Genomic DNA, 55,072 nt, shown 5'->3' on the forward strand with positions numbered 1-55,072 from the left:
GCCGTGACGTGGCCACCGGTCTCGCCCGCTGGCCCGGCACACCCCCGTGTCGCCGGGCCCCGTCGCCACCGGAGAGGGCCGCGCACAGACAGCCTCACACCCGCCGCCCGCCCCTGTATGGGACAAAAACGCGAGGTCGGGAGGGCCGCGGCCCGCGACTCGCGCCGGGCGGACGACACGCGCCGGCCGGACGATGCGCGCCGGGCGGACGATGCGCGCCGGGCGGACGATGCGCGCCGGCCGGGTGCCGGCAGGGGCGTCGGCTCTGCCGGCTCGGCCCGTTCAGCCGGCTCAGCGCGCTCAGTCCGCTCAGCCGGCTCGGCCCGCTCAGCCGGCTCGGCCCGCTCAGGCGGCTCGGCCCGCTCAGGCGGCTCGGCCCGCTCAGCCCCCTCAGCCCGTGATCCAGGCGGCGTTCGCCGTACCGCCCGTCGCCAGCCACCGCCCCGGCGGCATCCCCATCAGCGCGTTGAACTCCCGGCCCAGATGGGACTGGTCGAAGAAGCCGCACACGGCCGCGGCGTCCGCCGCCCCGCGCCCCGCCGTCAGTTCCCCGACCGCGCGCCGCAGGCGCAGCACCCGGGCGAGCCGCTTGGGCGTGAGCCCGATCTGTTCCCGGAACCGGCTCTCCAGGTGCCGCAGGCTCCAGCCGGTCCGGTCCGCGACCTCGCGGATCCGCATATGGCCCTGGGCCTGGTGGAGCAGCCGCCACGCCTCCAGGACCGCGGGCGCGACCGTGTGCTCGGGCGCCGCGTCCGCCGTCCACGCGAGCAGGGTCTCGTCGAGCAGCGCGAACCGCTCCACCCAGCCCGGCGCGTCCGCCAGACGCTCGCCCAGCGTCCGGCAGCGCGCGCCCAGGACGTCCTCCGGGTCGGTCAGGACGTCGCCGAGCTCCGCGAGGGACGCGCCGCCGAACAGCCGGTACGCCGCCCAGGGCGCCAGGGCCAGCTCCACCCCGTGGAGTTCACCGCCGTGCCCGAGCACCCGGGCGCGGGTGTGAAGCCCCGACACGACGGACGTGTGCCGCGCGGTCGCGGCCCCGGGCCCGGCCCCGGTGCCGGCGCCCGTCCCGCCCCCGCCCACCCTCAGCTCGCCGCCGAAACCGATGAGGAGCGACACCCGCCCGCTCGGCACGACGAGCCGGTCCTGCGGCACGCCCGCCCGCGCCCGGAAGCCGCGGTACGAGCCGATGCCCGCGCGCAGCCGTGCGTCCGGCGCCTTGATGAACCACTCGCACCGACCGCCCCCCGTACACACCCGGTGTCTGACCATCGACCTCTCGAACCTCCCCGCCCGGAACCGTCCCGGGCCGGTGATCCACTGTCCGAGCCGTCACCGGACGGGGGCCAGAGGCGCCGCCGTCCCAGGGACGCGGAGGGACGTCCCACGGCTCTGACCTGCGGAGATGTGGAGGGAGAGGAGGGAGGAAGGGATGCCGTACGCCGTACGACGCCGGCTTCAGGCGTTGAGCTCCGCGAGCGTACGGAGCGTCGCCGGGTCCGGCGCCATGACCAGCAGGTCCGTCACCGGGCCCTTGCGCCATTCGGCGAGCCGCTCCGCGATCCGCTCCCGCGGCCCGACGAGCGCGATCTCGTCGGCGAACGCGTCCGGCACGGCGAGCACCGCCTCCTCGCGCCGCCCCGCCGCGAACAGCTCCTGGATGCGCCGCGCCTCCGCCTCGTACCCCATCCGCCCCATCAGATCGGCGTGGAAGTTGTGGGCCGCGTGCCCCATGCCGCCGATGTAGAAGCCGAGCATCGCCTTCACCGGCAGCAGTCCGGCCGCGACGTCCTCGCACACCTGCGCCCGTACCATCGGCGCCACCGTGAAGTCACATCTGCTCGTTCCCTCGCGGGCGTCGGGGAGCGCGTCCGGGAGGGCGTACACCTCGGCCCAGCGGGCGGGGGACCAGTAGAGCGGCAGCCAGCCGTCGGCGATCCGCAGCGTCTGCGCGATGTTCTTCGGGCCCTCGGCGCCGAGCAGCACGGGAAGATCCGCCCGGAGGGGGTGGGTGATCGCCCTGAGCGGCTTGCCGAGGCCGGTGCCGTCCGCGCCGGTGTACGGGTGCGGGTGATAGCGCCCGTCGAGCGTGACGGGCCCCTCGCGGCGCAGCACCTGCCGCACCACGTCCACGTACTCGCGCGTCGCGGTCAGCGGTGAGCGCGGGAAGGGCCGCCCGTACCAGCCCTCGACGACCTGCGGCCCGGACAGGCCGAGCCCGAGCATCATCCGCCCGCCGGAGAGGTGGTCGAGGGTGAGCGCGTGCATGGCGGTGGCGGTCGGAGTCCGGGCGGCCATCTGCGCGACCGCCGTCCCGAGCCGGATGCGCGAGGTGTGCGCGGCGATCCAGGTGAGCGCGGTGAAGGCGTCGGAGCCCCAGGCCTCGGCGGTCCACACCGAGTCGTAGCCCAGCTCCTCGGCCTCGCGGGCGAGTTCCAAGTGGGCGGGGGAGGGTCCGCGGCCCCAGTAGCCGAGGGCGAGTCCGAGTCGCATGCCGCGCCACCTCTCTGACGGTCCGTCAGGTCCGTTGCCCGGTGCGCACTGTACGCCGACGGCCCCCGGCCCGGAAGAGATCCGGGGTCGGGGGCCGTCGGGCGAGTGATCCGCTGGAGGCGTTCGGAGGGGAACCGAGCCCCAAAAAGGTGTCAGCCGCGCTGGATGCCGGTGGTGTCCTGGAGGACACCACGGCGCCCGTCCTGCGTCTGCGCGATCAGCGCCTGACCGCGCTGCTCGACCGCCAGGTACCAGGCGCCGGGCGCCAGTTCGGCGATCGGCGCGGCCGAGCCGTCCTCCGCGTACAGCGGACGGGCCGCCGGAACCGCGAACCAGAACGGGGCGAAGTCCCCGGCCGGCGCCGGCGCCGGGGCAGCGGCCTGCGCCTGGGCCTGGTGCGGCGCCGCGTCCTGCGGACCGGCCGGCTGCGGCTGGGCGCCGTAGGGCTGCTGGCCGACCCCCGAGGGGGCGGACTGGCCGCCGTACGGGGCCTGCTGGGCGCCCGGGTAGCCGTACCCGCCGGGAACACCGGCCTGGCCAGGCTGGCCGGGCTGCATGCCGTACGGCTGCGGGGTCTGCGGCTTCGGCGCACCGACCAGCGGGGCCTGCAGGGCGGGGACCAGCGGGCCGGCGACGGCGCCGGCGGCGCCCGCGAGCGAGGCGATCAGGCCGAGCACCAGACCGGCGCCGACGTTCGCCGACTCGAAGACCCACATCAGGATCGTCCACGCGGAGGCCACGCTGAAGGCCGCGCCGACCTGGCCGAGCTCCAGACCGGCCACCTTGCGCGGCTGCGACTGCGGCAGCGCGCGCGAGAGCACCACGAGGGCGGCACCGGCGATGCCGAGCAGGAAGGAGCCCCAGCCGAGCGGCGAGAGCTCCCACGAGAACGCCGAGTCGAAGGAGTCGCAGTAGTTGCCCGGCGCGTCACAACCGGAGATACCGAGGAACGAGGCGATGAACAGCACCACCGCTGCGCCGATCAGCACGCCATCGCCTCGGGTGAGGGAGCGGATATTCACGTAAGAAGTCCTTCGTCGGGTCGTCTCGTCGGGGTGGCGCGAAGCACGGGGGGCGCCCCATCGTACGGAGCGAATCTATCGTTCGCCCGATCGTTCCTCGGTCCTACCCCTTGAGGTAGGCCCCGATGCCGTCCGCGATCCCCTGCGCCGCCTTCTGACGCCACGCGGCGTCGGTCAGCCGCGCGGAGTCCTTCGGATCACGCATGTTGCCGCACTCGAGGAAGACCTTGGGAACGGTCGAGAGATTGAGACCCCCGAGATCGTCACGGACGTCCAACCCGGTACCGGATCCGATGTAGTTGGCGGGTTCCGAACCGGTCGCACGGGCGAATGCCGTGACGAGCTTCTCGCCGAGGGTACGGGACGGGCCGACGATTTTCGTCGTGTCCGCGCCCCCACCGCTCACCCGTGCGGGGAGGATCACATGGAAGCCGCGGTTCCCGGAGGCCGAGCCGTCGGCGTGCACGGAGATCGCGGCGTCGGCCTTCGCGGCGTTCCCGGCCTTCGCGCGCTCGTCGATGCAGGGCCCGTACGGGCGCTCGCCGTCGTGCACGAGGACCACCTTCGCGCCCTGCTTCTTGAGGAGATCGCGAAGACGGTGTGAAACATCGAGGGTGAAGGCGGCCTCGGTGTAGCCCGCGTTCGTGGAGGTGCCGGTGGTGTCGCACTCCTTGCGCGTCGTCCCGATGTCCACCTTCTGGTTGATCTCCGAGGAATGCCGGAAGTTTCCGGGATTGTGCCCCGGATCGATCGCGATCGTCCGCCCGGCGAGCGGCAGCGCGGGGGAGGACGTGGGGGTGCTGCCGGGGGTGGTGCTGGGCGGAACACTGGCGGTGGCCTTGGCGTCCGCGGCACGGGTGGCCCGCGGCTCCGACGCGGCGGACCCGCCGCACCCGGTCAGGGCCAGGGCCAGCGGCAGGCCGAGGGGCAGGGCGAGCGCGAGGAGCTTCCTGTGGTCGTACGGCACCCCGCGACTGTAGGGCTTCCGGAGACGGAATGCGCGCAGCGGAACCGGGCGGCGGCCGCGTGTGTGAGAGGTGGGTGAAGGGTAGGTGAGGGAGATGGCCGCGACGCCTCGCGGGTTCCGGCGCATCCCCGGCGCACCCCCGGTGCGGCGCAAGGGTGATGGTTCCGCGAGGATGAGACGACCCATCAGTCGACCCATCAGTCGACGCATCAGGCAACCACGAGGGGGACTTGTGGCGGGGGAAGAGCACGACCAGCACGGTACCGCCGGGAGACATCCGTCACCCTGGGAGTACACCGGCTCGGGCGCGGCCGGGGCGGCCGGTCAGGGGCACATCCCCGACCAGAGACGGACGCCGGACCCCGGCGAGCCGCGGGATGCCGCAGAGCCCCAGGACGCCCGGCCGCCGGTCCCGGACCCCCGGGTCGCGCCGGAGGCGGGAACGGCCGCCGGACAGGGGCAGGTCCAGGGCCAGGATCATGAGGGCGCGGGCGCGGGCGCGGGCCAGGGCCACGACGGCGCGGGCGCGGGGCAGGTGCCCCAGCAGCCTCAGGCGCCCCAGCAGCCCCACCAGCCCCACCAGCCTCAGGCGCCCCAGCAGCCCCACCAACCCCTCCCGCCTCAGGCGCCGCCTCCGCCGCCCTCCCACCCGCCGGTGTACGACGCCGTGCCCGAGCCGACCATGCAGCTCGGCGCGATGCCGGGGCCGCAGGCCGGTCCGGCGGCTGGGCAGGCGCCCGTACCCGGATTCGCGCCGCCCGGGTACGCGCCGCCCGTGGGCCCGCCCCCGCCGCCGCAGCCCTGGTCCGCCGCCGTCGCCGCCGGGCTGCTCAACCTCTCCTGCCTCGGCCTCGGCTATGTCGTCCTGCGCCAGTGGATCGGCGCGGTCGTCTGCTGGGCGGTCACCGTCGCGCTCGTCATCGCGGTCCTGCCCGCCGACCCCGACGGCATCCCGGCCGGCGTCCTCGTCGCGTACGGCGTCTTCGTCGTCCTGGCCGCCCTCGACGCGGCCCGCCGTGCCCGCCGCACCCCGCTCGCGCCCTGGGCCACGGCCCGCCAGGGCCTTGTCCTGCCGCTCGCGCTCGTGCTGCTCGCCGCGCCGGTCGGCGGCGGCTTCGCGTACGGCGCGGCCCGCGACGAGGCCAAGGAGCAGCAGCTCCTCGACCAGCTCGCCGCCGCCGACAAGCTGGTGAAGGACTCCGAGGGCCAGAGCTTCGGCACGGTCGAGACGACGTACCGCTCGGCCCTCGACACGTACCAGCGGATCGGTACGCGGCACGCCGGCTCGCGCGCCGGGAAGCTCGTCCCCGACCGCCTCCAGGCGTACTACACGTCGGTCTCCCTCCCGTACACCAAGAAGGACTACTGCCGCGCCGTCCCCGCCCTCCAGCATCTGCGCCGCCTGCCGTCCACCGTGGACAAGGGCCTGCTCGGCAGCCTCGTCGGCCGCGCCGACGAGCCGCTGGCCGAGTCCTGGTTCGAGTGCGGCACGCGGACGATCGGCACGGCCGGTCAGGAGAAGTCCTCCGCCGACCACCTCAACGCCCTGCTCAGCACCTTCCCGCAGTCGCCGTTCACGGCGAAGATCCAGCCGGCGCTGCGCGAGGTGCTGAGCGCCCGCGACAAGTCCCTCGGCGTCGCGCCCTGCGAGGGGACGGAGGAGCTGCGCCGGATCGACACGACGGTGGACCTGCTGCCGCCCGCGGCCTTCGCCTCCTTCGGCAAGGACGTCGGCCGCTCGATCCAGCGCGGCGACTTCGCGTGCGGTGTCGACCAGTTCAAGAAGAAGGAGTTCACCGAGGCGCTCGCGACGATGAACGAGTACGTCAAGGCGTACCCGTCGAGCCCGCAGACCGCGCAGGCCCGCAACATCGCCATCGCCGCCGAGATCGCCGAGGAGACCCCGGCCGCCGGCGCGAAGCTCCCCTCGGCCGCCACCTCCGACGGCTCCGGCATGGTCATGGTCGTCAGCAACGACGGCCCGGGCGAGGTCGAGCTGCTCTACACCGGCCCGGTCACCGGCCGCATCACCCTTCCGGCCTGCGGCAGCTGCAAGGCGTACCCGGGCATCGTCGTCCCGAAGGGCGGCATCAAGCCCTGCGCGGGCCCGTCGTCCACGTACCCGAAGCGGACCCTGACGCTGCCTCCGGGCACCTACCAGATGCTCCAGAAGCGCGACGGCACGCGCAGCTCGGCGGAGGTCAAGAAGGGCAGCACGACCAAGATCGAGTCGGGGTACAGCTACACGAACTGCCTGTATGTGACCTCGCTGTTCTGAGACGTGATCCGTCATCCGCCGGACCGGAGGACCGCCGGACCGGAGGTCCGACGCCGCTCAGCGCAGTACGGCCTCCAGCAGGTCGGTCCCCAGCGACGTCAGACCGGGCAGATCGGCGGTGTAACGGACGTAGCGCCCCTGCCGCCGGGCCGTGAGCAGGCCCGCGCGGCGCAGGACGGCGAGGTGGCGGGAGACCTCCGGGGGCGAGAGTTCCCAGGCGCGGGCCAGCTCACCGTTGGTGTGCGCGCCGCGGGCCAGGGTGCGCAGCAGCCGCAGGCGTACCGGATGCGCGAGTGCCTCAAGGCGTAGCGTGACCGTCTCCAGCGACACCGGCTCCGACGGGCTCGCCTCGGCCACGGGGTACTGCACCACCGGCTGCCACCCGGGCGCGTGGACCACCACCAGGTGCGGGCGGCCGAAGACGCTGGGGAGGAAGGTGACCCCACCGCCGTGGGCGGAGGTCGCGTTGTCCTGCAGCTTGTCCACGATGATGCGGTCGCCGTCCGGAGCCAGGGTCACGGCGCCGGAGACCGATGCGAGTGCGGCTCTGACGCCCTGGCGCTTCAGCAGGTCGTTCTTCAGGCGCAGATCGGTGGCGAGTCGCACGGCGACGCCCGTCCAGGCGGCGTCGAAGAAGGCCTCGGCGCACTGTTCGAGGGTGTGCCGCACCCGTGCCCGCACGGCGGCCGGGTCCGCGAGCAGCCGTTCCGCGAAGGCCTCCTGAAGCGAGCCGCGGGCCTGGGCCAGGTCCAGGGCCCGCTCGCGCGCCGTCGCGTCGGCGAGCGGCGACGGCGCGGCGAAGTGGAGCCGGTTGCTGCCGCAGGTGGTGACGAGCGCGGCGGTCACGTACGTCTCGTCGTCGAGCCGGTCCACATCGTCCAGCTCCTCGGCGAGGGTGGGCCGGGGACGAGCGGGGACCAGGAAGTCGGCCCGTGAGGAACGCCAGAGGAACTCCGCCTCCCTGAGCCGCTCGGCCAGCTCCGGCCGCAGCCCGGCCCAGACGCCCCCGGCCCAGTCGGCGAGCTGCGGGTGATGCCCGGGTTCGGCGAGCACGTGCAGCATCGCGGTCAGCTCGGCCAGCGGGGAGGCGGCGAACCGCAGGCTCCCGGAGGGCGGGCCGCCGATGTCGATCCTCAGCGTCATCCCCTCATCTTCGCCGGTCGGACGGCCGGCGCCCGCGTCGTTTGACGGTGACCGTCAACCGGCATGGCCGGCCCGGCCGTCGAGCACACCGTTGACGCCATGACCACCACGACCACGACCACGACCGCCGTCATCGCCACCGCCACCGCCGCGACCATCACCGAGATGCGGCCGAGGCTCCGGCCCCGCGCCCTCGTCCGGGCCTCCGGAGGCCCCCGCTATGCCGTCGCCCTGGCCGTCGACGCGCTCGGCACCGGCTTGCTGCGGCCCTTTCTGCTGCTCTACGGGGTGACGGTGCTGAGGCTGTCCGCGTCGGCCACCGGTATCGCCATGACGGTCGGCGTCGTCATGGGTCTGGCGTGCATGCCCGCGGTCGGCCGATGGCTCGACCGGGGCGCCCGCAGCACGGTCGTGGCGGCGTCGATGCTGGTACGGGTGCTCGGCGTGGCGCTGCTGCTCGCCACCCCGGCGGGACACGTCTGGCTGTTCGCGACGGCGGCGCTCTTCCTCGGCATCGGCAACCAGGCGTGGCCCGCCGCCCATGCCGCCCTCGTGGCCACGGTCGCCCACGGCCGCGAACGCGACGCCGCCCTCGCGGGAGGCCGCGCCCTGCGCAATGCCGGCCTGGGCGTGGGCGCGCTCCTGGCCACCGCCTGCCTGGCGGGCGGCACCACCGCGTTGCGGGCGCTGGCGGCCGTCACCGGGCTCGCGTATCTCGCCGCGGCGGCCCTGGCGCGGTCGGTCCGTCTGCGCGCGGATCCGGCCGCCGCCCCGGCGAAGGACAGGGCCGACGGGCGGGCTGGTGAGCCGGTCGGCGGGGCGGCCGGCGGGCCCGCGCCTCGGATGCGCGCGCTCCTCGCCGCCAACGTGGTCTACGTCTTCTGCCTCAACGTCCCCGAAATCGCGCTCCCGCTGGTCCTGGTGACGCAGTTGCACGCGTCCCCGGTGTGGTCGGCAGCGATCTTCGTGGCCAACACGGTGCTCGTGGTCACCCTGCAGGTTCCGGTCACCGTCCTGATGTCCCGCTTCTCCCGGCGGACCGTGCTGGCTCTCGCCGGCGTGGTCCTGGCCGTGTCCTACCTCGGCTTCCTCGCGGTCGGCTCGCCGGGACACGGGTGGGGCGCTCCGGCCGTCGCCGCGGTGTCCGTGGTCTGCACCCTCGGCGAGATCATCTACGCCGGCAGCGCCACGGCCCTCGTCACCGCCCTCGCCCCGGCCCATGTCCTGGGACGCACCCTGGCCCGCTTCCAGCTGTCCACGGGCCTCGGCCTCGCCGTCTCCCCGGCCGTCATCACCGCTCTCGCCTCCCGTGGCCCGGCCGCCCTCTGGGGCTGCCTCGCCGCCGCGACGCTTCTGTCCGCCGGTGCCGTCGTCACCGAGAAGGCCCGGTGACGGCTGCCGGACAGCGATCTCTAGCCGCGTTCCAGCTCGGCCAGGGTGGCCCGGAGCCAGGCCAGCTCCGCCTCGGTGGTGGCCCGGGCCACGGTCAGCACGCCGCGCCGGAACGGATCGTCCAACTCCTCGGCGCGCAGCGGACGTTCCTGACCGTGGGCGTCCCCCTCGCCCTCGGAGCCGTAGAAGAAGCTCGTGGGCTCCTCCAGGAAGTCCAGCCTGCGCCGCAGGACGCGGGCCTGTGCGGCCGGGTCGTCCAGGTGGCGGAGGAAGGTGAGCAGCGTGAACCAGCGGTTCTCGTCCGTGAGTTCCGGACCCTCCGCCTCGGCGAGCCGGCGGCGCAGCTCCCGCCGCCCGTCGCCGGTGAGGCTGAGGACGTGCCGGGGCGCGGCGGCGGCCGGGCCCTGCTGCGTCTCGCGCGCCAGGAGTCCGGCCTTCTCCAGGCGCTTGATCGCCGGGTACAGCGTGGACTCGCCCACCGGACGCACGTGGCCGATGAGGGCGGTGATGCGCTTGCGCAGCTCGTAGCCGTGGAGCGGCGCTTCGTAGAGGAATCCGAGGATCGACAGTTCCAGCATGGCTGCATTGTCCCTTGTTCCCTGGAGGTCAGTGGTACATCGGTAGCGTAGTACTACGTCATCGATGTATTGTCGGATCCAGGACGGACCGACGAGGGGAGTGGGTGGACTGTGCGTGAGGCACGATTCGACGCGCGAGGCAGTGTGATCCGATGGACGGAGGCCTCCGGTACGGGGCCGGGCGCGGGCCCGGACGTGGGACCGGAGGCGGGGCCGGGTGCGGGCCCGGCGACGGTGTTCGTGCACGGATTCGGCTCCATCTCGGCCGTCTACCACGCCCACATCGCCGCCCGCCCCGAGCTCGCGGGCCGCCGGATCCTCTTCGTGGACCTGCCGGGCCACGGCATCAGCGACCGGCCCGCCGACTTCGGCTACACCCTGGAGGACTACGCGGACGCGCTGGCCGCCGCGCTCGACGCGGCGGAGGTGCGCGGCGGTGTGATCGCGGGACACAGCATGGGCGGCTCGATCGCCATCGTCCTCGCGGACCGCAGGCCCGACCTGGTCGGCCGCCTGGTCGTTGCCGAGGCCAGCCTCGACCCGTTCCCGGTGGCCAAGGCGGGCAGCAGCCGCATCGCGTCGTACACGGAGGAGGAGTTCGTACGGGGCGGCGGCTTCGCCCGGGTGCTGGAGCAGGTCGGCCCCACCTGGGCGGCGACGATGCGCCTCGCGGACCCGCTCGCCCTGCACCGTACGGCCGTCCACCTGGTGCGGGGCACCGAGCCCGCCATGCGGGAGCTGCTGCTCCGGAACGCCCGTGTCGACCGCGTCTACCTCCAGGGCGAGCTGAGCGGCGAACTCCCCGGCGCCGACGCCCTCAGGGCGGCGGGCGTGGACGTGGTGACCGTCCCCGGCGCCGGGCACAACATCATGTTCGACAACCCCGAGGTCTTCGCGCGCGTGGTGGCGGGCGCGGGGCGGGAGGTCCTGGCCGCCTGACGCGACCCTGGTCCAGGCCCGGGCCCGGCCCGCGCGCAGTGCTGTCAGGCGTCGACGAGGCGCGCGAGTTCCACCCGGGACGAGATGCCGAGGCGGGCGTAGATGCCGCGCAGGTGATGGTCGATCGTGCGGGGACTGAGCGCCATCCGGGTCGCGATCTCGCGGTTCGTCGCTCCGTCCGCCACCATGCGGGCGATCAGGGTCTGCTGCGCGGTGAGCGCGCCGAGGGCGTCCGCGTCCGCGGCCGGGAGGCGGGCGCCCCGCGCCGTGTCGCCGAGCGCGCGGAGCTCCGCCTCCGCGTGCCGTGCGCTGGGCAGGGCCCCGAACTGCTCGAACGCCTGGAGTGCCGCACGCAGCCGGTCCCGCGCCTCCGCGGTGCGCCGCATCCGCCGCAGCGCGATGCCGTACAGCAACTCGGTCCGCGCGCGTTCGAGGTGACGGCCGTCCGCGTCGTGCAGGTCCAGGGCGTCGCGGTAGTGGGCGAGGGCCTCCTCGCCGGAGGCGAGCAGCGCCCGGCAGCGGGCCGCGAGGGCCAGATGGCCGGGGCTGGCGACGGTGGCCGCCCAGCGTGTGTAGCCGACGGCCGCCGCGGCCGCGGCGGCCGGTTCGCCGGCGCGGACGGCGGCCTCCACATAGTGCGGGGTGGAGAGCAGCCGGATCGCGGGATGGCCGTGCCCGGGACCGAGGCGGGCCAGGGCACGCAACCGGGAGGCGGCCTCCGCCGGGCGGCCCTCGGTGAGGTCGAGGTAGGCGAGCGCCCACAGGCTGAGCGCCGTGGCGAGCCCGATGCCGTGCTCCGCCGCGTACGCCTGGGCGTCCCGGGCGCGGTCCCGGCACGCGGTGGCGTCGCCCTGGACCGCGGCGAGCAGGGCGAGACTCCCGAGGATGTGGCAGGCGACGTTGTCCTGGCCGGTCTCGCGCGCGAGGCGGTGCGCGTCGAGCGCCGTGGCCGTCGCGGCGTCGAGGCGCCCGTTCCACGCCTCGGCGTAGGCGCGGAACTCCAACGGCCGGGGCAGGACGGCGAGTTCGCCCTGGGCGCGGGCGGCGGACTCGGCCTGGTGCGCCACGGCCAGGGCGAGATCGTCGTCGCCGAGGTAGAGCGCGGCCAGCGCCGCGTGCACCAGCACGGTGGGGTCGTCGTCGTGCCGGGCGAGGGACACGGCTTCGCGCAGCCGGACGGTGGCCTCGGCGTAGTCGCCGCGTACGGCGGAGGCGATGCCGGTGAGTCCGGCGAGCAGGGCGCGGCCGGCGGGAGCCGACGGCGGAGGGCCCTTGCGGGCGAGGCCGGCGGCGAGGACCGCGGCCTGGTGGCAGCGGTGCAGGTCGCCGGTGTAGTGGCCGACCTCGGCGGCGTACGCGAGGGCGTACGCGGCGGTCGCGGGGTCGGCGACGGCGTACCCGGCATACCCGGCGACCCCGGCGCACCCCGCGGGCGCGCCGGCGGTCGCGGAAGGCCTCGCGCCGGCGGTGGAAGGCCCCGTGCCCTTCGCGGAAGCCCCCTTGTCCTTCGTTCCCTTGTCGGTCACGGCGTACCCCCGCGGCGCCGCCGTCGCTCCCCGCACGCTGGCGAAAGCCGAGGTCGCCGCCTCGGCGAGGTCGTCGTAGGCATCGGGGACATGCCCGGACCGCAGGGTGACCAGGCCGCGCAGCAGCCGTACGCGGGGATCCGTGCCGGGAGCCGTGCGTTCCGCGGCGGCGAGGAGGCAGCGCGCCCGGTCGGGCCGGCCGGCGTGCCAGGCGTTCAGGGCGGCGTGGGCGAGGCAGGCGTGGCGCACGGCGGTGTCGGGAGTGAGGAGCGCGGAACGTTCCGCGTGGTGGGTGGCGGTCGCCGGGTCGGGGGCGGGCGCGCCGGCCAGCGCGCGGGCGAGGCGGCTGCTCGGGCCGAGCGAGGCGCAGGCGCGATGCCAGTTCCACGGGCCGGGCTCGGTCCGCGGGTCGAGGACGAGCGCCAGCGACCGGTGGGCGAGGCGCCGCTCCTCGGGTGCGGCGCTGTCGTACACCACGTCCCGTACCAGCGGGTCGGCGAAGACGAGACCGGCGGCGGTGGAGCGGATGAGCCCGGCGTCCTCGGCGGGTTCGAGGCCCGCGGGGTCGTGCCCGGCGGCGACGACCGCGCGGTCGAACGCCCGGCTCTCCACGGGGTGCTGGTCGGCGGCGGCGAGCAGCAGAAGTCTACGCGCGGAGACCGGCAGCCGTGCGAGGCGGGTGCGATGCTGCTCCGCGGACGGCAGCCGGCGGGTCAGCGGATCCGGGAGAGGGTCGAGACCGGCGCGTTCGCGCGCGGTGAGGGCGGCGGTGAACTCGGCCGCCGCGCGCGCGTCGCCGTACACCGCCAGCCGGACGCGAACGCTCACGCCGTCCTGCGGGAGCCCGTCCTGGGGCAGCCCGGGGGCGCGGTCACCCGGCCGACGTTCCGGCTGTTGTCCCGACTGTTGTCCCGGCTGACGTTCCGGCTGTCGTCCCGGCGCTTTTGCGCCACGCGGCCCAACTGGCATGTCTCGTAACGCTAGAGCTAAGTTACCGGCGTGTAAAGACTGGCGAATCCGCCGATGGCGGCGGGGTTGCGCCGACCTCACTCTGTGGGCTCCCCCTACGAGTGAGAGGAACTCCGATGCGACGATTCACCCGTGTGCTCTCCGCCGCCGCGGCGGCCTGCGCAGCGGTGGCGGCCTTCCTGCTGCCGGCGGCCCCGGCCCAGGCCGCGGTGCCCGACCCGGTGCTGTTCGTCCACGGCTACAAGGGCGGCGCGTGGAACTTCGACGAGATGGTGTCGGACTTCAAGGCGTCGGGCTGGCCGGCCGACCGGCTGTACGCGATGTCGTACAACCCCTTCCAGTCGAACGAGACGACCGCCGCGCAGATCCGCGACCAGGTCAACGCGCTGCGCGCCCGTACCGGCGCGGCGAAGGTGGACATCGTCACGCACTCGATGGGCGGCCTGGGCTCGCGCTGGTACCTGAAGTTCCTCGGCGGCACCGCGTACGTCGACGACTGGGTCTCCCTGGGCGGCCCGAACCACGGGACGAACGCGGCGCAGATCTGCGACTGGGCGATCGTGTCGTGCAAGGAGATGGCGATCGGCAGCACCTACCTCACCACGCTCAACAGCGGTGACGAGACGCCCGGGGCCGTCAACTACGGGACCTTCTACTCCACGTGCGACGAGATGATCAACCCGGACACGAGCACGGTCCTGTCCGGCGCGAGCAACACCAGCGTGGGCTGTGTGGAGCACGCGTGGCTGCTGGTCAGTGAGAACGTCTCGCAGCTGACACGGAACTTCGTGAGATGACGGAACCTCGTCGGACGACGCGGACCCTCACCGGGTGATGTCCCGCACCCGGTGAGCCCCGGGGGCGGAGGATGGTCCCGCCGGCCGTCCTCCGCCCCCGGCCACGTCCCTCGGACGGTCAGGCGGGCAGGCGGCGCAGGACGCGCAGCGAGTCCGTGACCGAGATCTCCTCGAAGTCGCCGGACTCGATCGCGCGCAGGTAAATGCGGTACGGGGCCTGGCCGCCGTCCTCCGGGTTCGGGAACACGTCGTGGATCACCAGCAGACCGCCGGCCGCGACCTTCGGCGCCCAGCCCTCGTAGTCGCCCGTCGCGTGCTCGTCGGTGTGCCCGCCGTCGATGAAGACGAAGCCGAGCTGCCCGCCCCACACCGCCGCGACCTGCGGGGAACGGCCCACGACCGCGATCACGTGCTCCTCAAGGCCCGCCTTCCGCAGCGTGCGCCGGAAGGTCGGCAGCGTGTCCATGACGCCGACCTCCGGGTCCACCACGGTCGCGTCGTGGTACTCCCACCCCGGCTGCTGCTCCTCGCTGCCCCGGTGGTGGTCGACGGTGACGGCGACGGTCCCGGCCGCCCGCGCCACGTCCGCGAGAAGGATCGTCGAACGCCCGCAGTACGTGCCGACCTCCAGGAGCGGCAGCCCCAGCTTGGCGGCCTCGGCCGCCGCCTCGTACAGCGCGAGCCCTTCCTTCACCGGCATGAAGCCCTTCGCGCCCTCGAAGGCGGCGAGAATCTCGGGGGTCGGCTCGGACATGCGGGCTCCTACTGGCGAGTACGGACGTACGGCGCCCATGGTGCCCTACGCGTCGCACTCGAACCACACCGTCTTCCCGTCGGCCCGCTCCGCGCACCCCCACCGGTCCGTCACCGCCTCCACCAGAGCGAGACCCCGCCCGCCCTCCGCCAGCGGATCCGCCGCCTTCGCGATCACGCTCCCCGCCCCCGCCGCCGCCCCGTCCGAGACCTCCACCCGCAGCCCGTACGGCTCCCGCAGGATCAGCACGGTGCACCGGCGCCCGGGCACGTGCCGGACGACGTTCGCGACGAGCTCGGTGAGCGCGAGCGCGGAGTCGTCGGCGAGGTGGGGCAACTGCCACCGCGTGAGGAACATGCGGAGGATGCGCCGCATGTGACCGGCGGAGTGCTCACCCACGGTGAACCCCATCCGGTAAGTGGTGGCAAGTACCGCTGGACAGAGCTCGGTTGCGTGATTCATGCCACCAGAGTGGGCCAGTTTCGTTACGCTCGGCTACGGACCGGAACCAACGCGTGAACGCGTCTGCTTGGGGGTGACCTCGCGTGGCCAACATCCGCAACCTCGATCCCAGCGCCTCGGCCCTGGACTACTTCGGCTCGGAACTGCGCCGGTTGAGAGAGGAGGCGGGGCTCACGCAGGACCAGCTGGGGTCGATCCTCTTCTGCACGGGCTCCCTGGTCGGCCAGATCGAGACGGCGAGAAAGGTCCCGACGCGGGAGTTCGCGGAGCGGCTGGACGCGGGACTGATGGCGGCGGGGCACTTCACGCGGCTGGTGGGCTTGGTTCTGCGGAGCCAGCTGCCCAACTGGTTCCAGCCCTACGCGGAGATGGAAGCGAAGGCGACCTACATCTCGACGTTCCAGCCTCAACTGGTCTACGGCCTGCTCCAGACGCCGGAGTACGCCCGCGAGATCCTGGGAGCCCGGAACCAGGGAGCCGAACTCGACGCCAAAGTGGCGGCCCGCATGGAGCGCCAGCGCATCCTGGATCGTGCCACACCGCCGTTGATCTGGGTGGTGATGAGCGAGGCCGTACTGTACCAGGAGGTCGGCGGGCGAGACCTCATGCGAGCCCAACTGGCCCATCTGTTGCGGATGCAGGAGCGCGAGTGGGTGAAGATCCAGATCCTGCCGTTCTCGGCCGGTGCGCACGCGGGCATGCTGGGCGAGTTCAACCTGCTGCGCTTCGAGGACGACCCGGACATCGTCTACACGGAGGACTTCGTCCAGGGCCATATGACGGCCGATCCGGCCGCCTTCAGAGAGGGCTCCCTCCGTTACGATCACCTTCAGGCCGCCGCCCTTTCCGTGGAGGACTCGGCGGCACTGATCGCTCAGGTGATGGAGGAACGCTATGGGGACCAAGCCGAACCTGACGAGCGCGAGCTGGCGTAAGTCCTCGTTCAGCGGCGACACAGGTGGCAACTGCGTCGAATGCGCGCCCCTCGGCGGCGCCACCTGGCAGAAGTCGTCCTACAGCGGCGACACTGGCGGCGAGTGCATCGAGGTCGCCGACCTCACCGCCCACGTCGCCGTCCGCGACTCCAAGAACCCCACCGGCCCCGCCTTCCTGGCCTCCCCGGCCGTCTTCGCCGCGTTCGTTACGGCGGCAGCGGACGGGCGTCTCGGGCGCTGAGTGTGGCGTCGCCACCGCCCTTCGACCCGGAAGTGCGCGCCGCCGTGGAGGCGTTGGGCGCCGGGCGGCATGAGCCGATCACCGCGGCGAACCTGGCGGCGCGGCAGGCGCGGGACGCGGCGTCCCGGCCGCGGCCGACGGTGGAAGAGCTGCGGGACGGCGGGCGCTTCGAGGTTGCCGAGCTGCGGACGCCGGAGGTCACGCTGGTGAGCGCGCGGCCGGCCGGGCTCGACGGCCCGCTGCCCCTGCTCTACTACCTGCACGGCGGGGCGATGGTCATGGGCAACGCGTGGTCCGTGCTGCCGACGGTGCTGCGTGAGTGGGCCGGGCCGCTGGGCCTGGCCGTCCTGTCGGTCGAGTACCGGCTCGCGCCCGCGGTGCGGTATCCGGAGCCGCTGGAGGACGCGTACGCCGGACTGGTGTGGGCGGCGGAGAACGCGGCGGAACTGGGGGTGGACCCCGGGCGGTTCGTCATCGGCGGCAAGAGCGCGGGCGGCGGCCTCGCGGCGGCGCTCGCGCTGCTCGCCCGTGACCGGGGCGGTCCGGTGGCCCTGGGGCAGATGCTGCTGTCGCCGATGCTGGACGACCGGCTCGACACGTACTCCGCCCGCCAGATGTCGGGCGTGGACGTGTGGGACCTGACCTCGCACGCGACGGTCTGGCAGGCGTACCTCGGGGACGGCCTCTTCGGGTCGGCGGAGGTGCCGCCGTACGCGGCCCCGGCCCGGGCCACGGACCTGTCCGGACTGCCGTCGGCGTACGTGGAGGTCGGCTCGGCGGAGATGTTCCGCGACGAGGGCGTGGCGTACGCGAACGCCCTCTGGCGGGCGGGCGGCCAGGCCGAACTCCACGTCTGGCCCGGCGCCTGCCACGGCTCCGACGCCCTCGCCCGCCACTCCCCCCTCACCCACACCACCCGCGCCACCCGCACGGCCTGGCTCCGCCGCCTCCTGGACCGGCCGGTGGGGTGATGATGGGCGGATGTTCTATGAAGATCTCAGCGAGTACGACTTCCTGGACGAGGACGCGTTCACGGCCAGCCTGGCGCATGCGGGCTTCGAGACCCTCTGCTTCCGGCCGACGTACACCCGCCTGAACATCGGGTGGCTGGAGGCCGGCCGGCCGTACGCGACCGGCACGGTTCCCGACGCGTTCGTTGAGAAGCTGAAGGCCATCCAGAAGGTCCAGTGGATGAACGTCTGCCTCGGGTATCACGACTGCGACCTGTGCCCGGAGGACGACGAGACGGCCCCGGAAGGGAACGGGGAGGTCCGGATCCCGGGCGAGCCCGGCATCGCGTACGCCGCGCCGTTTCTGGTCACGCACTACATCACCGCTCATGGCTACCGCCCGCCGCAGGTCTTCGTCGACGCTGTGCTCGCCGTTGACCTCGACGCCTGGGCCGCGGCGCGGTGGCCCGACGTCCCGTTCCCGTGGGTCCCGGCGGATGCGGAACGCATGGTGGAGTAGTCCCGCCCGACTTTGTGTCGAGGTCACTCGCTGGTGCTGGCTAGGCTGCCGCCGAGGAGGCGATCATGGGGATCGAGCTCGAACTGCATTCCGCTCGCCCGGCGCGGAATGACTGGGCCATGTCCAGGGCTACGTTCCTGCAGGGCTCGTACGAGTACGGCGAGGAACTGGCGGCGGTGCTGGCCACACTCAAGGCGGACGGCCCCGACAAGCTCTCGTGGGTGGATCCCTACGGCGACACACAGTTCAACGAGCAGGAGGCGGAAGTCGCGCTCGGAGAGATCGCGGGACTGCTGCAGCGGTGCACCACCGAAGGGCAGAGAGCTGCCGTGACCGACCTCGCGGCGATGCTGAAGTCCTGCGCGACGACGCCCGGGAGCTGTCTGTGGTTCGTCGGTGACTGATCCGACCGGTCCCCGGTCGCCGTCCCCCTCCACCCTCGTCCCCGCCCCTACGCCATGGCCGCCGCCAGCACCGCGCGCAGGTGCAGCACCCCCGCCTTCCACTCCTCGCCGTCCGACTCCTCCCACAGTTCGAGCAGTTCGGAGTCCTTGGCGAGCACCCGGTCGAGGGCCGCGACGGCCTCGGGCCGCAGTGCGGCGGGGAGCGGGGGGATGGCCTGGTCGGGGCCGTACGGGGTGGTGACCGGGGTTCCGCCGGGGAGCTGGGCGGCGACCAGGGCGGCCGCGGCCACGGCCTCGACCGCGAGGTCGGAGTCGAGGTAGTCGTCACCGGTCTCGATCACCTCGCGGAACGCGGCGAGGAGGACGTCCGCCTTCCTCTCCTCCGGCGCCTCGTCCACCGTGGACGAGAAGTCCGCGGCGGTGTCGTTGTCGAACGGTCCGATGTCCCAGGTGCCCATGGCGTGCCCACTCTCTCTGCGGTCCAGCAGCGCTCTCAGGCGCTGCTCCGCATCGTGGCAGCCGCCACTGACAACGCCCCCGCGCCCGCGGCCCGTCAGGCCTCCGCGCCGCCGATCCCGTCCAGGAGCCGGATCTCCTCCTCGCTCAGCCGGAGCGCGCCCGCCGCCACGTTGTCGGCGAGGTGGGCCGGGTTGCCCGTGCCGGGGATGGCCAGGACGTGGGGGCCCTGGTGGAGGATCCAGGCGAGGCGGACCTGGGCCGGGGAGGCGGCGTGGGCGCGGGCGACGGTGAGGATCGCGGCGTGTTCGGTACGGGCGACGGCGCCGGACTCGCGGCCCCGGCCGGCGACGGAGAAGAACGGCACGAACGCGATGCCGTCCGCCCCGCAGGCGTCCAGCACCTCGCGCCCCTCCGGCGCGTCGATGCCGAAGCGGTTCTGCACACACACCACGGGCGCGATCTCCCGGGCCTGGTCGAGGTGTTCGAGGCGCGCGTTGGAGATGCCGAGGTGGCGGACGAGGCCCGCCTCCCGGAGCTCGGCCAGCGCGCCGAAGTGCTCGCTCACGTCCGGCTGGCTCATCACGCGCAGGTTCACCAGGTCGAGGTGGTCGCGGCCGAGCTGCCGCAGGTTCTCCTCGACCTGGCCGCGCAGCTGGTCGGGGCGGGCCGAGGTGGCCCACTCGCCCGAGGCGTCCCGGGCCGGGCCGACCTTGGTCGCGATGACCAGGTCGTCCGCGTACGGCGCGAGCGCGGAGTTGATCAGCTCGTTCGCGGAGCGCAGCCGCGAGAAGTAGAACGCGGCGGTGTCGATGTGGTTCACGCCGAGTTCGAGCGCGCGGCGCAGCACGGCGACGGCCTGGCCGCGGTCGCTCGGGACGCCTTCGTGGAAGGCCGCGCTGCCGGTCAGGCGCATCGCGCCGAAGCCCATCCGGTGGACGGTGAGGTCGCCGAGCGACCAGGTGCCGGAGGCCGCGGCGGAGACCGGGTGCGACGGGGTCGACGAGGTCATTTGTTTCCTGAGCTCCGTTCGAGGGTGGAGTGCGAGCGTCGGAGCCTACAACCGTCGATCGACAACACCCGACCTCGTATCTGACCTTCCGTCAGATTGAAACGTGTTCTAGTCTGCGCGCCATGGGCATCGCCATCACGCACGAACAGCGGGAGCTCGCCCGATCCGTCCGCGGCTGGCTCACCCGCGCCGTACCGCCCGAAGAGGTCCGTAGGTACGTCGACCTCCCCGGCCTCGCCACCGCCCGCCCCGCCCACTGGGACGGCGCCGTCGCGCAGGGGCTGCTCGGGGTGCATCTGCCCGAGGAGTACGGGGGCGGGGGCGGCGATCTGGTGGACCTGGCCGTGGTTCTGGAGGAGGCCGCGCGGGCCGTGCTGCCCGGGCCGTACCTCCCCTCCGTCCTCGCCGCCGAGCTGCTGCACCGCGCCGGCCGCGGCGAGGAGGCCGCCGCCGTCGCCACGGGCGAACGGCTCGCCGCCGTCGCGCTCGGCACCGGGACCCTCGCCGCCGCGCCCTCGCGCACCGCCGACGGGTTCGTCCTCGACGGCCTCGCCCCGCCCGTCCTCGGCGCCGCCTGTGCCGATCTGCTGATCCTTCCCGCACGCGCGGCAAACAGGACGATCTGGCTCGCCGTCGACGCCGACGCCGATGCCCTCGCCGTACGCCCTCAGGCCTGCGCCGACCCCACCCGGCCCACCGCCGAGGTGCGCACCGACGGCGTCCTCGTGCCGGCCGGGCGCGTCCTCGGCCTCACCTCTGCCGCCGTCCACGACCTTGCCGCCGTCCTCTTCGCCGCCGACGCCTGCGGCACCGCCGCCCGCGCCCTCGACACCGCCGCCGAACACGCCCGTACCCGCGTGCAGTTCGGGCACCCCATCGGGCGTTTCCAGGGCGTCAAACACCTCTGCGCCGACATGCTCGTACGGCTCGAACAGGCCCGCGCGCTCACCTGGGACGCCGCCCGCGCCGCCCGCGCCGCTCGCGAGGAGCCCGACGGGCGGTCGACCAGCGCGCCCGATGCCGTACGGTCCCTGACCGCCGCCCTCGCCGCCGCGACCGCGCTCGACGCCGCGTACACCGTGGCCAAGGACTGCATCCAGATCCTCGGCGGCATCGGCTTCACCTGGGAACACGACGCCCATCTCCTCCTGCGCCGCGCCCTCGTGGCCCGCCAGCTCCTCGGCGCCGGCGATACCCACCGGCTCGCCGCTCTCGGCCACGCCGCCACCGGCACCCGGCGCGAACTGCGCCTCGAACTCCCCGCCGAGGCCGAGGAGTTCCTCAGGTCCGCCCGTGAAGCCCTCGCGCCCGCCGCCGGACTCGACCCGTACGCCGCCCGCAAGGCCCTCGCCGCCACCGGCTACACCGCGCCGCACCTCCCGGAGCCGTACGGTCTCGGCGCGGGCCCGGTCCAACAGCTCGCCGTGCAAAGGGAGATGGCGGCATCCGGCATCCGGCTGAGTCCGTTGTCGATCGCCACCTGGGTGATCCCGTCCCTCCTCGCGTACGGCACCCCGGCGCAGAAGGAACGGCATCTGCCGCCGACCCTGCGCGGCGAACAGCAGTGGTGCCAGCTCTTCTCCGAACCCGAGGCCGGCTCCGACCTGGCCTCCCTCCGTACCCGCGCCGAACGGCTGGACGACGGCACCTGGCGGATCAACGGACAGAAGGTGTGGACGAGTTCGGCCCAGACCGCCGACTACGGCATCCTCCTCGCCCGCACCGACCCCGCCGCGCCCAAGCACCGCGGACTCAGCTACTTCGTCGTCGACATGAAGAACACCCCCGGCATCGACATCCGCCCGCTCAAGGAGATCACCGGGGAATCCCTCTTCAACGAGGTCTGGTTCGACGACGCCGTGCTGCCCGCCGACGCCGTCGTCGGCGAGGTGAACGACGGCTGGCGGGTCGCCCGCAACACCCTCGGCAACGAGCGCGTCCACATGGCCGACCAGGTCGCCTTCGACACGGGCCTGGAGGCGCTGATCGCCGCCTCCGCCGAGGCCGACACCTCCGGCGACTCATCCGTACGGGTACGGGTCGGCGCGCTCGTCGCCGAGGCCCACGCCCTCGCCTGCATCGGCCTGCGCACCACCCTGCGCCAGGTGTCGGGGCTCGAACCCGGCCCCGGTGCCAGCGTCCGCAAGCTCGTCCAGACCGTCCACCAGCAGAAGGTCGCCGAACTCGCCCTCGAACTCCTGGGCCCGGCGGGCGCGGTGGCCGAGGGGGCGGGGGAGCGGGCCGTGCACGGGGTGCTGATGTCGCGCTGCCTGACGATCGCGGGCGGGACGACGCAGGTGCAGCTGAATGTCGTGGCCGAGCGCCTGCTCGGCCTGCCGAAAGACTGATCCGAGAGACTGATCCGAGAGACTGAGAGGTCCTGTGGTGAAGGCGTACATCGTGGGCGTCGGGATGACGAGGTTCGAGAAGCCGGAGACCCGGGACTGGCAGTACTGGGACATGGCGAAGGAGGCCGGCACCGCCGCCCTGGCCGACGCCGGCATCCCGTACGGCCTCGTCCAGCAGGTCCCGGTCGGCTACTGCTTCCAGGCCTCCACGGCCGGCCAGCGCGCCGCGTACGAACTCGGGCTCACCGGCGTACCCGTCTACAACGTCAACAACAACTGCGCGACCGGATCGACCGCGTTGATGATGGCGCGGCAGTTCGTGGAGGGCGGAGCCGCCGACTGCGTGCTCGCGCTCGGCTTCGAGAAGATGACGCGGGGCGCGCTCGGCGGCGGTGGCGCGGACGGCGGAGACTTCAAGGCATCCCCCGTCGCCCGGCACTACGGGATCATGGCCGCCGGGCACGGCTTCGAGACGACCCCGCCCACCGCCCAGATCTTCGGCAACGCGGCCCGCGAGCACATGGAGCGGTACGGCACGACCGAGGTGCAGCTCGCGGCCGTCGCCGCCAAGAACCACCGGCACTCCTCCCGTAACCCCAACGCGCAGTTCCAGGACGTCTACACGGTCGACGAGATCCTCGCCGCCAAGACCATCCACCGCCCGCTCACCAAGCTCCAGTGCTCGCCCACCTCCGACGGCGCGGCCGCGGCGGTCGTCGTCTCCGAGCGCTTCGTGGACGCACACGGCCTGCGCGACCGGGCCGTGGAGATCGCGGCCCAGGCCATGACCACCGACACCGAGGAGTCCTTCGCCTCCGGCTCCTGCATCGACGTCGTCGGCCGCCCGATGTCGCGGGCGGCGGCCCGGCAGGTGTACGAGACGTCCGGGCTCGGCATTGAGGACGTGGACGTGATCGAGCTGCACGACTGCTTCTCCGTCAACGAACTCCTCACGTACGAGGCGCTCGGCATGTGCGAGGAGGGCGCCTCCGGCAAGCTCGTGGAGTCCGGCGCCACCACCTACGGCGGCCGCTGGGTCGTCAACCCCTCCGGCGGCCTCATCTCCAAGGGCCACCCCCTGGGCGCGACCGGCCTCGCTCAGGCCGCCGAACTCGTCTGGCAACTGCGCGGCGAGGCGGCCGGCCGCCAGGTGCCGGGTGCCCGCGTCGGCCTCGCACACAACATCGGGCTCGGCGGGGCGGCGGTGGTGACGATGCTGCGGAGGGCATAGGCCGGCTCCGAGGCGCTGACCTCCAGTTATGTGGAGCTGCTGAGACGAATCGACATGTCGATGAATGATGTGAACTGCATCACGCTTCTGTGGTGAGCGGCGACATCACTCTGCGATCGCGTTCGCCCCGTCGAGCTCGGGCGCCGGAAGGTCACCCGCCGACGTCGAGCACGTTGCTCGTCGGCGGCGTCGAGAAGTGGACGACGACCACCACGTACACCGGTGACTCGACCGCCACCACCGCTGTCCAGGGCGGCACGGCCGGCCGGACCATCGTCGACGCGCGCGGTCGGACCGTCGAGACACGTGAGTACGCGGGCACCAGCCCCACCGACACGCAGTACGGGGCGACCCTCGGCACGGCGTACACCTCGACGAAGTTCGAGTACACGCTGGACAGCAAGCAGACCAAGATCACCGGCCCTGACAGTGCCACGTGGTCCTACACGTACGACCAGTACGGCCGTCAGAAGACCGCGAGCGATCCCGACAAGGGAACGGCCGAGTCGGAGTACGACCTGCTCGACCGGGTCACGAAGACTGTCACGGCCTACGACACGCTCAGCCGCCCTACTACGACCGAGCTGACCCTGCCGGCCGCGGACTCGCTGTACTCGTCCGTTCCCAACGGCAAGCTCACCTTCACCAGCACCTACCGCCCCGACGGCACGGTGGGCAGCAGCAGTGAGCCCGCGCTCGGCGGCCTGCCGTCCGAGACCATCGAGTACCGCTATGGAGCGGTCGGTCGGCTCACGTCCATGATGGGCCTGACCGGCTATCTGCAGAACGCCGACTACTGGGCCCTCGGCCAGGTCAAGCAGCTGGTCCTGGGTAAGGGCGGCCCGGACGACCGCAGTGCTTCGCCTACGACGGTCACCGTCGTCTGGCGGAGGCGTGGACCCCCGCGTCGCAGAACTGCTCGGACACCCGCTCCGCGAGCACGCTCGGCGGCCCGGCTCCGTACTGGACGTCGTACACGTACAACCAGGGCGGCCAGCGCAAGCTGGAGACGCAGCACGCGGCAGGTGGGGACACCACGACCACGTACTGCTACGACCCCGCCGAGCAGCCGCACGCACTGCCCACCCAGCAGCTCACCAAGCGCTACATGACGCCCTTCGGCGCCGAGCGCGGCGGCTCCATCGGCACCTGGCCGACGGACCGGGGCTTCCTGGACAAGACGGCCGACAAGACGACGGGCCTCACACACATCGGCGCCCGCGAATACGATTCAGGCATCGGTCAGTTCATCAGCGTCGACCCGGTGCTGCAGGCCGACAAGGCTCAGACGATGAACGGCTACACGTATGGTGCCAACAATCCCGCCATGTTTGCCGACCCGACAGGAAAGGCTCTGCCTGAGTGCGTGAGCGGGATGTACGTGTGTCGTGGTGGAACCGAGGTCGTCAGCAAGCGGAGCAACTACGACAAGATCGTCGCCCAGAACAATAGAGACTCCAAGTACTATGCGGAGAACCTGAAGAAGTGGCAGTCCTCTCGGTCCTCTCAGTCCGGCCATCTCGGATCGAGTTCCGGGCGGAACACGGCGAAGACCGGAAACGATAATGCGCCATTCAACTCCGTCACGCCGACCCCATCCCAGTACTCGTACTTCCAGAATCACATCCTTCCCGAGTACGAGGGATTGATCGCCGCGGCCAAGGCGGCGGGCTGGGACCTGTCGGCTGAGCTCTGGCGGCACTATCGCGAGGCCAGTGGCGACGAGTACGTGGTCGAGTTCGACAAGCTACGGGGCGACCCGGGGCTCCGGAAGGTCGTTATGGACCAGCTCCACGATTGGTCGGATACTGCCACCTCGACGTGTGCAGGCGGTGGCCCCTGCGAATTCACTGCCGACTCGAAATGGCTCGGAGTCGACCTCGATGAGCAGGATAGTCACTTCGGAATCGGTCATGCTCAGGTGAGGATTACCGGTGAGGCGCGGCCCGACGGAAAGTCGACCAGCGTCGAGATGAATGTCCAGGTCTACAAGGACTGGAACTTTGACAAGGGGAAGTGAGATGTGGGCGGCGGCCTTCGGATCGTCGCCCGCATCGGGTATGGTTCGCATCAGAAGAGGAGAAGGTATGCCGCATGGAGTTCGGGCGCTGCGATTGCTTGCCGCCATTGCCGTGGGCATGGCTCCGCCGCTGCTGCTCGTACGCGTCGTGGCAGGAGTCTTCGAGGCGCAGTCCAGTGGCGATCCCCAGCCTTTTGACTGGTGGCCCGCGCTGGGTGAGTCCGCACTGTGGAGCGCCGCCGACGTCGGATTTCTCCTCGCTGCACTGTTTCTGTTGAAGCTGATATTTCCCGACATGACGTTCCATCGGTCGGGGAGATGGCTTTTGGTGTTGGGTGCCTCGGCCGTGGCCGGTCTTGTTTCCGGTGTCCTCTACTCTTCCGTTTCCTCGCGTGGAGTAGGTGTTGCGGCGTTGATGTACTGCCTGTTCTCCTTCACCGCGCTGCTGTCCTCGGGCTTCGTCGCCTCCATCGTCCTGAAGCTGGACGCCGCCCCGACGCGCCCTGGCACGGGAAACGAGACGGCGGGCTGAGAGCGAAGGGCCGAGGAGAAATGGACCCCCAAAGTTCGACCATTGACGCCCTCTGGCTCACGTCAACTGTCACAGCCGGAGATCTTGTGGGTCGCTGATCGGTAGGGTCGGTTGTTGGGTGGTCCAGGCTCGTAGGTGTTGCGGGAGGGGCCGCCGCGGCGCCGGTAGTGGCTGACGGTGGCGCGGGTCTGGTGGAGGCGGCGCCAGAAGTTGCAGGCCAGGACGGTTTCGACGGGATGCTGGGGGTTGAGGCGAGGGCGGCTGGGCAAGCCGGATGCTCTGCTGGGAGGGCCTCAGGAGTGGTCCGGGGATCAGTCGGTGCTCTCGCTCACGGGGTCCACTTGCGGACCTGGTACTGGTCGAAGCCCACGAGCTGCTTCGCGGGTAGCCCATGCGAAGGGGGGCTCGCTGGCAGGGCGTCGGTGATCGCGGTTTGTGACTATCGGGGAACCTGCCTCGTCATCCCCGCGGTGGGGGCGCGATGCCGATCACGGTCTCCACCAACCAGGTGATGCGACGGCTTTACAGCCAGCCCTGTTGGCGGGCCGCGCGGACGGCTTCCATGCGGTTGCGGGTGCCCGTTTTGCCGATGGCCGAGGAGAGGTAGTTGCGGACCGTCGACTCGGAGAGGTGGAGTGCGGCCGCGATGTCGGCGATCGTCGCGCCGTCCACGGAGGCGGCGAGGGCTTCGCGTTCGCGGGGGGTGAGGGGGTTGGGGCCGGCGCTGAGGGCGGCGGCCGCGAGGGCCGGGTCGATGACCGTTTCGCCGCGGAGGGCCTTGCGGATGGCTTCGGCCAGGTCCTCCACCGGGCCGTCCTTGACCAGGAAGCCGGCCGCGCCGGCCTCCATCGCGCGGCGGAGGTAGCCGGGGCGGCCGAAGGTGGTGAGGATGAGGACCCGGCAGTCGGGGGCCTCGTCGCGCAGCTTCGCCGCCGCGTCCAGGCCCGACATGCCCGGCAGTTCGATGTCCAACAGGGCCACGTCGGGCCGCGCCGTCAGGGCGGTGGACACGATCTCGTCGCCCCGGCCGACCTGTGCCACGACCTCCAGGTCCGGCTCCATCCCGAGCAGCAGCGCGAGCGCGCCCCGCATCATGCCCTGGTCCTCGGCGAGGAGGACGCGTACGGACTTGGCGGGACGGTGGTCCCGGGGCATCTCGTTCACAGGGACCAGGGTAGGCCGCATCGGTGCGCGGGGGCTCGTCGTTGGACGGGCATGAACAGGACCAGGAACAGGATCGCCGCCGCTGTGGTGCTCGCGGGGGCCGTGCTCGGGACGATGACGATGGGGAGCGGGGCCGCGCAGGCCGCCGCCGGCGACGGGGCCGCGGGGCCCGCCGGAGGGCTTGTCGGGATGCTGGGGATCGGCGGCGGAAGCGGCGGGGGCGGCGACCAGGTGTCCGGGACCGTGAGCGGGAACAGCTCGGTCGCCGACATCGGCGGGCAGACGACCGAGCAGAACACATCCGGTGACTAGGCCGCCGTGTCGAAGGTGTAGTGGCGGGTGTGGTCGAGCATGTCGGCCGGGGTGACGTCGTTCCACGGGCGCATCGGGTCGTGGAGGTCCACGACGTTCGGCGTGCCGGCGGCCGGGAGGTACGGCGAGGCGGGGTGGCGGGCCTGCCAGTCCGCCCACAGCTTGTCGACGAAGGCGTGGTGCAGCCAGAAGACCGGGTCGTTGGGGGAGACCCCGGTGGCCATCTGGCCGCCCACCCACACATGCACGCGGTTGTGGAGGTTCGCCCCGCGCCAGCCCTCCAGATGGTTGCGGAAGCCGTCCGAGGCGCTGTTCCAAGGCGCCGTGTCGTACGTCTCCATCGCGAGCACCGCGTCCACCTCGGCCCGCGTCGGCAGTGGGCGGCCGCTCGCGCCCAGGTCGCGGCGCAGGTAGTCGCGGCCGTCGACGCGCACCGTGATCGGCCAGCGGTTGCCGGAGCGGGTGAACGGCCCGTCGACGACCTGCCCGTCGCGGGCCCGGCCGGTGCCGCCGAGGAAGTCGGGGGCCCAGAGGGAGGAGCGGGAGGTGCGGTCGGCCGTCCAGTCCCAGTAGGGGAGGGTGACGGCCGGGTCGACGGACTGCAGGGCCTGCTCGAACTGGAGGAGGAAGCGCCGGTGCCAGGGCAGGAACGACGGCGAGCGGTGCCCGACGCGGTCGCCGCTGTCCGTGTCGCTCATGATGAAGGCGTTGTGGGTGGTGACGAAGGCGTCGTAACGGCCGGTCCGCTTCAGTTCGAGCAGCGCGGCGACGAAACGGCGCTTCTCCTCGGCGGTGAGCGTGGCCTGGTTCTTGCGTACGTTCATGAGGTGATCGACTCCGGGGCGGTCAGGCGGAGGGCAGGGGTCAGCGGGACGAGCGGCGCGCCCTGCAGTTCGCGTACGGCCGCCCGCGCGGCGGCTCTGGGCGTGGCGACCGGGTCGTAGTGCGTGATCACGCTGATCCAGGTGCCGTCGGCGTTGCGCATGACGTGCAGTTCCGCGCCGTCGATCGTGACGGTGTAGCCGCCCCCGTGGTCCCCGTGGTGACCGCCGTGTGCGGATGCGCTGCCCTTGATGTGGCGGCCCAGGTAGACCTCGTCGAAGGAATCGGGCGTGGACGCGGGGCCGTTCACGGGGCCGTTCGCGGGAGCCGCGGCGGCCGGGCCGGCCAGGGCGAGGCCCGCGGCCGCGCCTGCGGCGCCCGCGGCGACGCCCAGGGCCTTGCGGCGGGTGATGCTGGACATGGAAACCCCCTCTTGCTGGTGCGCCGGGGGTTGGTCATATGCCCCCCGGTGCTTCCCATCGATATCCGGGGGCTTCGGTGCGGCGGAAATCGGCGCCGGCCGGTTGGGCGCGATGCGGACAACTTCCCGCGAAAAGTGCAAACTTGAACGGAGTTGATCTTGTCGTGGAGGGGTGGCGGGGCGCCCGTGGAACGAAATCCTCCGCCGGGTGCGGCCCCCTCGCCCGAATGATCTTTCGGGACGGATGTACGGGTGTGGCCGCGCCCACCTGCGGAAACTGACCGGATATACGGCCCCGTCGGCCCGCCTCAGCAGTCCGTACGGGCGTCCAGGCGCAGCCCGCGCCGTTCCTGTTCGGCCGGGGCCGCGGCTGCGGCGGAGTCCCCGTCCCCCGTCTCCACCGGCAGCTCCGCCACCGTACGGAACCCGCCGCGCGGGCCCGGGCCCGAGGTCAGCGTGCCGCCCGCCGCAGCGACCCGCTCCCGCAGGCCCCGCAGGCCGCTGCCCGGTGAGCCCCCTTCCGTATGACTGATTCCACGGCCGTTGTCCGAGACCGTCAGACGCACCCGTTCCGGGCCGCCGCCGACCTCGATCTCGCAGCGGGTGGCGCCGGAGTGCCGGACGACGTTGGTCGCCGACTCGCGCACCACCCAGCTGAGCAGCGCCTCCGTCTGCGGCTCCAGCGGCGGGCCGGACTGGCGGACCACCGGCTCGATGCCCGCCGAGGTCAGGGCGTCGCGCGCGCGGTCGAGTTCGGCCGCGAGGGACGCCTCGCGGTAGCCGGTCACCGCCTCCCGGATCTCCGTGAGCGCCTGCCGCCCCACCGTCTCGATGTCCGCGACCTGCGCGAGCGCCGCGTCCAGGTCGCCCGGCCCGAGCCGCCGGGCCGCCTCCGCCTTCACCACGATGACGGACAGGGTGTGGCCGAGCAGATCGTGCAGGTCGCGCGAGAAGCGGAGGCGTTCCTTCTCGACCGCCGTACGGGCCAGTTCCTCGCGGGTCGCGCGCAGTTCGAGCACGGTGCTGTTCAGGGCGAGGATCGCCGAGGTGACCGCGATCGAGATGAACGTGCCGTACACGACACCGAAGGACGTCCAGGAGTCCCGCCAGACGGTCACCACGCCGACCGCCGCGCACAGCGGCAGGGCGATCAGGGGCATCAGCCTGGGGCTTCGCACCACCGAACCGACCGCGAGGCCCAGCAGCGGAAAGAGGAGCAGCCACTCCCGTCCGTAGCCGATCGCGAGCGCGAAGGCGAGGGCGCCGAGGGCGCCGAGCAGTCCCCGGGTGAGCGGGGTCTCGCGGCGGCGGTCGAAGGCCCGGAAGACGATCGCGATGTAGACGGTGTTGAAGGCCAGCAGACCGAGGCTGCCCAGCCAGGGGTTCGCGGCCTCGCCCTGGATGAGGTGGGAGAGCGCGCCCAGGCTCATGAGCATCCACGGCAGCAGGCTCAGCCCGCTCGGTCCTCGCTCCCGTGACCGTTCGACCCGGCGCCGAAAGAACGTCCGCATCGCTCCGTACCCCCCAGGATCATTCCGCCCGTTCACGCCGCCCGTGCGGAACGACGGTACGAGACCGCCGCGTACGCGCCGAAAACCGCCGCCCAGGCCGCGAGCACCGCGACCGCCGTCGCGCCCGGCAGTGAGCCCTCCGCCGTCGCGCGGCCGAGCTCGGAGAAGCGGTTGGTCGGAGTGTACGAGGAGACGGTGGCCAGCCAGCGCGGGAAGAGTTCGACGGGGAACCACAGGCCGCCGACCACCGCGAGGCCCAGGTTGCAGGCCACGTTGACGACGCCCGTCGTCTGGGCGGAGAGGCGGTAGCCGTTGCCCAGGCCGAGGAGGGTGAAGGGTATCGAGCCGGCCCACAGGGCGACGGACACCGCCGCCCACTGCCAGGCGTCGAGCCGTACACCGTTGACGAGCCCGCCCGCGAGCAGCACGGCGACGATGGCGGGGAGGACGACGACCGTGCCGGTCAGGGCGCGGCCCGTGACCACCTGGCGGGGCGTCATCGGGGTGACCCGCAGCTGGCGCAGCCAGCCGGTGGACTTGTCCTCGGCGACGCCCGTTCCGACGGACAGGGCGGCGCCGAGCGCCCCGTACGCCGCCATCCCGACCATGGCGGCGGTGCGGTAGGCCGTGTCGTCGTCCCCGAGGAGGTTGGTGAAGAGCAGGTACATCAACACGGGTACGGCGACGCTGGAGATGACGAAACCGGGCTCGCGCAGGGTGCGGCGGACTTCGAGGCGGACGTACGCGGTGATCATCGGGACATCTCCAGGGAGTCGGCCGTACGGGCGGGGGTGCCGCGGGGCGTACGGGTCAGGTTCAGGAAGGCCTCGTTGAGGGAGACCGGGGCGACCTCCAGGCCCCTGATCAGGTCCTGCGCGGCGAGCGCGCGGACCGTGGCGTCCGAGCCCGTGCTGCGCAGCAGCGCGCGGTCGCCGTGGATCTCGACGGAGGTGACGCCGGGCAGCGCGGTCAGGCCCTCGCTGGGGTGCCCCGCCAGGTCGAAGGAGACCGTGGTGCCGCCCGCGGCCCGCTTCAGCTGCTCGGCGGTGCCGTCGGCGAGGATCCGCCCGGAGTCGACGACCACGATCCGGTCGGCGTTGGCGTCGGCCTCCTCCAGGTAGTGGGTGGAGAAGAGGACCGTGTTGCCGCGCCGGGCGTAGCCGCGCATCGAGTCCCAGAAGGCCTCGCGGGCCTCGACGTCGAGCGCGGCGGTCGGCTCGTCGAGCACGATCAGCTCGGGGTTGCCCGCCAGCGCGATCGCGAACCGCACCCGCTGGGCCTGGCCGCCGGACAGCCGGTCGACCCGGCGGCCCGCGAGGTCGGTGAGCCCGGCGTGGCCGAGCGCCTCGGCCACGGGCATCGGCCGCGGATAGGTGCGGGCGACGAAATCGAGCAGCTCGCGGACGGTGACCCGGGAGACCGGGCGGGCGTCCTGGAGCATCGCGCCGATCCGCCCGGCCTCGACGGCGCGGGCCGGCGCGTCGCCGAAGAGGCGGACCCGGCCGCTGTCGGGCTCGTCGAGGCCGAGGAGGAGGTTGATGGCGGTGGACTTGCCTGCGCCGTTGCGGCCGAGCAGGGCGACGGTCTCGCCGCGGCGGATGCCGAGGTCGATGCCGTCGACGGCGCGGACCGCGCCGAAGGTCTTGGTGACTCCGGTGAAGGCGACCGCCGTCGTGTCTGCCGCGCCTGTCGTACCGGCCCCCGTTGTTGTCTTCATGACCACGACGTTACGGAGCGGGGGCGGGGGCCGGGCAGGCTCAGGCGTACGGACCTGGCCGTGACAAATGTCCTGGGTCGGCTCCGGAGCTCCGGATCCGGAGGTCTGGAGGTCCGGAGCCCCGGTATCTGACATGCCGTCAGCAGGGTTCCCAACTCCCCACCCCTCGGCTATACATGGGTTCGCCGTTCTAGAACGCGTTCTAGAACACGCGCCCCGCACGGCCTCGGTGCGGTCGACGGTGCGGACGACCGCGCCGAGGTCTCCACCTGCCACAAGGAGTAGCGACGCGATGCCCATTGACGCCGTCGAGGCGGTCGCCGCCGAGCCCCGTAGCGCGGAGATCGCCTGGGACCACAAGGACGTGCAGCTCTACCACCTCGGCCTCGGCGCGGGCGTCCCCGCGACCGACCCCGACGAGCTGCGCTACACCCTCGAATCCCGGCTGCACGTGCTGCCCAGCTTCGCCACCGTCGCCGGCGCCGGCATGGGTGTCGTCGGCGGACTCTCCGCCCCCGGCATCGACATCGACCTCGCCGCCGTCTTGCACGGCGGCCAGTCCATCACCGTGCACCGCCCCCTGCCCGTCGCCGGCCGGGCGGTGTCCACCTCCCGCGTCGCCGCCGTGTACGACAAGGGCAAGGCCGCCGTCCTGGTGCTGCGCGCCGAGGCGGCCGACGCCGACGGGCCGCTGTGGACCAGCGACGCCCAGATCTTCGTACGCGGGGAGGGCGGCTGGGGCGGCGACCGCGGGCCGTCCGAACGCCTGGAGGTCCCCGAGCGCGCCTCCGACGCCACCGCCGAGCGGCCCGTCCGCGAGGAACAGGCCCTGCTCTACCGCCTGTCCGGCGACTGGAACCCGCTCCACGCCGACCCCGAGTTCGCCAAGCTCGCGGGCTTCGACCGGCCGATCCTGCACGGGCTCTGCTCGTACGGCATGACCCTCAAGGCGGTCGTCGACACCCTCCTCGGCGGGGACGTCACCCGCGTCCGCGGCTACCGCACCCGCTTCGCCGGGATCGTCTTCCCGGGCGAGACCCTGCGGATCCGGATGTGGCGCACGGACGACCACACCGTCCAGGTCGCCGTCTCCGCCGTGGAGCGGGACGACGCGCCCGTACTCGCCGACACCGTCGTGGACCACTCCTGATCACGTGACTGCCTGACCGCGTGACCGCCTGACCGCCTGACCTCCTGAGGGGAGCCGCACCATGCGCGCAGCCGTACTGCACGAGATCGGCCAGGACAAACTCGAAGTCCTCGACGACGTCGAGGCGGTGGGCTTCGGCCCCGGCAAGGTGCGGATCCGGATCCGGGCCACCGGCCTGTGCCACTCCGACGTCTCCGCCATGAGCGGCGTCCTCCCGCAGCCCGCGCCCTTCGTCCCCGGGCACGAGGGCGCCGGTGAGATCCTCGACGTCGGCGACGGCGTCACCGGACTGAGCGTCGGGCAGCGGGTGCTGCTGTGCTGGCTGCCCGCCTGCGGCGCCTGCCCCGCCTGCAAGCGCGGCCAGACCCAGCTCTGCCTGGCCGGCTTCATGAACGCCGGCACCCCCAACTTCAGGCGCTCCGGCGGCGCCTCCGCCGCAGCGTCCGCCAACGCCTCCGCCGACGTCTTCGGCTTCGCCGGCACCGGCACCTTCGCCGAGGAGGTCGTCGTCGACGCCGGCTGCGCCGTCCCGATCCCGGACGACGTGCCCTTCGACATCGCCGCGCTCATCGGCTGCGGCGTCACCACCGGCCTCGGCGCGGCCATCAACACCGCGCAAGTGGAGGCCGGTTCGTCGGTCGCCGTGATCGGCTGCGGCGGCGTCGGCATCTCCGCGATCCAGGGCGCCAGGCTCCAGGGCGCCGCCCAGATCGTTGCCGTCGACCCGGTCGGGTCGCGCCGCGAGGCCGCGCTCCGCTTCGGCGCCACCGAGGCCGTCGCGCCCGACGCGCTCGCCGACGCCAAGCAGCGGATCACGGGCGGCGAGGGCTTCGACTACGTCTTCGAGGTCGTGGGGAAGTCCGCCACCGCGCGGACGGCGTACGAGACCACCCGGCGCGGCGGCACGCTCTGCGTGGTCGGCGCGGGCGCGCTCGACGACTTCCTTCAGCTCAACATGTTCGAGCTGTTCTTCGACGAGAAGCGGATCCTGCCGTCCATGTACGGCGGCGGTGACGTGCTCCGCTCGTACGAACGGACCATCGCGCTCTGGCGGGCCGGCCGCATCGACCTGGCGTCGCTGATCACCCACCGGGTGCCCCTCGCCGGGATCAACGACGCGCTGGAGCAGATGCGGACGGGTGCGGCGCTGCGCACCTGCATCGAGATCTGAGCACCGAGATCCCCATCGAGATCTGAGCACCGAGATCCCCGTCGAGATCTGAGCATCGTGATCTGAGAGAGGACTCCGACCCATGTCACTGCCCACGTCACCGCCTCTTGAGGGGCTGAGCGCGATCGTCACCGGCGCCGGCCGCGGCCTCGGCCGGGCCGAGGCCCTGGAACTGGCCCGGCTCGGCGCGGCCGTGGTCGTCAACGACTACGGGCAGCCCGGCCGGGACGGCTCCGGCGCGGCCTCGGCGGCGCCCGCCGAGGAGGTCGCCGCGGAGATCCGCGCGGCGGGCGGCCGGGCCGTCGCCCACCTCGGCGACGTCGCCGACTTCGAGACCGCGCGCGGCCTGGTCGACCTGGCCGTGGCCGAGTTCGGGATGCTGGACGTCCTGGTCAACAACGCGGGCATCCTGCGCGACCGGATGGTCTTCTCGATGAGCGAGGACGAGTGGGACTCGGTCATCCGGGTCCACCTCAAGGGCCACTTCAACACCACCCACTTCGCCGCCGCGCACTGGCGGGCCCGGGCCAAGGCGGGCGAGACCGGCGTCTACGGTCGGATCGTCAACACGTCCTCCGAGGCCTTCCTCGCCGGTTCGGCCGGTCAGCCCAACTACGCGGCCGCCAAGGGCGGCATCGTCGGCCTGACCACCTCCACGGCGCTCGCCCTCGCGAAGTACGGGGTCACCGCCAACGCCATCTGCCCGCGCGCCCGCACCCGGATGACCGAAGACGTGTTCGCCGGCTTCGGTCATCCGACCGCCGAGGACGAGCTCGACCCGCTGTCGCCGGAGCACGTGGCGCCGCTCGTCGGCTACCTCGCCTCCCCGGCGGCGGCCGGTGTCAACGGGCAGCTGCTGGTGGTGCACGGTGGCATGGTGGCGGTCGTGGACCGGCCCAGGGTGGCCGCCAAGTTCGACACGGCCAAGGACGTCTTCACGTACGAGGAACTGGACGGGCTGCTCACCCCGCACTACGCGGGCCGCCCGGCCGGGGAGACCTTCGCGGCGGCGGAGGTGCTCGGCCTGAAGAAGGGCTGACGCGTCCGTCGGCGAACCGACCCCATGGGGGTGTGGCGGGGGAACGTGAACGGCCCCTGGACTCGTCGTCCGGGGGCCGTTCACCTGCTCACCGTTCGTTCACTGCGCCTCGGGTTCGCGCCGGTGGCGGCCGTGCGGGGAGGACGAGGAGTCCTCCGCCGGTGCGGCCGGTCCACGGTGCCTGCCCGAGTTGTCGTGGTCCTGCGGATGCGTGTCGCTCATGTGGAACTCACCCCGTAAACGTCGCTCTTGCTGATGCGGCTCGGAGAGTCTAGTCAGCCCGTTCGGTCCGCTTGTCTACGGTCCGTCAGCGGCGCCTCCCGGAGTGGCACGGGCCGGCACACCTTCGCCTCGGCGTTGGCCGCCGGGGCCACCGGTTCCGGTTCCGGCTCCGGCTCGGCCGGCTCCTCCAGGGCGGCGAGGCCGCAGGGCGCGGCGGGGGTCGCGTACGGGAGGCGGAGCACGCCGGAGGCCGTCCACAGGCCCGTACCGGCCAGCCAGCCCACGGGGGCGGCGAGCTGGTGCATCCGGCGCGAGGAGGGCCGCCACAGGCCCACCCAGCTGCCGGCCGCCGCGTCGATCCGCAGGGCGACGCCGCAGCTCTCCGGCATCAGGACCTGCCCCGGCTGGACGGCGAACGGCGTCACCGCCGCGTCGTCGAGCCGCAGGCACTCGGGGAAGCGCACCGGCAGCAGGCTGCCGAGTACTCCCCAGCCGAGCCGCTCGTGACCGGGCGAGGGCGCGTCGGAGCGGAGCAGGAGCAGGCCGCTGTCGGGGTCGGCGAGCAGCAGCCGGTCGTCGCTGTCCTCGGTGATCTGGAGCAGTGGCGTGACCTCGCCACCGCGCTCCAGGTCGATCGCGACGGCCTTGACCGGGCCGCCGTCGAGCTGCCGGTCGAGCGCGAGCATCCGGCCCGTACGGTCCAGCCACACCCCGCCCGAGCAGCGGCCGCGGATCTCGGCGACCTTCTCCGGGCCGAAGGCGCCGCCCGCGACCAGCCACAGCGTGGTGGTGACCGCCCCCGTGGTGGTGTCCGCCCCGACGCACATCGCGTAGGCGCAGATGCCGTCGGGGGAGGGCGGCAGCAGGGTCAGGGTGCCGGGGGCGGGGGCCTCGACGGAGCCGAGGGAGAGCTCGCCGGTGTCCGGTCCTGTGGGGTACAGCAGCGAGAACGTGTGGCGGCGCCCGTCGACGGCGCGGCCGATGAGGACCCGTCCGTCCGCCAGCGGCGCCAGCATCGCGCCGGGCTCCTCGGGCTGGGCGAGCGGCAGGGGTACGGCGTAGGGCTCGGGGCCGTCCAGGGTCCAGCGCTCCACGAACAGGGCGTCGCCGGTCCCGGCGAGCCGCGCCGCGTAGGCGCCGTTCGCGGTGATCGTGAATCCCGTGGGCCACACCGCGTCACCGTCCGCGGCGGGGGCTTCGATGGCACAGGCTGTCATCGGATCGTCACCTCCGGCTACGAAGCTAGTTTTCGCACTTCCAGCCGAACAACACGAGTCACCTCACTTCACCCCAATGGGTGGCGGTTCCGGGGATCCGTCGAACGCCGGGGGCGGGGTGTGCCGGTGGGGTCAGAGGTAGGTAAGGTAAGGCGACCCTAAGTGGAGGCTGGGACTCCATCGACGGGTCGCCTGCTGCCGTTCACGCGGTGGCGCCGCCCACCCCGTACGCGTACAGGAGACCGGAGACCCGCCATGTCCCTTCGCCGTCCCGCCAGCCGCGGCACCGCAGCCGCCGCCCTCGGCGTCGCCGCCGCGCTCTTTCTCGCGGCCTGCGGAGGCGGTGCCGGCTCCTCGGGCGGCTCGGGCGGCTCGGACGGCGCCAAGAAGGACGAGAGCGGCAAGAAGAAGGACGTCGCCGTCGGCGGCAAGGACTTCGGCGACGCCGCCGCCAGGACCGCCGCCATGGGCACCGACGCCAAGCCCGGCCAGTTCCCGCGCACCCTCACCCACGCGCTCGGCACCACCGAGCTCAAGGCCGCGCCCAAGCGGGTCGTCGTCCTCGACGTCGGCGAGTTCGACAACGTGGTCTCCCTCGGCATCAAGCCCGTCGGCTACGCCCCCTCCGAGGGCGACGACGGCATCCCCGGCTACCTGAAGAAGGACGCCGGGCAGCCCAAGTCCGTCGGCACCATCAACAACCTCAACCTGGAGGCCATCGCCAACCTCCAGCCCGACCTCATCCTCGGCAGCCAGCTGCGCGCCGCCGACAAGTACGACGAGCTGTCGAAGATCGCGCCGACCGTCTTCTCCATCCGCCCCGGCTTCACCTGGAAGGAGAACTACCTGCTCAACGCTGCCGCGCTGGACAGGACCGCCGAGGCGAAGGCGAAGCTCGCGGCGTACGAGACGAAGGCGCGGCAGCTGGGTACGGACATCGGCCCGAACAAGCCGACTGTCTCTATGGTCCGCTACCTCCCGGGCAAGATCCGCCTCTACGCGAAGGCCTCCTTCATCGGCACCATCCTGGACGACGCCGGCCTGCCGCGGCCGGTGAACCAGCAGGTGAACGACCTCGCCGTCGAGGTCAGCCCGGAGAAGATCGACCAGGCCGACGGCGACTGGATCTTCACCGGCGTGTACGGCGACCCCAAGGCGACCAAGCGCGACACCGCCCGGGCCAACCCGCTCTGGAAGAACCTCAAGGCGGTCAGGGCCGGCCAGGCCAAGGACGTGCCGGACGAGACCTGGTACCTGGGCCTGGGCGTGACGGCGGCGAACAGCGTGCTCGACGACCTGCGCGCGGACCTGGTGAAGAAGTAGTACCTGGATCCGCAGGACCGGGCCCGTTCGTGGGACCGGGTTGTCCACAAGGCCAGGGTGGTTCACAGAGCGGGTTGTCCACAGGCCAGAACGGCGGGGCGCGGGGGACAGGTAGCCTTTCCTCCGTGCCCCGTCTCTCTGAAGTCATCGCCGAGCTCGACGCCCTCTGGCCACCGGAGCGAGCCGAGTCGTGGGACGCCGTCGGCACGGTCTGCGGCGACCCCGACGCCGAGGTCACCCGTGTCCTGTTCGCGGTCGACCCCGTCCAGGAGATCGCCGAGGAGGCGATCCGCCTCGGCGCCGACCTGATCGTCACCCACCACCCGCTCTATCTGCGCGGCACCACCACCGTCGCCGCCTCCCACTTCAAGGGCCGGGTCGTGCACACCCTGATCAAGCACGACATCGCCCTGCACGTGGCGCACACCAACGCCGACACCGCCGACCCCGGTGTCTCCGACGCCCTCGCCGGCGCCCTCGACCTGCGCGTCACCGGACCCCTGGTCCCGGAGAACGGGCTCGGCCGGATCTGCGAGCTGGACCAGCCCGAGACCCTGGCCGAGTTCGCGGCGCGGGCCGCCAAGCGGCTGCCCGCCACCGCGCAGGGCATCCGGGTCGCCGGCGACCCGGACATGCCGCTGCGCCGGGTCGCCGTCAGCGGCGGCTCCGGCGACAGCCTCTTCGGCGCCGTGCGGGCCGCCGGTGTGGACGCGTTCCTCACCGCCGACCTGCGCCACCACCCGGCCTCCGAGGCCACCCAGCACTCGACGCTGTCGGGCCCCCTCGGGCTCGTCGACGCCGCTCACTGGGCCACCGAGTGGCCCTGGTGCGAGCAGGCCGCCGCCCAGCTCGACACGATCTCCGACCGTCACGGCTGGGACCTCCGGGTCCATGTCTCGACGACGGTCACCGACCCCTGGTCCTCCCACCACACCTCTTCTGGAGCCCCCAACTGAACGCCGCGCCCGCCGACCAGATCCGACTCCTCGACGTCCAGGCCCTTGACGTGCGCCTCCAGCAGATCGCGCACAAGCGCAAGTCGCTGCCCGAGCACGCCGAGATCGAGTCGCTGAACAAGGACCTCACCCAGCTGCGCGACCTGCTCGTCGCCGCGCAGACCGAGGAGAGCGACTGCGCCCGCGAGCAGACCAAGGCGGAGCAGGACGTGGACCAGGTGCGCCAGCGCGCCACCCGCGACCAGCAGCGCCTCGACTCCGGTGCCGTGTCCTCCCCGAAGGACCTGGAGAACCTCCAGCGCGAGATCACCTCGCTCGCCAAGCGCCAGGGCGACCTCGAGGAGATCGTCCTGGAGGTCATGGAGCGCCGTGAGTCCGCGCAGGAGCGGGTCACCGAGCTGACCGGCCGGGTCTCCGCCGTCCAGGCCAAGGCCGACGACGCGGTCGCCCGCCGCGACGCCGCCCAGGCCGAGCTGGACGCCGAGTCCGCGACCGTCGCCAAGGAGCGCGAGCTGGTGGCCGGTTCCGTCCCGGCCGACCTGCTGAAGCTGTACGAGAAGCTGCGCGAGCAGCAGGGCGGCGTCGGCGCGGCCCGGCTGTACCAGCGCAAGTGCGAGGGCTGCCACATCGAGCTCAACATCACCGAGCTCAACGAGGTGCGGGCGGCGGCCGCCGACGCGGTCGTGCGCTGCGAGAACTGCCGCCGGATCCTGGTCCGTACGTCGGAGTCCGGTCTGTAATGAGCACGGGCGGCGGCGGGGTGCGTGAGCTGATCGTCGAGGCCGACGGGGGTTCCCGGGGCAACCCGGGACCCGCCGGTTACGGCGCCGTGGTCCTGGATCCGGCGACGGGCGAGACGCTCGCGGAGCGCGCCGAGTACATCGGCGTCGCGACGAACAACGTGGCCGAGTACAAGGGCCTGGTGGCCGGCCTGCGGGCGGCCCTGGAGCTCTTCCCGGACGCCGCCGTGCATGTCCGCATGGACTCCAAGCTGGTCGTCGAGCAGATGTCCGGCCGCTGGAAGATCAAGCACCCCGACATGAAGCCCCTGGCCGCCGAGGCCGCCCGGGTCTTCCCGGCGGGCCGTGTGCGCTACGAGTGGATCCCGCGCGAGCGCAACAAGCACGCGGACCGGCTCGCCAACGAGGCGATGGACGCGGGGCGGCGCGGCGAGCAGTGGTCCCCGTCCGTCTCGGCCGCGGCCGTCGACCACGCGGCCGACCTCGCGGCGGCGCGTGCGGCCGCGGGCGACGCGACGGCGGGCGCGGCCCGGGCCAGGGCCGCTCTGGCGGGCGCGGGTGCCGGTGTTCGCCCTGTGCCGGAGCCCGAGGGACTGTTCGCCCCCGACGAGACCCTCGCGGCCCAGGCCCGCGCGTCGCTCTCGGCAGCGGCGGAGGCCGACCGAGAGGCGGCCGCGAGCGGCGACTTCGAGGCGGAGGCGGGCCGCCGGGCCCCGACGGGCCATGCGGCCCGCGAGGCCGCTGCCGCTGGCGCGGCCGGGGCGCCGGGTCCTGAGGCCGGTGGCGCAGGCGCGGTCGGTGGCGCAGGTACGGTCGGGGCGCCGGGTCCTGAGGCTGGTGGCGCAGGTACGGCTGGGGCGGCGGGCCGCGAGGCCGGTGGCGCAGGTACGGTCGGGGCGGCGGGTCCCGAGGCCGGTGGCGCAGGCGCTGTCGGTGGGGCGACGCCTCAGGCGCAGGGCGCGGAGCTGCCCGAGGCGGGGGTTCCGACGGCGGGCCGCGCGGCCGGTGCCGCTACGGCTCCGGGCCCGGGCGCCGGCGGGCTTGGCACGGCGGCCGGCACGGCCGAGGGCGCGGGCGCGGGAACGGCGGCAGGGACACCGGCCGCCCAGGCCCCCGCCCCCACCACCCCCGGCTGGTCCGCGCCCGACATGGGGGCGCCGGCGACGTTCGTGCTGTTGCGGCACGGGGAGACGGCGCTGACGCCCGAGAAGCGGTTCTCGGGGAGCGGGGGGTCCGACCCCGAACTGTCGACGGCCGGGCTGCGGCAGGCGGAGGCCGTCGCGGCGGCGCTGGCCGCGCGCGGGACCGTGCAGGAGATCGTCAGTTCGCCGCTGACCCGCTGTGTGCAGACCGCGCAGGCGGTCGCCGCCCGCCTGGGCCTGGACGTGCGGATCGAGCACGGGCTGCGGGAGACCGACTTCGGGGCCTGGGAGGGGCTGACCTTCGCCGAGGTGCGGGAGCGGTACAAGGACGACCTGGACGCGTGGCTGGCCTCGCCGAAGGCCGCGCCGACCGGCGGCGGCGAGAGCTTCGCGACCGTGGCGCGCCGGGTCGCCACCACCCGGGACCGGCTGGCCGCCGCGCACGCGGGCCGCACGGTGCTGCTCGTCACCCACGTGACGCCCATCAAGACCCTGGTCCGGCTCGCCCTCGGCGCCCCGCCGGAGTCGCTGTTCCGGATGGAACTGTCCGCCGCCTCGATCTCGGCGGTGGCCTACTACGCGGACGGCAACGCGTCCGTACGCCTCTTCAACGACACCTCCCACCTGCGGTAGGGCTGCCTCGGTCCGCGGATCACGGTCGGGCCCGGCCCCTCGGCCCTGGCGGCCGAGGTGCCCCCACGCCCCGGCGGGCCCCGGCGGCCCCGGGGAGGCCCCAGGCGCCAGGACTCCGAGGCCCGTCCGGCCTCGGTCCACCGGGCCGGGCCGGCCCCCCGAGGCCCGTGCGAAAAGCGCTGGACCCAGGCCCCCCCGCCGTACCAACATCGGCGCATGAGCTGGCACTTCACCGCCGAAGCGGCGGGCCTTCCGGCCGCCGTCCGGGCGTACGTGGACGCCGAACCGGCGCGGAACACGGGGGTGCTCACTCTGCTCGACGGGCCGCCCGGCATCCGGGGCTGGTGGAGGGCGGAGGGACTGGTCGGTGGGGTCTGTCTGCTGGTGGGCGGGAGCGGGAGCGGCGGCGGGGGCGGGATGCTCGTGCTCGGGGTGATGGCGGACGCCGCCGCCCGGGCGCTTCCGGGCGCGCTGGCCCGCGCGCTGCCCGAGCGCGGGCACGAGGTGCGCGAGGCGCGCGGGGAGGCCGGGACGGTCGAGGCGTTCGCGGGGCCGTTCGCCGCGGCCACCGGACGGGAGCCGCGCGCCGTGCTGAGCCTGCGTCTGTTCCGGCTCGGCACGCTCACCCCGCCGCGGCCCGCGCCGCGCGGCGCCGCCCGGGCCGCCGGCCCCGGAGACGTACCGCTGCTCCTCGACTGGATGTGCGCGTACGCCCGGGACGTCGGGGAGGACCCCGACGCGGACTACTCCGCGCAGGTCGAGGCCATGGTCGGCGAGAGCCGGTTCCTCCTCTGGCACGAGGAGGACGGCGCGCCCGTCGCGATGGCGGGCTTCTCGCGGCCCGCCGCCGGCCAGTCCCGCGTCTCGCTCGTCTACACCCCGCCCGCCCACCGGGCCCGGGGTTACGCCGGAGCCGTGACCGCCGAGGCCAGTGGCGCCGCCGCCGCGGCGGGCGCCGAACAGGTGCTGCTCTTCACCGACCTGGCGAACCCGACCAGCAACGCCCTCTACCAGCGCCTCGGTTACCGGCCGATCGGCGACCACACCCGGGTGGCCTTCCGCAGGAGGAGCGACCCGGACACCCCCTAGGCCGTGTCTGACACATAGCGTCGTCCGCCCGCATGGCGGGGCGCGCGGCGTCCGGTGCGTGCAGGCTCAAGGCGGAGGATCATCCGCGTACTGGACGTACTTGGATGACTCCGGCATGGGGCCTCCCCAGGCCCGCCAGGGCCGAGGGGAAGCAGCGCGTGTGCGTGCCGGGCGTCGCGTGCCGGGCGGGGTTTGTCAGACACCCCTAGGGGCGGGCGCCCGCCAGCCCCGCCGCCTCGCGCGCGAGCGACTCGACCCGCGCCCAGTCCCGGGCCGCGAGGGCGTCGGCGGGCAGCATCCACGTACCGCCGACGCAGGCGACGTTCGGCAGGGCGAGGTACGACGGGGCCGAGGCGAGCGAGATGCCGCCGGTCGGGCAGAAGCGGGCCTGGGGGAGCGGGCCCGCGAGGGATCTGAGGTACGGGACGCCGCCCGCCGCCTCCGCCGGGAAGAACTTCAGGTCCGTCACCCCGCGTTCGAGCAGCGCCACGACCTCCGAGGTCGTCGACACGCCCGGCAGGAACGGCACGCCCGAGCCCCGCATCGCGTCGATCAGGCCCCCGGTCCAGCCGGGGCTCACCAGGAAGCGGGCGCCCGCGGCGGCCGCGTTCGCGACGCCGGCCGTCGAGACGACCGTGCCCGCGCCGACGACCGCTTCCGGCACCTCCTCGCCGATCGCGCGGATCGCGTCGAGCGCGGCCGGAGTGCGCAGGGTCACCTCGATCAGCGGGAGCCCGCCGGCCACCAGGGCCCGGGCCAGCGGCACGGCGTCGGCCACGTCCTCGATCACGACGACCGGGACGACAGGGGCGGCCGAGGCGGCGGCGGTGGAGGCAAGATCGAGCACGCTCGTCATGCGCCCCATCCTGCCGACGGCAGGCAGACCACGCAACGAGCGTTGCGCATGCTGCAACGCAGCCCTGTATGAAGAGCCGCGTCAGTGGATCTCGTCGACCAGGACGTCGAGCGCGCCCGGCTTCCCGCCCTCCTCCACCACATACCCGAGGTCGCGCAGCGCCTCCACCAGCTCCGGCACCCCGCCCGGTGCCGCGCCCGCCTCAAGCAGGCTCCGCACGATCCGGCCCTTCGTCGCCTTGTTGAAGTGGCTGACCACCTTCCGGGTCGGCGCGTGCAGCACCCGCACCGTCGCCGTCCGCGCCGCCACCTCGCCCTTCGGCTTCCACGCCGCCGCGTACGCTGCCGAACGCAGGTCCAGGACCAGGCCGTCGCCCGCCGCCTCTGGCAGCACCGAGGCCATCGCCCCGCGCCAGTGCGCGCCGAGCGCGCCGAGGCCCGGCAGCTTCACGCCCATCGAGCAGCGGTACGAGGGAATCCGGTCCGTCACCCGGACCGCGCCCCACAGCCCGGAGAAGACGAGCAGCGAGCGCCCGGCGCGTCTGCGGGCGGCCGCGTCGAGCGTGGCCAGGCCGAGGGCGTCGTAGAGGACGCCGGTGTAGATCTCCCCGGCGGGCCGCGCGCCGGCCGTCCGCAGCTCGGTGTTCTTGGCGATCTCGCCGCGCAGCCCCTCGCTCAGACCGAGCACCTCGCGCGCCTTCTCCTCGTCGGCGGCGCACAGCTCGACCAGCTCGTCGAGCACGGCCGCCCGCGCCTCCGCGAGCCCCGGCAGCGAAAGGCCTTCCGGCTTGACCGGCGCCCCGCGCCCCGAGGAGGCCTTTCCTTCGGAGGGCGGCAACAGGACGAGCACGGCGGTTCTCCTTCGTACGTACGGGGTGGGGGTGCGGCCCCAGGGAGCCAGCGTACGAGGTGCTTCCGCCCCGGCCGGTCGAAAGCGGTCTCTCTTCCCGCGTCACGAAGGTTTCGTCCCCCGTGTCGAAAGTGTTGATATGTGATGACGCCGGCGCACCCGAGGAGGAAGCGACACCATGTGGAAATCCAGGCTCGGCGACGGTGACACCTCCTGCTCCGGCGGATACGTCGCGCTCACCTTCGACGACGGGCCGTCCGCGACCACGCGCCGGCTGCTCGACGCGCTGCGGCGGAACGGCCTGCGGGCCACCATGTTCAACCAGGGCTCGCACGCCGCCGCCGACCCCGCCATGGTCAAGGCCCAGGCCGACGCCGGCATGTGGATCGCGAACCACAGCTACACACACCCGCACATGACGACGATGACCCAGGCGCAGATGGAGGCGGAGATCCAGCGCACCCAGCAGGCCATCACCGCGGCCGGGGTCGCGGCGCCCACGCTGTTCCGGCCGCCGTACGGGGAGACGAACGCGACGCTCAGGACGGCGGAGGCCGGGTTCGGCCTGCGCGAGATCATCTGGGACGTCGACTCGCAGGACTGGAACAACGCGAGCGCCGACGCGATCGTCCAGGCGGTCGGCCGGATGACCGACGGCCAGGTGATCCTCATGCACGACTGGCCCGCCGACACGCTCGCCGCGATCCCGCGGATCGCGCAGACCCTCGCGAGCAAGAACCTGCGCGCCGGGATGATCTCGCCGACGACCGGCCGCGCCGTCGCCCCCGACGGCTCCGGTGGCTCCGGCGGTGGCAGCGGCGGCAGCGGCGGCGGTACGGGCAGCGCCGCCTGACCCGTAAGGGAAGGAAGGGACGGAAGGGAAGGAAAGAAGCCGGCCCCGCTCAGAGGGGCCGGCCCTCTTCTCGTCCCCTCCCTCAGAGGGTCCGGATCCCGAAGTCGGCGTGCAGGCGCCGCAGATGGTCCAGCTCCCGCACCGGACCGGTCAGCGTCACCCGCGCGGTCAGCCGCGGATCCGTGCTCGACGCGCTCAGCCGCAGCTCCAGCTCGCCCGGCTCCACGATCCGCACGCCCGCCCGTCCGGTGAACGAGGCCAGGTCCGCCGGGACGTCCACGTGCACCCGCCGCCCCTCCCCGGGCGCCAGATCGACGCGTACGTACCCGATGAGCCGCTGCACGGGCTGCACCACGGAGGCCACCGGGTCGTGCAGATACAGCTGGACGACCTCGGTGCCGGCGCGCCCGCCCGTGTTCCGTACGGTGAAGGCGAGCCGGAACGCGCCGTCCGTCGGCACCTCGGCCCGCTCCACCTCAAGCTCGCTCCACGCGAAGCTCGTGTACGTCAGACCGTGCCCGAAGCCGAACGCCGGCGTCGGATCGATGCTGGACACCTCGCTGCTCTGGCCGAGCCGGGCGGCCAGGTACGTGGACGGCTGCGCGCCCGGCCGGCGCGGCACGCTCACCGGCAGCCGGCCGCTCGGCGTGACCCGGCCGCTGAGCACGGCGGCGAGGGCGCCCGTCCCGGCCTCGCCCGGGAAGAAGGACTGCAGCACGGCCGCGGACTCGTCGGCCGCGCGCCCGAGCGCGTACGGCCGGCCGGCGACGAGCACCGTCACGACCGGCGTACCGGAGTCGAGGAGCGCGTCGAGCAGGTCCTGCTGCGCCCCGGGGAGGACGAGGGACTCGGCGTCGCAGCCCTCGCCGCTGGTGCCGCGCCCGAAGAGCCCGGCGCGGTCGCCGAGGGCCGCGATCACGAGGTCCGCGTCGCGCGCTAGCGCTACCGCCTCGGCGAAGCCGTCCACCGAGAAGTCGTCGATCCCGGTCCCGGGCGCCACGAGGATCTCGGCGTCGGGGAACTCCGCCCGCAAGGCCTCGTGCAGTGTGGGGAGTTCGATGCCCAGGGGCAGCTCGGGGTGCTGTGCGCCGACATGGACGGGGAAGGAGTAGCAGCCGAGGACGGCCGTGGGGGCTTCGGCGTTGGGGCCGATGAGCGCGATCCGGCGGGGAACGGGTGGCTGGGCGAGCGGCAGGGTGCCGTCGTTGCGCAGCAGGACGACCGCCTGTTCGGCGATGCGCCGGGCCAGCGCTCGGTTGGCCGCCGGGTCCAGGTCGACCGTCCCCCGCAGCGGGCCGGGCTTGTCCGGGATGTCGGCGTCGCGCAACACCGCCGGGACCGGGCTCCAGTCCGGGTCGAGCAGCCCGACCTCGGCCTTCTGCAGCAGCACCCGCCGGACCGCGCGGTCGACGAGCGCCTCGGGCACGGCGCCCTCCTCGACCGCGGCGAGGAGCGGGGCGCCGAAGGCCTGGACGGTGGGCAGTTCGACGTCGACGCCGGCGGCGAGCGCGGTCCCGGCCGCCTCGCCGTACGACCCGGCGACGCCGTGGAGGTTCTTCAGGAAGGCGATGCCGAAGTAGTCGGCCACCACCGTTCCGGTGAAGCCCCAGGTGTCCCGGAGCAGCCCGGTGAGCAGCCTCTCGTCGGCGGCGGAGGGGATGCCGTCGGTGTCGGTGTAGGCGTGCATGACGGACCGGACGCCGCTCTCCCGTACCGCCATCTCGAACGGGGGCAGGATCACGTCCGCGCGTTCGCGCGCGCCCATGGCGACGGGGGCGAGGTTGCGGCCCGCGCGGGAGGCGGAGTAGCCGGCGAAGTGCTTGAGGGTGGCGACGATCCCGGCGGACTCCAGGCCCTGGACGTAGGCGGTGGCGATGGTCCCGACCAGGTACGGGTCCTCGCCGATGGTCTCCTCGACCCGTCCCCAGCGCGCGTCGCGGACGACGTCGAGGACGGGGGCGAGGCCCTGGTGCACGCCGACCGCGCGCATGTCCCGGCCGATGGCCGCGGCCATCTCCCGTACGAGCGCGGGGTCGAAGGCGGCGCCCCAGGACAGCGGGACCGGATAGGCGGTGGCGCCCCAGGCGGCGAAGCCCGCGAGGCACTCCTCGTGGGCGAGGGCCGGGATGCCGAAGCGGTTCGAGGCGGCGATACGGGCCTGGGTCCGCATCAGGGACAGGGCGCCGAGGGCGGGGTCGACGGGGGCGGTGCCGAAGGGGCGGGTGAGCTGGCCGAGACCGTCGGGAAGGAGCGCGTCGAGGTCGACCGCCTCCTCCATGTCGTGCTGGTACGGGGCGACTTCGGCGCCCTCGGCGGAGGCGCCGACCCAGACGCCGAAGAGCTGGGCGATCTTCTCCTTGAGGGTCATCTCGCGGATCAGCGCGTCGACCCGGGAAGTCATGTCGTCGGTCATGTCGTCGGTCACGGCGTCGGTCACGTCGTCGGTCATGGGAACGGTCACTTTCCTCCGACTCCCATCAGGCCCTGGATCAGGGCGCGGCGGGCGAACAGGTACACGAACAGGACGGGAAGCATGGAGAGGACCACGGCGGCGAGGAGGGCGGGGATGTCCACACCGTGCTCCGTCTGGAAGTCGTACAGGCCCATGGTGATGACCTTGCTCTCCGTGGACTGGGTGAGGACGAGCGGGAACAGGAAGCCGTTCCACGCCTGGAGCGAGGAGAACACGACGATGGTGGACAGACCGCCCTTGGAGAGCGGGACGACCAGCCGGAGGAAGATCCGCCAGGAGGAGGCCCCGTCGAGCGTCATCGCCTCGTAGAGCTCGGGGGAGATGTCCCGCATGACGCCGGTGAGGATCAGGGCGCAGACGGGCATGGCGAAGGCGGCGGTCGGCAGCACGACGCCGACGAGACTGTCGTACAGACCGGCCTCGTTGATCAGGTAGAACATCGGGACGATCACGGCCTGGGAGGGGATCGCCAGGCCGAGCAGGAACAGCCGGAAGACCCGGCCGGAGGCCTTGCCGTCGCTGCGGACGATGGCGTACGCGAGCGGTGGCACGAGCAGCACGACGATGCCGACCACGCAGACCGTGACGATCAGCGTGTTGAGGAAGTACTGCCCGAAGCCGTCGCTCAGGTCGTTGACGTAGTTGTCGAGGGTGATGTGCTCGGGGAAGGACAGCGGGCCGTTGGCGGCGTAGTCGGCGCGGGTCTGGAAGGTGGCGACCAGCATGATGTAGAGCGGCAGGCCGACCACGAACAGCCAGAGCAGCGAGCCGAACCCGGCGAGGTGGTTGGGGCGGGCCATCGGGCGGGCTCGCAGGGATCGTCGCATCACACGCCCTCCATGGTGCTGCGCATCTTGTCGTAACCGGTCAGGCGGACCATGACCAGGGAGACGAGGGTGGCGACGAGGACGAGGAGCAGCGCGATGGCGGAGGCCGCGCCGAAGTCGAAGTTCTTGAAGCCCTTTTGGTACATGTAGTACGCGCTGTTGGTGGTGTCGGTGCCGGGTCCGCCCTGGGTGAGGATGAGCACCGTGTCGAAGGTGGTGAGTCCGCCGACCACCATGAGGATCACCGAGGTCACGATGCTGTTGCGCAGCTGCGGCAGGGTGATGTGGAAGAACTGGCGGACGGTGCCCGCGCCGTCGATCTGGGCGGCCTGGTAGAGGACGTGCGGTATGGCGCGGGCGGCGCCCTGGTAGATCAGCGTGTGCAGCGGCGTGAACTGCCAGGTGCTGACGAAGACGAGGACGCCGACGGCACCGGCCTGCATGCCGAGCAGATTGCCGTCGCCGAACAGCCACTTCGCCTGTGACGGCACGCCGAAGTTGGGGTCGAGCACGGCGCGCCACAGCACGGAGACCGCGGTGATGGACAGCAGGAGCGGGACGAAGTAGATCGCGGAGAGGACGGCGCGGTTGCGCTGGCGGCCGGCCGCCCAGACACCGAGCAGGATGCTGATCGGGGTCTGGACGGCGACGCCGAGGACGGTGAGCAGGAGGCTGAGCCAGAGGCTCTTCACCATGACCGGGTCGTCGAGCAGCTTGTCCCAGTTCTCCAGGCCGGCGAACTCGGGGGAGCCGAGCCCGTTCCAGCGGGTGAAGGAGAGCACGGCGACCAGGACGAGCGGTACGAGGGCGAACAGGGCGAAGAAGACTGCGGCGGGCGCCGCCCAGGCGAAGCCCGGGCGGCCGGCAGCGCTGGTGCGGCCCACGGTGGTGCTGTGACCCACGGCGGTGGTGCGGCCCGCAGCGGTGGTGCGGCCCACTTGGGTTGTCATGTCAGGCGTCCCCGGGGTCAGGCCGCCGGCAGGCTCTGCATGGCGGCGATGAAGGCGTCCGCGTCCGACTGTCCGTTGAAGAACTGCTGGACGGCCTGGTGGATCGCGGTGGACGCGGCGGGCGGGTAGGCCTGGTCCCAGGAGAGCTGGAAGGCGGGGGCCTTGGCGACCAGGTCGTACTGGTACTTCGAGTACGCGGGGCTGGCGGAACCGTCCAGGAACGCCGGGGTGTTGGTCGTGGTGGGCAGGTTGCCGATGCCGAGCTGGGCCTTGACGAAGCCGTCCGAGTACATGAGCTTGAGGAACTCGGCGACGGCCTCGGGGTGCTTGGTCTTCTTCAGGACCGAGTAGAAGTTGTTGGTGTTGCCGGCGAGGTTGTCCGGGCTGCCCTTGCCGCCGGTGACGGTCGGGAAGGAGCCGTAGCCGAGGTCCGTCTTCACGAAGTCCGGGTGCGCGTCCTGGAGGGTGGAGTACTCCCAGGAGCCCATGAGCTCGAAGGCGGCCTTGCCGGTGGCGAGCAGGGCGGGGGAGCCGCCGTCGGTGAACTTGACCGAGTCGTAGTTGGTGCCGAAGGCACCGGCGTCGACCAGTTCCCTGATCATGCCGAGGGCCTTCTTGCTGTCGGGGCTCGCCCAGGCGCTCTTGTCGCCGTTCACGGCCTTCTGGAAGAGCTCGGGTCCGGCGACGCGGTCGTAGAGGTACTGGAACCACATCTGGGTGGGCCACTGGTCGCCGCCGCCGAGGGCGATCGGGGTGATCTTCTTCGCCTTGAGCGTCCTGACGGCGGCGAGCAGCTCGTCCCAGGTGCGCGGGGCGGTGATGCCGGCCTCGGCCAGGACCTTCTTGTTGTGGAACATCAGGACGGGCTGGGTGCCGCGCATCGGCACGCCGTACGCCTTTCCGTCGACGACCGCGGTGTTGAAGACCGAGGGCAGGAAGTTGGACTTCAGGCCCGGGTCCTTGGCGATGAAGTCGTCGAGCGGCAGGAGCAGGCCGGCGTCGACGTAGGGCTTGATGCTGCCGCCGCCCCAGTTGAAGAACACGTCGGGCGCCTGCTTGCCGCTGATGAGCGTCTGCAGCTTGGTCTGGTAGTCGGCGCCGGGGATGGTGTCGAGGACCGCCTTGACCTTCGACGTCTTGTTGAAGGTGTCGACGAGCTGCTTCTCCACCTTGTTGGTGGCGTCGCCGTACACCAGGACGTGGATCGTGTCCGCGTCGCCGCCGGCCGAGTCGGAGGAGCCGCCTCCGCAGGCCGCCAGGGACAGGGCCATGGCGAGCGAGACCCCACCGACGACGGCGGTTCTCAGGAACTGCGCGCGTCGCGGTCGCTTCATCGGTTCCATGAGCTGCTCCCTTTCGAAAGTGTTTCGCTCCGGTTTCCGAAATTTCATGTCGGCCGGGACGCTAGGGTCGGGCCGCCGAGCGGGTCAACCCTTCGGTCACGCGTTATCAAAGTGTGACTATTCGGGGGCGGTTGGGGGCGGAGAGGGGTGCCTATGCTGCTCGGATGCGAGATGGCGAGGTGAACAGGCGGATCACGCTGGCGGAGGTGGCGGAGAAGGCCGGGGTGTCGCTTTCGACAGTTTCGAAAGTCCTCAACGGCCGCCAGGACGTGTCACCGGCCACCCGCGGGCGGGTGGAACGGCTCCTGGAGACCCACTCGTACCGGCGCACCACCCGGGCGGCCCGCGAGGCGCCGCTGATCGAACTCGTCTTCCACGAGCTCGACAGCGTGTGGTCCATGGAGCTGATCCGGGGCGTCGAGAACCTCGCCAAGGCCCAGCAGGCGAGCGTGGTCCTCACCGAGAGCGGCACCCGGCACGCGCCCGCGCCGGACTGGATCGAAGGGGTCCTCCAGCGGCGGCCGATCGGCGTGATCCTGGTGTTCTCCTCGCTCCCCGACGCCGTCAAGCAGCAGCTCGGCGCGCGCTCGATCCCCTTCGTGATCATCGACCCGGCGGGCGACCCCGAACCGGACGTGCCGTCCGTGGGCTCGGCCAACTGGTCCGGCGGCGTCGCCGCGACCCGCCACCTCGTCGACCTCGGCCACCGGCGCATCGGCATCGTCACCGGCCCCGAGGACATGCTGTGCTCCCTCGCCCGCCTCGACGGCTACCGCTCCGCCCTCAACATGGCCGGCCTGGACCACGACGCGTCCCTCGTGCGCTTCGGCGACTTCCACGTCGAGGGCGGCTACGCCCGCGCGATGGAACTCCTCCAGCTCCCCGACCGCCCCACCGCCGTCTTCGCCGGCAGCGACCTCCAGGCCCTCGGCGTCATGGAGGCGGCCCGGGTGTGCGGCCTGCGCGTCCCCGAGGACCTCTCCGTCGTCGGCTACGACGACGTCATGATCGCCCGCTGGTCCAGCCCCGCCCTCACCACGGTCCACCAGCCCCTGCGCGAGATGGGCGAGGAGGCGGTCCAGATGCTGCTGCGCCTGCGGGCGGGCGAGCCGTCGGTGACGCGGATGGAACTCGCGACGAGTCTCGTCGTACGAAAGAGCACGGCGCCGCCGTCGGCGCGGACGGTGACGGTGACGGTGAAGGTGCCGCCGGGGCAGGGGATGGGGTGAGAGGACGCCGCGCGCCGGGGCGCCGCACCCGCACCGGCCGAGTACCCGGGTCGCGCTGAGGCACCGGGCTCGCGCTGAGGCACCGGGCTCGCCGAAGGCCGAGCGGTGCCGCACCCGGCCGGATGCCGGCCCGTACCTACGTGCCGCGGCCCCGGCGGGCGCGCGGCGCGCCGAGGCGAGCCGGGCTCCCGGCGAGGCCGAGGACCGGGCGGGTACCCGCCCCCGGGGTGCCGCGCCCCCGGGGTACCCGCCCCCCCGGGGTGCCGCGCCCCCGCCGCCGCCCTACGCTCGGTCCATGCCCCGCCGCCACATTCGCGTGACCGGCGCAGCCGAGGCCCCGTTGCGGGCCGCGCTGCGCGCCCTCCGTACCGAGCTGGGGGTTCCGGACGGGTTTCCGGCCGGGGTGCTGGCCGAGGCGGAGGCCGCGGCCAAGGCGCCCCGGCTGCCCGGGCAGGACGCGACCGACCTGCCGATGTTCACGATCGACCCGCCGGCGTCGACCGACCTCGACCAGGCGATGCACCTCGCCCGCCGCGCGGGCGGCGGATACCGCGTGCACTACGCCATCGCCGACGTCGCCGCGTTCATCACGCCCGGCGGCGCGCTCGACGCCGAGGCGCACCGCCGCGTCCTCACCCTCTACTTCCCCGACGGCAAGAGCCCCCTCCACCCCGCCGTCCTCTCCGAGGGCGCCGCCAGCCTCCTCCCCGGCGAGCCACGCCCCGCCCTCCTCTGGCGCATCGACCTCGACGCCGAGGGGCGGCGCGTCGCCACCGACGTGCGCCGGGCCCTCGTCCGCAGCCGCGCCAAGCTCGACTACGCGGGCGTGCAGCGCCGTATCGACGCCGGCGTCGCCGAGGAACCGCTCGCGCTGCTCCGCGAGATCGGCACGCTCCGGGAGCGCCTGGAGGGGGAGCGCGGCGGGATCTCCCTCAACGTCCCCGAACAGGAGATCATCGAGCGGGACCACACCTACTCGCTCGCCTACCGCGCCCCGCTCCCCGCCGACGGCTGGAACGCGCAGATCTCGCTGCTCACCGGCATGGCCGCCGCCGACCTCATGACCGCCGCGGGCACCGGCATCCTGCGCACGCTCCCCACCGCCCCGGACGGCGCCGTCGCGCGCCTGCGCCGCTCCGCGCAGGCGCTCGGCGTCGACTGGCCGCACCATGTCTCGTACGCGGACGTGGTCCGCTCCCTCGACCCCACCGAGCCGCGCCACGCCGCGTTCCTCCAGGAGTGCACGACACTGCTGCGCGGTGCGGGCTACACCGTCTTCACCGACGGCGACGTACCGATTCCGGCCATGCACGCGGCGGTCGCCGACGAGTACACGCACTGCACGGCGCCGCTCCGGCGCCTCGTCGACCGGTACGCGGGAGAGCTGTGCGTGGCGGCGGTGGCCGGGCACGAGCCGCCGGAGTGGGTACGGGCGGCCCTGGCCGTCCTGCCCGCCGAGATGGCCTCGGGCGCGCGCCGCGCCGGCACGGTCGAGCGGGAGAGCGTCGACATCGTCGAGGCGGCCCTGCTCAGCGGCCGGATCGGCGAGCTCTTCGACGCGTACGTGATCGACGTGAAGGAACGCGAACCGGCGGTCGGCACGGTGCACCTGGAACGCCCCGCGGTGGTGGCCCGCATCGAGGGCGGCGCCGAGACGCGGCTGCCGCTGGGGGAGTGGCTGCGGGTCAGGCTGACCCAGGCGGATCCGGGACGGTCGAAGGTGCTGTTCGCCCCGGCGTGAGGGCGAGTGCCTGCCGCAGGGCCCGGTGCAGCGCGCGGGCGTCGTCCGCGCGGCCTTCCTCTGACCGGCCCGCCCCGGAATGCCAGGTAGCATGGTCGGCACGGCAGACGAGCCGGGCGGGCGGCCGCGTGGGGATCCTCGGATCCTCCCGAGGAACGTCCGGGCTCCACAGGGCAAGGTGGTGGCTAACGGCCACCCGGGGTGACCCGCGGGACAGTGCCACAGAAAACAGACCGCCGGGGACCTCGGTCCTCGGTAAGGGTGAAACGGTGGTGTAAGAGACCACCAGCGCCTGAGGTGACTCAGGCGGCTCGGTAAACCCCACCCGGAGCAAGGTCAAAAGGGGACACCTCGGTGTCCCTGCGCGAACGTTCGAGGGCTGCCCGCCCGAGTTCGCGGGTAGACCGCACGAGACCGGCGGCAACGCCGGTCCTAGATGGATGGCCGTCGCCCCGACGACCGCGAGGTCCCGGGGTACAGAACCCGGCGTACAGCCCGACTCGTCTGCCCGCTGTGCCTCTCGGCCGGGCGCCGGTCCTCAGCTTTCGCACCCCTTGATGTCGTCGTCGCACCCCTCCATGTCGCCGGGGGGCCTGGTGCTGAGCCGCCACAGGACGAGACCGTCGGCCGCCCCGCCCGCCTCGCCCGCCGAGGCGATCGTGGCGGTGAAGCGGCCGCCAGCGGGGACACTGAACCGATCCGCCTCACGGTCGCCGCACGTCACCTCCCACTCGCTGTGCGAGCCGCCCCGCGCGAGGGTCAGTGTCACCGTGCGATCGGTGGGCGCCTGGCAGGCGATGTCGAGGCTGTAGGGGTGGTCCCCCTTCGCCTCGAAGGTCTTGTCCAGGCCCCGATCCAGGTCCTCCATCCCCTCGTCGACCCGCACGTCCCCCTCGGCCCCGGCGGCGTTCAGCGCCCGCGCGGCCCGCTCCATCGCGTCCTCCTGCTCCGCCTTCCCCTCCCAGGAGGGAGGGCGCGAGGGGCCCGGGTGGTCTTCCGTGCACGCGCCCGTCAGGGCCATGGCGGAGACGGCGAGGGAGAGGGCGGCGAGGCCCGTGCGGGTGCGCATGGGGGCTCCAGTCGATGGGGGCGTGACGCGGCTGCCGGCAGATATCTGGATGCGCCGGCCGAGCCGCGGGTTGCCCCCGCACGAGAGGAAGAACCCATCGCCCCCCAGGACCGGCCGGGTTCACCGGGCCGGGAGGCGCGGTAGGTCAGCTGTCGCAGGCGATGCCGTCGCCGTCCCGGTCGAGGCCCGAGCGATAGCCCGGCTCGCCGCGGTGGATGGGGGCGGCGTCGGCGTCCCGGGCGGCGGCGCAGTTCGCGTAGTAGGCGCTGCCGCCGCCGTCCGAGCCG

General features: G+C 73.0%; 53 protein-coding genes, 1 other RNA gene and 1 pseudogene (1 of these 55 cut by a window edge). 27 read left to right on the top strand and 28 right to left on the bottom strand.

Annotated features, from left to right (window positions below; translation table 11 throughout):
• Positions 1-390 precede the first annotated feature (390 nt).
• From AB0C73_RS29190 to AB0C73_RS29210, 5 genes are all read right to left on the bottom strand, one after another.
• Positions 391-1,269 carry a helix-turn-helix domain-containing protein gene (locus AB0C73_RS29190; RefSeq protein WP_362535990.1) on the bottom strand — a complete coding sequence of 293 codons (879 nt, stop codon included), beginning with the start codon at positions 1,267-1,269 and terminating at the stop codon, positions 391-393.
• A gap of 186 nt (positions 1,270-1,455) precedes the next feature.
• The gene (locus AB0C73_RS29195) at positions 1,456-2,490 is read right to left on the bottom strand and encodes an LLM class F420-dependent oxidoreductase (RefSeq protein WP_362535992.1); all 1,035 of its coding nucleotides are present in this window, start codon (positions 2,488-2,490) and stop codon (positions 1,456-1,458) included.
• A 152-nt stretch (positions 2,491-2,642) separates the two neighbouring features.
• The gene (locus tag AB0C73_RS29200) at positions 2,643-3,512 is read right to left on the bottom strand and encodes a hypothetical protein (RefSeq protein WP_362535994.1); all 870 of its coding nucleotides are present in this window, start codon (positions 3,510-3,512) and stop codon (positions 2,643-2,645) included.
• Between the two features lie 103 nt (positions 3,513-3,615).
• Entirely contained in the window at positions 3,616-4,419 is an 804-nt protein-coding gene (locus AB0C73_RS29205; protein WP_362536167.1) for an N-acetylmuramoyl-L-alanine amidase, read from the bottom strand.
• A 340-nt stretch (positions 4,420-4,759) separates the two neighbouring features.
• Positions 4,760-5,086 (bottom strand): hypothetical protein, encoded by a 327-nt coding sequence (locus tag AB0C73_RS29210; RefSeq protein ID WP_362535996.1) that lies wholly within the window; start codon positions 5,084-5,086, stop codon positions 4,760-4,762.
• A gap of 60 nt (positions 5,087-5,146) precedes the next feature.
• On the opposite strand from AB0C73_RS29210, the gene AB0C73_RS29215 reads away from it, so the two are divergent.
• On the top strand, positions 5,147-6,757 hold the full coding sequence (locus AB0C73_RS29215; protein WP_362535998.1) for a hypothetical protein: 1,611 nt from the start codon (positions 5,147-5,149) through the stop codon (positions 6,755-6,757).
• Between the two features lie 57 nt (positions 6,758-6,814).
• Here AB0C73_RS29215 and AB0C73_RS29220 read toward each other — a convergent pair whose 3' ends face one another.
• Positions 6,815-7,900: a DUF5937 family protein gene (locus AB0C73_RS29220; RefSeq protein WP_362536000.1), complete on the bottom strand. Its 1,086-nt coding sequence runs from the start codon at positions 7,898-7,900 to the stop codon at positions 6,815-6,817.
• Positions 7,901-8,065: 165 nt separating this feature from the next.
• On the opposite strand from AB0C73_RS29220, the gene AB0C73_RS29225 reads away from it, so the two are divergent.
• On the top strand, positions 8,066-9,292 hold the full coding sequence (locus AB0C73_RS29225) for an MFS transporter (RefSeq protein ID WP_362536169.1): 1,227 nt from the start codon (positions 8,066-8,068) through the stop codon (positions 9,290-9,292).
• A gap of 20 nt (positions 9,293-9,312) precedes the next feature.
• On the opposite strand, the gene AB0C73_RS29230 is transcribed toward AB0C73_RS29225, so the two are convergent.
• Positions 9,313-9,870 (bottom strand): helix-turn-helix transcriptional regulator, encoded by a 558-nt coding sequence (locus tag AB0C73_RS29230; RefSeq protein WP_362536002.1) that lies wholly within the window; start codon positions 9,868-9,870, stop codon positions 9,313-9,315.
• Between the two features lie 111 nt (positions 9,871-9,981).
• On the opposite strand from AB0C73_RS29230, the gene AB0C73_RS29235 reads away from it, so the two are divergent.
• Entirely contained in the window at positions 9,982-10,809 is an 828-nt protein-coding gene (locus AB0C73_RS29235) for an alpha/beta hydrolase (protein ID WP_362536004.1), read from the top strand.
• 44 nt (positions 10,810-10,853) lie between these two features.
• Here the strand turns inward: AB0C73_RS29235 and AB0C73_RS29240 are convergent, their stop codons facing one another.
• Complete coding sequence (locus AB0C73_RS29240; protein WP_362536006.1) at positions 10,854-13,163, bottom strand: LuxR C-terminal-related transcriptional regulator; 2,310 nt, start codon at positions 13,161-13,163, stop codon at positions 10,854-10,856.
• A gap of 257 nt (positions 13,164-13,420) precedes the next feature.
• Here AB0C73_RS29240 and AB0C73_RS29245 point away from each other — a divergent pair, with 257 nt between their 5' ends.
• Positions 13,421-14,101 carry an alpha/beta fold hydrolase gene (locus AB0C73_RS29245; protein ID WP_362536008.1) on the top strand — a complete coding sequence of 227 codons (681 nt, stop codon included), beginning with the start codon at positions 13,421-13,423 and terminating at the stop codon, positions 14,099-14,101.
• Between the two features lie 118 nt (positions 14,102-14,219).
• Here the strand turns inward: AB0C73_RS29245 and AB0C73_RS29250 are convergent, their stop codons facing one another.
• Both AB0C73_RS29250 and AB0C73_RS29255 read right to left on the bottom strand, forming a co-directional pair.
• The gene (locus AB0C73_RS29250) at positions 14,220-14,855 is read right to left on the bottom strand and encodes a class I SAM-dependent methyltransferase (protein ID WP_362536009.1); all 636 of its coding nucleotides are present in this window, start codon (positions 14,853-14,855) and stop codon (positions 14,220-14,222) included.
• A 45-nt stretch (positions 14,856-14,900) separates the two neighbouring features.
• Positions 14,901-15,317 (bottom strand): ATP-binding protein, encoded by a 417-nt coding sequence (locus tag AB0C73_RS29255; protein WP_362536010.1) that lies wholly within the window; start codon positions 15,315-15,317, stop codon positions 14,901-14,903.
• An 83-nt stretch (positions 15,318-15,400) separates the two neighbouring features.
• Here AB0C73_RS29255 and AB0C73_RS29260 point away from each other — a divergent pair, with 83 nt between their 5' ends.
• From AB0C73_RS29260 to AB0C73_RS29280, 5 genes are all read left to right on the top strand, one after another.
• Positions 15,401-16,252: a helix-turn-helix transcriptional regulator gene (locus AB0C73_RS29260; protein WP_362536012.1), complete on the top strand. Its 852-nt coding sequence runs from the start codon at positions 15,401-15,403 to the stop codon at positions 16,250-16,252.
• Positions 16,212-16,493, top strand: a complete 282-nt coding sequence (locus AB0C73_RS29265) for a DUF397 domain-containing protein (protein WP_362536014.1) — start codon at positions 16,212-16,214, stop codon at positions 16,491-16,493. Before AB0C73_RS29260 ends, AB0C73_RS29265 begins: the two co-directional genes overlap by 41 nt.
• A gap of 2 nt (positions 16,494-16,495) precedes the next feature.
• Positions 16,496-17,464 (top strand): alpha/beta hydrolase fold domain-containing protein, encoded by a 969-nt coding sequence (locus tag AB0C73_RS29270; protein ID WP_362536016.1) that lies wholly within the window; start codon positions 16,496-16,498, stop codon positions 17,462-17,464.
• A gap of 10 nt (positions 17,465-17,474) precedes the next feature.
• Positions 17,475-17,963: a hypothetical protein gene (locus tag AB0C73_RS29275; protein ID WP_362536018.1), complete on the top strand. Its 489-nt coding sequence runs from the start codon at positions 17,475-17,477 to the stop codon at positions 17,961-17,963.
• Between the two features lie 65 nt (positions 17,964-18,028).
• Positions 18,029-18,367 (top strand): hypothetical protein, encoded by a 339-nt coding sequence (locus AB0C73_RS29280; RefSeq protein WP_362536020.1) that lies wholly within the window; start codon positions 18,029-18,031, stop codon positions 18,365-18,367.
• Between the two features lie 47 nt (positions 18,368-18,414).
• Here AB0C73_RS29280 and AB0C73_RS29285 read toward each other — a convergent pair whose 3' ends face one another.
• Both AB0C73_RS29285 and AB0C73_RS29290 read right to left on the bottom strand, forming a co-directional pair.
• On the bottom strand, positions 18,415-18,825 hold the full coding sequence (locus AB0C73_RS29285; RefSeq protein ID WP_362536021.1) for a DUF4259 domain-containing protein: 411 nt from the start codon (positions 18,823-18,825) through the stop codon (positions 18,415-18,417).
• A 95-nt stretch (positions 18,826-18,920) separates the two neighbouring features.
• On the bottom strand, positions 18,921-19,835 hold the full coding sequence (locus AB0C73_RS29290) for an oxidoreductase (RefSeq protein WP_362536023.1): 915 nt from the start codon (positions 19,833-19,835) through the stop codon (positions 18,921-18,923).
• A 122-nt stretch (positions 19,836-19,957) separates the two neighbouring features.
• Here AB0C73_RS29290 and AB0C73_RS29295 point away from each other — a divergent pair, with 122 nt between their 5' ends.
• The 5 genes from AB0C73_RS29295 (at position 19,958) to AB0C73_RS29315 (ending at position 25,966) form a co-directional block, all read left to right on the top strand.
• Positions 19,958-22,183: an acyl-CoA dehydrogenase gene (locus AB0C73_RS29295; protein WP_362536025.1), complete on the top strand. Its 2,226-nt coding sequence runs from the start codon at positions 19,958-19,960 to the stop codon at positions 22,181-22,183.
• Positions 22,184-22,220: 37 nt separating this feature from the next.
• Positions 22,221-23,414, top strand: coding sequence for a lipid-transfer protein (locus AB0C73_RS29300; protein ID WP_362536027.1), 1,194 nt, complete (start codon positions 22,221-22,223; stop codon positions 23,412-23,414).
• A gap of 173 nt (positions 23,415-23,587) precedes the next feature.
• Positions 23,588-24,526 (top strand): hypothetical protein, encoded by a 939-nt coding sequence (locus AB0C73_RS29305; protein ID WP_362536029.1) that lies wholly within the window; start codon positions 23,588-23,590, stop codon positions 24,524-24,526.
• Positions 24,523-25,434, top strand: a complete 912-nt coding sequence (locus AB0C73_RS29310; protein ID WP_362536031.1) for an RHS repeat-associated core domain-containing protein — start codon at positions 24,523-24,525, stop codon at positions 25,432-25,434. The genes AB0C73_RS29305 and AB0C73_RS29310 overlap by 4 nt, the downstream gene beginning before the upstream one ends.
• A gap of 67 nt (positions 25,435-25,501) precedes the next feature.
• The gene (locus AB0C73_RS29315; protein WP_362536033.1) at positions 25,502-25,966 is read left to right on the top strand and encodes a hypothetical protein; all 465 of its coding nucleotides are present in this window, start codon (positions 25,502-25,504) and stop codon (positions 25,964-25,966) included.
• A gap of 522 nt (positions 25,967-26,488) precedes the next feature.
• Here the strand turns inward: AB0C73_RS29315 and AB0C73_RS29320 are convergent.
• Entirely contained in the window at positions 26,489-27,121 is a 633-nt protein-coding gene (locus AB0C73_RS29320) for a response regulator transcription factor (protein ID WP_362536171.1), read from the bottom strand.
• A 60-nt stretch (positions 27,122-27,181) separates the two neighbouring features.
• On the opposite strand from AB0C73_RS29320, the gene AB0C73_RS29325 reads away from it, so the two are divergent.
• Entirely contained in the window at positions 27,182-27,442 is a 261-nt protein-coding gene (locus tag AB0C73_RS29325) for a hypothetical protein (protein WP_362536035.1), read from the top strand.
• On the opposite strand, the gene AB0C73_RS29330 is transcribed toward AB0C73_RS29325, so the two are convergent.
• The 5 genes from AB0C73_RS29330 to AB0C73_RS29350 all read right to left on the bottom strand — a co-directional run bounded on the left by AB0C73_RS29330 (position 27,439) and on the right by AB0C73_RS29350 (position 31,913).
• The gene (locus AB0C73_RS29330; protein WP_362536037.1) at positions 27,439-28,266 is read right to left on the bottom strand and encodes a tyrosinase family protein; all 828 of its coding nucleotides are present in this window, start codon (positions 28,264-28,266) and stop codon (positions 27,439-27,441) included. The genes AB0C73_RS29325 and AB0C73_RS29330 overlap by 4 nt on opposite strands.
• Positions 28,263-28,685 carry a tyrosinase cofactor gene (locus tag AB0C73_RS29335; protein ID WP_362536039.1) on the bottom strand — a complete coding sequence of 141 codons (423 nt, stop codon included), beginning with the start codon at positions 28,683-28,685 and terminating at the stop codon, positions 28,263-28,265. Before AB0C73_RS29335 ends, AB0C73_RS29330 begins: the two co-directional genes overlap by 4 nt.
• Positions 28,686-28,993: 308 nt before the next feature.
• Positions 28,994-30,196 carry a sensor histidine kinase gene (locus AB0C73_RS29340; protein WP_362536041.1) on the bottom strand — a complete coding sequence of 401 codons (1,203 nt, stop codon included), beginning with the start codon at positions 30,194-30,196 and terminating at the stop codon, positions 28,994-28,996.
• Positions 30,197-30,228: 32 nt separating this feature from the next.
• On the bottom strand, positions 30,229-30,948 hold the full coding sequence (locus AB0C73_RS29345) for an ABC transporter permease (protein WP_362536173.1): 720 nt from the start codon (positions 30,946-30,948) through the stop codon (positions 30,229-30,231).
• Positions 30,948-31,913: an ABC transporter ATP-binding protein gene (locus AB0C73_RS29350; protein ID WP_362536043.1), complete on the bottom strand. Its 966-nt coding sequence runs from the start codon at positions 31,911-31,913 to the stop codon at positions 30,948-30,950. The genes AB0C73_RS29345 and AB0C73_RS29350 overlap by 1 nt, the downstream gene beginning before the upstream one ends.
• Positions 31,914-32,205: 292 nt before the next feature.
• Between AB0C73_RS29350 and AB0C73_RS29355 the strand changes: the two genes are divergently transcribed.
• From AB0C73_RS29355 to AB0C73_RS29365, 3 genes are all read left to right on the top strand, one after another.
• On the top strand, positions 32,206-33,063 hold the full coding sequence (locus AB0C73_RS29355; protein WP_362536045.1) for a MaoC/PaaZ C-terminal domain-containing protein: 858 nt from the start codon (positions 32,206-32,208) through the stop codon (positions 33,061-33,063).
• A 61-nt stretch (positions 33,064-33,124) separates the two neighbouring features.
• A complete protein-coding gene (locus tag AB0C73_RS29360) occupies positions 33,125-34,234 on the top strand; it encodes a Zn-dependent alcohol dehydrogenase (protein ID WP_362536047.1) in 1,110 nt (369 codons plus the stop codon).
• An 82-nt stretch (positions 34,235-34,316) separates the two neighbouring features.
• A complete protein-coding gene (locus AB0C73_RS29365) occupies positions 34,317-35,273 on the top strand; it encodes a 3-oxoacyl-ACP reductase (RefSeq protein ID WP_362536049.1) in 957 nt (318 codons plus the stop codon).
• Between the two features lie 99 nt (positions 35,274-35,372).
• Here AB0C73_RS29365 and AB0C73_RS29370 read toward each other — a convergent pair whose 3' ends face one another.
• A complete protein-coding gene (locus tag AB0C73_RS29370; RefSeq protein ID WP_362536051.1) occupies positions 35,373-35,495 on the bottom strand; it encodes a hypothetical protein in 123 nt (40 codons plus the stop codon).
• A 53-nt stretch (positions 35,496-35,548) separates the two neighbouring features.
• Positions 35,549-36,712: a hypothetical protein gene (locus AB0C73_RS29375; protein WP_362536053.1), complete on the bottom strand. Its 1,164-nt coding sequence runs from the start codon at positions 36,710-36,712 to the stop codon at positions 35,549-35,551.
• A 255-nt stretch (positions 36,713-36,967) separates the two neighbouring features.
• Between AB0C73_RS29375 and AB0C73_RS29380 the strand changes: the two genes are divergently transcribed.
• From AB0C73_RS29380 to AB0C73_RS29400, 5 genes are all read left to right on the top strand, one after another.
• Positions 36,968-38,035: an iron-siderophore ABC transporter substrate-binding protein gene (locus AB0C73_RS29380; protein WP_362536055.1), complete on the top strand. Its 1,068-nt coding sequence runs from the start codon at positions 36,968-36,970 to the stop codon at positions 38,033-38,035.
• A 125-nt stretch (positions 38,036-38,160) separates the two neighbouring features.
• Complete coding sequence (locus AB0C73_RS29385; protein ID WP_362536057.1) at positions 38,161-38,991, top strand: Nif3-like dinuclear metal center hexameric protein; 831 nt, start codon at positions 38,161-38,163, stop codon at positions 38,989-38,991.
• Positions 38,988-39,731, top strand: a complete 744-nt coding sequence (locus tag AB0C73_RS29390; protein ID WP_362536174.1) for a C4-type zinc ribbon domain-containing protein — start codon at positions 38,988-38,990, stop codon at positions 39,729-39,731. Before AB0C73_RS29385 ends, AB0C73_RS29390 begins: the two co-directional genes overlap by 4 nt.
• A complete protein-coding gene (locus AB0C73_RS29395; protein ID WP_362536059.1) occupies positions 39,731-41,506 on the top strand; it encodes a bifunctional RNase H/acid phosphatase in 1,776 nt (591 codons plus the stop codon). Before AB0C73_RS29390 ends, AB0C73_RS29395 begins: the two co-directional genes overlap by 1 nt.
• Before the next feature lie 216 nt (positions 41,507-41,722).
• Entirely contained in the window at positions 41,723-42,595 is an 873-nt protein-coding gene (locus AB0C73_RS29400) for a GNAT family N-acetyltransferase (RefSeq protein ID WP_362536061.1), read from the top strand.
• A gap of 205 nt (positions 42,596-42,800) precedes the next feature.
• Here AB0C73_RS29400 and eda read toward each other — a convergent pair whose 3' ends face one another.
• Entirely contained in the window at positions 42,801-43,451 is a 651-nt protein-coding gene (eda, locus tag AB0C73_RS29405) for a bifunctional 4-hydroxy-2-oxoglutarate aldolase/2-dehydro-3-deoxy-phosphogluconate aldolase (RefSeq protein WP_362536063.1), read from the bottom strand.
• 81 nt (positions 43,452-43,532) lie between these two features.
• The gene (gene yaaA / locus AB0C73_RS29410) at positions 43,533-44,300 is read right to left on the bottom strand and encodes a peroxide stress protein YaaA (protein ID WP_362536064.1); all 768 of its coding nucleotides are present in this window, start codon (positions 44,298-44,300) and stop codon (positions 43,533-43,535) included.
• Between the two features lie 223 nt (positions 44,301-44,523).
• Here yaaA and AB0C73_RS29415 point away from each other — a divergent pair.
• A pseudogene (locus tag AB0C73_RS29415) lies at positions 44,524-45,135 on the top strand (polysaccharide deacetylase family protein); the annotation flags it as partial.
• 100 nt (positions 45,136-45,235) lie between these two features.
• On the opposite strand, the gene AB0C73_RS29420 reads toward AB0C73_RS29415, so the two are convergent.
• From AB0C73_RS29420 to AB0C73_RS29435, 4 genes are read right to left on the bottom strand one after another with little or no spacing between them, the layout of a single operon-like run.
• The gene (locus tag AB0C73_RS29420) at positions 45,236-47,602 is read right to left on the bottom strand and encodes a glycoside hydrolase family 3 N-terminal domain-containing protein (RefSeq protein ID WP_362536066.1); all 2,367 of its coding nucleotides are present in this window, start codon (positions 47,600-47,602) and stop codon (positions 45,236-45,238) included.
• Positions 47,603-47,610: 8 nt separating this feature from the next.
• Positions 47,611-48,453 (bottom strand): carbohydrate ABC transporter permease, encoded by an 843-nt coding sequence (locus tag AB0C73_RS29425; protein ID WP_362536068.1) that lies wholly within the window; start codon positions 48,451-48,453, stop codon positions 47,611-47,613.
• The gene (locus AB0C73_RS29430; protein WP_362536070.1) at positions 48,453-49,403 is read right to left on the bottom strand and encodes a sugar ABC transporter permease; all 951 of its coding nucleotides are present in this window, start codon (positions 49,401-49,403) and stop codon (positions 48,453-48,455) included. Before AB0C73_RS29430 ends, AB0C73_RS29425 begins: the two co-directional genes overlap by 1 nt.
• Positions 49,404-49,420: 17 nt before the next feature.
• Positions 49,421-50,737 (bottom strand): extracellular solute-binding protein, encoded by a 1,317-nt coding sequence (locus AB0C73_RS29435; RefSeq protein ID WP_362536176.1) that lies wholly within the window; start codon positions 50,735-50,737, stop codon positions 49,421-49,423.
• Positions 50,738-50,910: 173 nt separating this feature from the next.
• Between AB0C73_RS29435 and AB0C73_RS29440 the strand changes: the two genes are divergently transcribed.
• The 3 genes from AB0C73_RS29440 to rnpB all read left to right on the top strand — a co-directional run bounded on the left by AB0C73_RS29440 (position 50,911) and on the right by rnpB (position 54,223).
• Positions 50,911-51,975 carry a LacI family DNA-binding transcriptional regulator gene (locus AB0C73_RS29440; RefSeq protein ID WP_362536072.1) on the top strand — a complete coding sequence of 355 codons (1,065 nt, stop codon included), beginning with the start codon at positions 50,911-50,913 and terminating at the stop codon, positions 51,973-51,975.
• Positions 51,976-52,270: 295 nt separating this feature from the next.
• Positions 52,271-53,716, top strand: coding sequence for an RNB domain-containing ribonuclease (locus AB0C73_RS29445; protein ID WP_362536074.1), 1,446 nt, complete (start codon positions 52,271-52,273; stop codon positions 53,714-53,716).
• 108 nt (positions 53,717-53,824) lie between these two features.
• Positions 53,825-54,223, top strand: an RNA gene (gene rnpB / locus AB0C73_RS29450) — RNase P RNA component class A.
• 31 nt (positions 54,224-54,254) lie between these two features.
• Here the strand turns inward: rnpB and AB0C73_RS29455 are convergent.
• Positions 54,255-54,785 carry a hypothetical protein gene (locus AB0C73_RS29455; RefSeq protein ID WP_362536075.1) on the bottom strand — a complete coding sequence of 177 codons (531 nt, stop codon included), beginning with the start codon at positions 54,783-54,785 and terminating at the stop codon, positions 54,255-54,257.
• Between the two features lie 145 nt (positions 54,786-54,930).
• A protein-coding gene (locus AB0C73_RS29460) for an excalibur calcium-binding domain-containing protein (protein WP_362536077.1) crosses the window boundary here: on the bottom strand, positions 54,931-55,072 show its 3' end. Its footprint extends 887 nt past the window's final position; 142 of the gene's 1,029 nt are visible here — the last part of the coding sequence; the start codon falls outside the window, past its right edge; the stop codon is at positions 54,931-54,933.

This window comes from Streptomyces sp. NPDC048623, from assembly GCF_040650755.1.
Classification (GTDB): Bacteria; Actinomycetota; Actinomycetes; order Streptomycetales; family Streptomycetaceae; genus Streptomyces.

Coding starts and splice junctions, on each gene's coding strand:
- AB0C73_RS29255 (WP_362536010.1), bottom strand. CDS start 15,317: ATGAATCACGCAACCGAGCTCTGTCCAGCGGTACTTGCCACCACTTAC.
- AB0C73_RS29290 (WP_362536023.1), bottom strand. CDS start 19,835: ATGACCTCGTCGACCCCGTCGCACCCGGTCTCCGCCGCGGCCTCCGGC.
- AB0C73_RS29320 (WP_362536171.1), bottom strand. CDS start 27,121: ATGCCCCGGGACCACCGTCCCGCCAAGTCCGTACGCGTCCTCCTCGCC.
- AB0C73_RS29245 (WP_362536008.1), top strand. CDS start 13,421: ATGCGACGATTCACCCGTGTGCTCTCCGCCGCCGCGGCGGCCTGCGCA.
- AB0C73_RS29435 (WP_362536176.1), bottom strand. CDS start 50,737: ATGAAGCGACCGCGACGCGCGCAGTTCCTGAGAACCGCCGTCGTCGGT.
- AB0C73_RS29340 (WP_362536041.1), bottom strand. CDS start 30,196: ATGCGGACGTTCTTTCGGCGCCGGGTCGAACGGTCACGGGAGCGAGGA.
- AB0C73_RS29430 (WP_362536070.1), bottom strand. CDS start 49,403: ATGACAACCCAAGTGGGCCGCACCACCGCTGCGGGCCGCACCACCGCC.
- AB0C73_RS29455 (WP_362536075.1), bottom strand. CDS start 54,785: ATGCGCACCCGCACGGGCCTCGCCGCCCTCTCCCTCGCCGTCTCCGCC.
- AB0C73_RS29330 (WP_362536037.1), bottom strand. CDS start 28,266: ATGAACGTACGCAAGAACCAGGCCACGCTCACCGCCGAGGAGAAGCGC.
- AB0C73_RS29230 (WP_362536002.1), bottom strand. CDS start 9,870: ATGCTGGAACTGTCGATCCTCGGATTCCTCTACGAAGCGCCGCTCCAC.
- AB0C73_RS29360 (WP_362536047.1), top strand. CDS start 33,125: ATGCGCGCAGCCGTACTGCACGAGATCGGCCAGGACAAACTCGAAGTC.
- AB0C73_RS29280 (WP_362536020.1), top strand. CDS start 18,029: ATGGGGATCGAGCTCGAACTGCATTCCGCTCGCCCGGCGCGGAATGAC.
- AB0C73_RS29375 (WP_362536053.1), bottom strand. CDS start 36,712: ATGACAGCCTGTGCCATCGAAGCCCCCGCCGCGGACGGTGACGCGGTG.
- AB0C73_RS29355 (WP_362536045.1), top strand. CDS start 32,206: ATGCCCATTGACGCCGTCGAGGCGGTCGCCGCCGAGCCCCGTAGCGCG.
- AB0C73_RS29250 (WP_362536009.1), bottom strand. CDS start 14,855: ATGTCCGAGCCGACCCCCGAGATTCTCGCCGCCTTCGAGGGCGCGAAG.
- eda (WP_362536063.1), bottom strand. CDS start 43,451: ATGACGAGCGTGCTCGATCTTGCCTCCACCGCCGCCGCCTCGGCCGCC.
- AB0C73_RS29315 (WP_362536033.1), top strand. CDS start 25,502: ATGCCGCATGGAGTTCGGGCGCTGCGATTGCTTGCCGCCATTGCCGTG.
- AB0C73_RS29370 (WP_362536051.1), bottom strand. CDS start 35,495: ATGAGCGACACGCATCCGCAGGACCACGACAACTCGGGCAGGCACCGT.
- AB0C73_RS29445 (WP_362536074.1), top strand. CDS start 52,271: ATGCCCCGCCGCCACATTCGCGTGACCGGCGCAGCCGAGGCCCCGTTG.
- AB0C73_RS29195 (WP_362535992.1), bottom strand. CDS start 2,490: ATGCGACTCGGACTCGCCCTCGGCTACTGGGGCCGCGGACCCTCCCCC.
- AB0C73_RS29395 (WP_362536059.1), top strand. CDS start 39,731: ATGAGCACGGGCGGCGGCGGGGTGCGTGAGCTGATCGTCGAGGCCGAC.
- AB0C73_RS29335 (WP_362536039.1), bottom strand. CDS start 28,685: ATGTCCAGCATCACCCGCCGCAAGGCCCTGGGCGTCGCCGCGGGCGCC.
- AB0C73_RS29275 (WP_362536018.1), top strand. CDS start 17,475: ATGTTCTATGAAGATCTCAGCGAGTACGACTTCCTGGACGAGGACGCG.
- AB0C73_RS29295 (WP_362536025.1), top strand. CDS start 19,958: ATGGGCATCGCCATCACGCACGAACAGCGGGAGCTCGCCCGATCCGTC.
- AB0C73_RS29285 (WP_362536021.1), bottom strand. CDS start 18,825: ATGGGCACCTGGGACATCGGACCGTTCGACAACGACACCGCCGCGGAC.
- AB0C73_RS29190 (WP_362535990.1), bottom strand. CDS start 1,269: ATGGTCAGACACCGGGTGTGTACGGGGGGCGGTCGGTGCGAGTGGTTC.
- AB0C73_RS29265 (WP_362536014.1), top strand. CDS start 16,212: ATGGGGACCAAGCCGAACCTGACGAGCGCGAGCTGGCGTAAGTCCTCG.
- AB0C73_RS29400 (WP_362536061.1), top strand. CDS start 41,723: ATGAGCTGGCACTTCACCGCCGAAGCGGCGGGCCTTCCGGCCGCCGTC.
- AB0C73_RS29220 (WP_362536000.1), bottom strand. CDS start 7,900: ATGACGCTGAGGATCGACATCGGCGGCCCGCCCTCCGGGAGCCTGCGG.
- AB0C73_RS29325 (WP_362536035.1), top strand. CDS start 27,182: ATGAACAGGACCAGGAACAGGATCGCCGCCGCTGTGGTGCTCGCGGGG.
- AB0C73_RS29420 (WP_362536066.1), bottom strand. CDS start 47,602: ATGACCGACGACGTGACCGACGCCGTGACCGACGACATGACCGACGAC.
- AB0C73_RS29380 (WP_362536055.1), top strand. CDS start 36,968: ATGTCCCTTCGCCGTCCCGCCAGCCGCGGCACCGCAGCCGCCGCCCTC.
- AB0C73_RS29310 (WP_362536031.1), top strand. CDS start 24,523: ATGACGCCCTTCGGCGCCGAGCGCGGCGGCTCCATCGGCACCTGGCCG.
- AB0C73_RS29225 (WP_362536169.1), top strand. CDS start 8,066: ATGCGGCCGAGGCTCCGGCCCCGCGCCCTCGTCCGGGCCTCCGGAGGC.
- AB0C73_RS29365 (WP_362536049.1), top strand. CDS start 34,317: ATGTCACTGCCCACGTCACCGCCTCTTGAGGGGCTGAGCGCGATCGTC.
- AB0C73_RS29440 (WP_362536072.1), top strand. CDS start 50,911: ATGCGAGATGGCGAGGTGAACAGGCGGATCACGCTGGCGGAGGTGGCG.
- AB0C73_RS29425 (WP_362536068.1), bottom strand. CDS start 48,453: ATGCGACGATCCCTGCGAGCCCGCCCGATGGCCCGCCCCAACCACCTC.
- AB0C73_RS29350 (WP_362536043.1), bottom strand. CDS start 31,913: ATGAAGACAACAACGGGGGCCGGTACGACAGGCGCGGCAGACACGACG.